At 67.0% G+C, this 56,487-nt stretch carries 48 protein-coding genes; 28 read left to right on the top strand and 20 right to left on the bottom strand.

From position 1 onward, the window contains the following. Positions 1-6: 6 nt before the first annotated feature. A complete protein-coding gene (locus ACMZPQ_RS17340) occupies positions 7-648 on the bottom strand; it encodes a methylthioribulose 1-phosphate dehydratase (protein ID WP_197580878.1) in 642 nt (213 codons plus the stop codon). Between the two features lie 251 nt (positions 649-899). Here ACMZPQ_RS17340 and ACMZPQ_RS17335 point away from each other — a divergent pair, with 251 nt between their 5' ends. Next, the gene (locus ACMZPQ_RS17335) at positions 900-1,274 is read left to right on the top strand and encodes a hypothetical protein (RefSeq protein ID WP_197580879.1); all 375 of its coding nucleotides are present in this window, start codon (positions 900-902) and stop codon (positions 1,272-1,274) included. Between the two features lie 63 nt (positions 1,275-1,337). Here the strand turns inward: ACMZPQ_RS17335 and ACMZPQ_RS17330 are convergent, their stop codons facing one another. Continuing rightward, positions 1,338-2,765: an amino acid permease gene (locus ACMZPQ_RS17330; RefSeq protein ID WP_197580880.1), complete on the bottom strand. Its 1,428-nt coding sequence runs from the start codon at positions 2,763-2,765 to the stop codon at positions 1,338-1,340. A gap of 82 nt (positions 2,766-2,847) precedes the next feature. Then, complete coding sequence (locus tag ACMZPQ_RS17325; RefSeq protein WP_197580881.1) at positions 2,848-4,323, bottom strand: amino acid permease; 1,476 nt, start codon at positions 4,321-4,323, stop codon at positions 2,848-2,850. A 133-nt stretch (positions 4,324-4,456) separates the two neighbouring features. On the opposite strand from ACMZPQ_RS17325, the gene ACMZPQ_RS17320 reads away from it, so the two are divergent. Further along, a complete protein-coding gene (locus tag ACMZPQ_RS17320; protein WP_197580882.1) occupies positions 4,457-5,071 on the top strand; it encodes an NUDIX hydrolase in 615 nt (204 codons plus the stop codon). A 191-nt stretch (positions 5,072-5,262) separates the two neighbouring features. Here ACMZPQ_RS17320 and serA read toward each other — a convergent pair whose 3' ends face one another. Then, the gene (gene serA, locus ACMZPQ_RS17315; RefSeq protein WP_414485952.1) at positions 5,263-6,504 is read right to left on the bottom strand and encodes a phosphoglycerate dehydrogenase; all 1,242 of its coding nucleotides are present in this window, start codon (positions 6,502-6,504) and stop codon (positions 5,263-5,265) included. A gap of 169 nt (positions 6,505-6,673) precedes the next feature. Here serA and ACMZPQ_RS17310 point away from each other — a divergent pair, with 169 nt between their 5' ends. The 3 genes from ACMZPQ_RS17310 (at position 6,674) to ACMZPQ_RS17300 (ending at position 10,261) form a co-directional block, all read left to right on the top strand. Further along, complete coding sequence (locus ACMZPQ_RS17310; RefSeq protein WP_197580884.1) at positions 6,674-8,062, top strand: D-2-hydroxyglutarate dehydrogenase; 1,389 nt, start codon at positions 6,674-6,676, stop codon at positions 8,060-8,062. Between the two features lie 62 nt (positions 8,063-8,124). After that, positions 8,125-8,424, top strand: a complete 300-nt coding sequence (locus tag ACMZPQ_RS17305) for a DUF2388 domain-containing protein (RefSeq protein WP_006439835.1) — start codon at positions 8,125-8,127, stop codon at positions 8,422-8,424. A gap of 40 nt (positions 8,425-8,464) precedes the next feature. After that, complete coding sequence (locus ACMZPQ_RS17300) at positions 8,465-10,261, top strand: DUF7844 domain-containing protein (RefSeq protein WP_197580885.1); 1,797 nt, start codon at positions 8,465-8,467, stop codon at positions 10,259-10,261. Here ACMZPQ_RS17300 and ACMZPQ_RS17295 read toward each other — a convergent pair. Together ACMZPQ_RS17295 and ACMZPQ_RS17290 are read right to left on the bottom strand one after the other, a co-directional pair. Continuing rightward, positions 10,239-11,315, bottom strand: coding sequence for an ATP-binding protein (locus ACMZPQ_RS17295; protein WP_197580886.1), 1,077 nt, complete (start codon positions 11,313-11,315; stop codon positions 10,239-10,241). The genes ACMZPQ_RS17300 and ACMZPQ_RS17295 overlap by 23 nt on opposite strands. After that, positions 11,315-12,031 (bottom strand): response regulator, encoded by a 717-nt coding sequence (locus tag ACMZPQ_RS17290; protein ID WP_197580887.1) that lies wholly within the window; start codon positions 12,029-12,031, stop codon positions 11,315-11,317. The genes ACMZPQ_RS17295 and ACMZPQ_RS17290 overlap by 1 nt, the downstream gene beginning before the upstream one ends. Before the next feature lie 129 nt (positions 12,032-12,160). Between ACMZPQ_RS17290 and ACMZPQ_RS17285 the strand changes: the two genes are divergently transcribed. From ACMZPQ_RS17285 to ACMZPQ_RS17270, 4 genes are all read left to right on the top strand, one after another. Continuing rightward, the gene (locus ACMZPQ_RS17285; RefSeq protein ID WP_197580888.1) at positions 12,161-13,309 is read left to right on the top strand and encodes an efflux RND transporter periplasmic adaptor subunit; all 1,149 of its coding nucleotides are present in this window, start codon (positions 12,161-12,163) and stop codon (positions 13,307-13,309) included. Positions 13,310-13,345: 36 nt separating this feature from the next. Continuing rightward, positions 13,346-16,495 (top strand): multidrug efflux RND transporter permease subunit, encoded by a 3,150-nt coding sequence (locus ACMZPQ_RS17280; protein WP_197580889.1) that lies wholly within the window; start codon positions 13,346-13,348, stop codon positions 16,493-16,495. Continuing rightward, entirely contained in the window at positions 16,476-16,868 is a 393-nt protein-coding gene (locus ACMZPQ_RS17275; RefSeq protein ID WP_197580890.1) for a nuclear transport factor 2 family protein, read from the top strand. The genes ACMZPQ_RS17280 and ACMZPQ_RS17275 overlap by 20 nt, the downstream gene beginning before the upstream one ends. Before the next feature lie 83 nt (positions 16,869-16,951). Continuing rightward, positions 16,952-17,638, top strand: a complete 687-nt coding sequence (locus tag ACMZPQ_RS17270) for an MliC family protein (RefSeq protein WP_197580891.1) — start codon at positions 16,952-16,954, stop codon at positions 17,636-17,638. A gap of 50 nt (positions 17,639-17,688) precedes the next feature. Here the strand turns inward: ACMZPQ_RS17270 and ACMZPQ_RS17265 are convergent, their stop codons facing one another. From ACMZPQ_RS17265 to ACMZPQ_RS17240, 6 genes are all read right to left on the bottom strand, one after another. Further along, a complete protein-coding gene (locus ACMZPQ_RS17265; RefSeq protein ID WP_197580892.1) occupies positions 17,689-18,216 on the bottom strand; it encodes a hypothetical protein in 528 nt (175 codons plus the stop codon). Continuing rightward, positions 18,206-18,772 carry an elongation factor P-like protein YeiP gene (gene yeiP / locus ACMZPQ_RS17260; RefSeq protein ID WP_005409468.1) on the bottom strand — a complete coding sequence of 189 codons (567 nt, stop codon included), beginning with the start codon at positions 18,770-18,772 and terminating at the stop codon, positions 18,206-18,208. The genes ACMZPQ_RS17265 and yeiP overlap by 11 nt, the downstream gene beginning before the upstream one ends. A gap of 48 nt (positions 18,773-18,820) precedes the next feature. Then, the gene (locus tag ACMZPQ_RS17255) at positions 18,821-19,591 is read right to left on the bottom strand and encodes an SDR family NAD(P)-dependent oxidoreductase (RefSeq protein WP_197581812.1); all 771 of its coding nucleotides are present in this window, start codon (positions 19,589-19,591) and stop codon (positions 18,821-18,823) included. Between the two features lie 100 nt (positions 19,592-19,691). Continuing rightward, a complete protein-coding gene (locus ACMZPQ_RS17250) occupies positions 19,692-20,588 on the bottom strand; it encodes a hydroxymethylglutaryl-CoA lyase (protein WP_008268685.1) in 897 nt (298 codons plus the stop codon). Beyond that, positions 20,585-20,986 (bottom strand): VOC family protein, encoded by a 402-nt coding sequence (locus tag ACMZPQ_RS17245; protein WP_197581810.1) that lies wholly within the window; start codon positions 20,984-20,986, stop codon positions 20,585-20,587. The genes ACMZPQ_RS17250 and ACMZPQ_RS17245 overlap by 4 nt, the downstream gene beginning before the upstream one ends. 2 nt (positions 20,987-20,988) lie before the next feature. Continuing rightward, positions 20,989-21,777 (bottom strand): enoyl-CoA hydratase/isomerase family protein, encoded by a 789-nt coding sequence (locus ACMZPQ_RS17240; protein WP_049457462.1) that lies wholly within the window; start codon positions 21,775-21,777, stop codon positions 20,989-20,991. Between the two features lie 119 nt (positions 21,778-21,896). Here ACMZPQ_RS17240 and ACMZPQ_RS17235 point away from each other — a divergent pair, with 119 nt between their 5' ends. From ACMZPQ_RS17235 to ACMZPQ_RS17225, 3 genes are read left to right on the top strand one after another with little or no spacing between them, the layout of a single operon-like run. Beyond that, entirely contained in the window at positions 21,897-22,151 is a 255-nt protein-coding gene (locus ACMZPQ_RS17235) for a FeoA family protein (RefSeq protein WP_197581808.1), read from the top strand. After that, entirely contained in the window at positions 22,148-24,013 is a 1,866-nt protein-coding gene (gene feoB / locus ACMZPQ_RS17230) for a FeoB small GTPase domain-containing protein (RefSeq protein ID WP_197581806.1), read from the top strand. Before ACMZPQ_RS17235 ends, feoB begins: the two co-directional genes overlap by 4 nt. After that, a complete protein-coding gene (locus tag ACMZPQ_RS17225; protein ID WP_197581804.1) occupies positions 24,013-24,258 on the top strand; it encodes a DUF6587 family protein in 246 nt (81 codons plus the stop codon). Before feoB ends, ACMZPQ_RS17225 begins: the two co-directional genes overlap by 1 nt. Positions 24,259-24,435: 177 nt before the next feature. Here the strand turns inward: ACMZPQ_RS17225 and ACMZPQ_RS17220 are convergent, their stop codons facing one another. The 4 genes from ACMZPQ_RS17220 to ACMZPQ_RS17205 form a co-directional block, all read right to left on the bottom strand. Beyond that, on the bottom strand, positions 24,436-24,897 hold the full coding sequence (locus tag ACMZPQ_RS17220; RefSeq protein ID WP_197581803.1) for a DUF4304 domain-containing protein: 462 nt from the start codon (positions 24,895-24,897) through the stop codon (positions 24,436-24,438). Between the two features lie 117 nt (positions 24,898-25,014). After that, positions 25,015-25,596, bottom strand: coding sequence for an NAD(P)H-dependent oxidoreductase (locus ACMZPQ_RS17215; RefSeq protein ID WP_197581801.1), 582 nt, complete (start codon positions 25,594-25,596; stop codon positions 25,015-25,017). Between the two features lie 55 nt (positions 25,597-25,651). Further along, positions 25,652-26,047, bottom strand: coding sequence for a MerR family transcriptional regulator (locus tag ACMZPQ_RS17210; protein WP_197581799.1), 396 nt, complete (start codon positions 26,045-26,047; stop codon positions 25,652-25,654). Positions 26,048-26,051: 4 nt separating this feature from the next. Continuing rightward, positions 26,052-26,846, bottom strand: a complete 795-nt coding sequence (locus ACMZPQ_RS17205) for a 3-oxoacyl-ACP reductase (RefSeq protein ID WP_414485953.1) — start codon at positions 26,844-26,846, stop codon at positions 26,052-26,054. Between the two features lie 57 nt (positions 26,847-26,903). On the opposite strand from ACMZPQ_RS17205, the gene dapB reads away from it, so the two are divergent. The 6 genes from dapB to recJ all read left to right on the top strand — a co-directional run bounded on the left by dapB (position 26,904) and on the right by recJ (position 35,761). Then, positions 26,904-27,623 carry a 4-hydroxy-tetrahydrodipicolinate reductase gene (gene dapB, locus ACMZPQ_RS17200; RefSeq protein ID WP_197581797.1) on the top strand — a complete coding sequence of 240 codons (720 nt, stop codon included), beginning with the start codon at positions 26,904-26,906 and terminating at the stop codon, positions 27,621-27,623. Between the two features lie 309 nt (positions 27,624-27,932). Next, positions 27,933-29,060 carry a glutamine-hydrolyzing carbamoyl-phosphate synthase small subunit gene (gene carA, locus ACMZPQ_RS17195; RefSeq protein WP_197581795.1) on the top strand — a complete coding sequence of 376 codons (1,128 nt, stop codon included), beginning with the start codon at positions 27,933-27,935 and terminating at the stop codon, positions 29,058-29,060. 150 nt (positions 29,061-29,210) lie between these two features. Further along, the gene (carB, locus tag ACMZPQ_RS17190) at positions 29,211-32,453 is read left to right on the top strand and encodes a carbamoyl-phosphate synthase large subunit (protein ID WP_049444856.1); all 3,243 of its coding nucleotides are present in this window, start codon (positions 29,211-29,213) and stop codon (positions 32,451-32,453) included. 8 nt (positions 32,454-32,461) lie between these two features. Next, positions 32,462-32,926, top strand: a complete 465-nt coding sequence (greA, locus tag ACMZPQ_RS17185; protein ID WP_026347191.1) for a transcription elongation factor GreA — start codon at positions 32,462-32,464, stop codon at positions 32,924-32,926. Between the two features lie 4 nt (positions 32,927-32,930). Next, positions 32,931-33,848: a phosphoglycerate mutase gene (locus tag ACMZPQ_RS17180; protein WP_197581794.1), complete on the top strand. Its 918-nt coding sequence runs from the start codon at positions 32,931-32,933 to the stop codon at positions 33,846-33,848. A 158-nt stretch (positions 33,849-34,006) separates the two neighbouring features. Beyond that, a complete protein-coding gene (gene recJ / locus ACMZPQ_RS17175; RefSeq protein ID WP_197581792.1) occupies positions 34,007-35,761 on the top strand; it encodes a single-stranded-DNA-specific exonuclease RecJ in 1,755 nt (584 codons plus the stop codon). Between the two features lie 84 nt (positions 35,762-35,845). Here the strand turns inward: recJ and ACMZPQ_RS17170 are convergent, their stop codons facing one another. Continuing rightward, the gene (locus ACMZPQ_RS17170; protein ID WP_197581791.1) at positions 35,846-36,895 is read right to left on the bottom strand and encodes a DUF1176 domain-containing protein; all 1,050 of its coding nucleotides are present in this window, start codon (positions 36,893-36,895) and stop codon (positions 35,846-35,848) included. A 228-nt stretch (positions 36,896-37,123) separates the two neighbouring features. On the opposite strand from ACMZPQ_RS17170, the gene ACMZPQ_RS17165 reads away from it, so the two are divergent. The 7 genes from ACMZPQ_RS17165 to ACMZPQ_RS17135 all read left to right on the top strand — a co-directional run bounded on the left by ACMZPQ_RS17165 (position 37,124) and on the right by ACMZPQ_RS17135 (position 50,047). Further along, positions 37,124-39,367, top strand: coding sequence for a type VI secretion system Vgr family protein (locus ACMZPQ_RS17165; protein WP_197581789.1), 2,244 nt, complete (start codon positions 37,124-37,126; stop codon positions 39,365-39,367). A 19-nt stretch (positions 39,368-39,386) separates the two neighbouring features. Beyond that, positions 39,387-41,003, top strand: a complete 1,617-nt coding sequence (locus ACMZPQ_RS17160) for a hypothetical protein (protein WP_197581787.1) — start codon at positions 39,387-39,389, stop codon at positions 41,001-41,003. Beyond that, complete coding sequence (locus ACMZPQ_RS17155) at positions 41,000-41,128, top strand: hypothetical protein (RefSeq protein WP_006441023.1); 129 nt, start codon at positions 41,000-41,002, stop codon at positions 41,126-41,128. The genes ACMZPQ_RS17160 and ACMZPQ_RS17155 overlap by 4 nt, the downstream gene beginning before the upstream one ends. Positions 41,129-41,147: 19 nt before the next feature. Further along, the gene (locus ACMZPQ_RS17150) at positions 41,148-45,644 is read left to right on the top strand and encodes an RHS repeat-associated core domain-containing protein (RefSeq protein ID WP_197581785.1); all 4,497 of its coding nucleotides are present in this window, start codon (positions 41,148-41,150) and stop codon (positions 45,642-45,644) included. Between the two features lie 7 nt (positions 45,645-45,651). Beyond that, entirely contained in the window at positions 45,652-46,041 is a 390-nt protein-coding gene (locus tag ACMZPQ_RS17145) for an Imm44 family immunity protein (RefSeq protein ID WP_157635953.1), read from the top strand. A 317-nt stretch (positions 46,042-46,358) separates the two neighbouring features. Further along, positions 46,359-46,946: a hypothetical protein gene (locus ACMZPQ_RS17140; RefSeq protein ID WP_197581783.1), complete on the top strand. Its 588-nt coding sequence runs from the start codon at positions 46,359-46,361 to the stop codon at positions 46,944-46,946. A gap of 182 nt (positions 46,947-47,128) precedes the next feature. Further along, a complete protein-coding gene (locus ACMZPQ_RS17135) occupies positions 47,129-50,047 on the top strand; it encodes a DUF2135 domain-containing protein (RefSeq protein ID WP_414485954.1) in 2,919 nt (972 codons plus the stop codon). 61 nt (positions 50,048-50,108) lie between these two features. Here the strand turns inward: ACMZPQ_RS17135 and ACMZPQ_RS17130 are convergent, their stop codons facing one another. Both ACMZPQ_RS17130 and ACMZPQ_RS17125 read right to left on the bottom strand, forming a co-directional pair. Continuing rightward, the gene (locus ACMZPQ_RS17130; protein WP_197581782.1) at positions 50,109-51,095 is read right to left on the bottom strand and encodes a phosphatase PAP2 family protein; all 987 of its coding nucleotides are present in this window, start codon (positions 51,093-51,095) and stop codon (positions 50,109-50,111) included. A gap of 9 nt (positions 51,096-51,104) precedes the next feature. After that, positions 51,105-52,313, bottom strand: coding sequence for an acyltransferase family protein (locus tag ACMZPQ_RS17125; RefSeq protein WP_197581780.1), 1,209 nt, complete (start codon positions 52,311-52,313; stop codon positions 51,105-51,107). A gap of 136 nt (positions 52,314-52,449) precedes the next feature. On the opposite strand from ACMZPQ_RS17125, the gene ACMZPQ_RS17120 reads away from it, so the two are divergent. After that, positions 52,450-53,352 (top strand): LytTR family transcriptional regulator DNA-binding domain-containing protein, encoded by a 903-nt coding sequence (locus ACMZPQ_RS17120; protein WP_197581778.1) that lies wholly within the window; start codon positions 52,450-52,452, stop codon positions 53,350-53,352. A 33-nt stretch (positions 53,353-53,385) separates the two neighbouring features. Here the strand turns inward: ACMZPQ_RS17120 and ACMZPQ_RS17115 are convergent, their stop codons facing one another. After that, positions 53,386-54,126, bottom strand: a complete 741-nt coding sequence (locus ACMZPQ_RS17115; protein WP_197581776.1) for a M48 family metalloprotease — start codon at positions 54,124-54,126, stop codon at positions 53,386-53,388. A gap of 188 nt (positions 54,127-54,314) precedes the next feature. Between ACMZPQ_RS17115 and prfB the strand changes: the two genes are divergently transcribed. Next, a protein-coding gene (gene prfB / locus ACMZPQ_RS17110; protein WP_197581774.1) for a peptide chain release factor 2 occupies positions 54,315-55,440 on the top strand; the annotation gives its coding sequence in 2 pieces (ribosomal slippage) (positions 54,315-54,389 and positions 54,391-55,440; 1,125 coding nt in all). A gap of 45 nt (positions 55,441-55,485) precedes the next feature. Then, positions 55,486-56,268: a helix-turn-helix transcriptional regulator gene (locus ACMZPQ_RS17105; protein ID WP_019661470.1), complete on the top strand. Its 783-nt coding sequence runs from the start codon at positions 55,486-55,488 to the stop codon at positions 56,266-56,268. The last annotated feature ends 219 nt before the right edge of the window (positions 56,269-56,487 follow it).

The following is a 56,487-nucleotide window of genomic DNA, read 5'->3' as shown; positions in this document are numbered from 1 at the left end:
GCCGGTTCAGCCGCGCAGCTTGCGCAGTTCCAGTTCGCAGTGGAACAGGAACTCGAAGGCTTCCAGGTGGCGACGCGCTTCGGCCATGTCACGGCCCCAGGCGTACAGGCCATGGCCGTCGATCAGGTAGCCCCACAGGTTCTGCCGGTCGAGCAGGTCGTCGACCTGCTTCGAGAGCACGTCCATGTCCTGGGTGTTGGCAAACACCGGCACGTCCACGGCCATTTCATGGGTGCTGTTGCCGGCGAAGGCCTTCAGCAGCTCGTAGCCTTCCAGGTGCACATGGCCCTGCGGCGCATACAGGCGCGAGGCGATGGTCTGCACCGGCGAATGGGTGTGCAGTACGCAACCGATCTCCGGGAAGCGGCGGTACAGCTGGGTGTGCAGCAGGGTTTCAGCGGACGGGCGCAGCGGGCGGCCGACGGCCTTGCCGTCGAAGTCCACCACCATGATGTCGTCCTCGATCAGGCGGCCCTTGTCCTTGCCCGACACGGTGATCGCCGCATGGCGGTCATCCAGGCGGTGGGAGAAGTTGCTGCTGGTAGCCGGGGTCCAGCCCGCCTGGGCCAGTTCGCGGACGTTGTCGATCAGCAGCTGGGCCAGTTCGCTCAGGCGCGCGGTGTCGTAGGGGAAGGTGGGGGTGTCCATGGCCGCCATTTTACGTGATCCGGCCCATCGCTGTGCCGGTGGCGTGGCGGCAGGCCGCTGCATGAAACACGTGGCGCGGTATGCCGGCAGCCGGTGGAGAGGGTTTGGATCGAGCCAGGCATAGCGCAGGCTGAATGGGGGAGCCCGCACGCGTACTGGAAGCGATTCCGGTCGTGGACAGCCCTCGCGTGTCGAAACACCATCGGAGTGCCGCAGGAGTTCCGGCGAGCGCCAGGGAAAGGAGTATTTCGATGATCACGCGCGCGATGGGGATGATGGGGGTGATCGGTATCGTGCTGGCCAGCAGCGGCTGCACGATGGAATGGGTGAAGATGGATGCGGGTGCGCGGTCATTCGGCCCCTCCCACGCGAGTTGCAGGGCGCAGGCCGACGATCACTGGCCGGTAAGGAACGAAGTGGCCACCCGCACCGTCTACGAAGACCGCAAGGTGCCCTGCAGGCTTGATGAAGTCTGTGCGATTGACGGCAAGTACAACATGGTGCCGATGCCGAAAGAGGAGAGCTACATCGTGGACGTCAATGCGTCCGATCGCAGCAGCGAGTTCACGGCCTGCATGGCCGGTGCCGGCTGGCAGCAGCAGCTGATCTGGTTCAATCGCCGCTAGGCCAAGCGCCGCCCGCGCCAGCGGGCAGCGAGGCAGGGCCGCCGGGGCCCTGCCATGCCTGCTTTACTTCCCGCGCAGGCGGCTGTGCTTGAAGCCGTAGCAGAAGTAGATCACGAAGCCGACGAAGGTCCACACGCCCATCAGCATCCAGTTGTGCATCGTCATCGCCGACAGCAGTGCCAGGCAGCTCAGCACGCCCAGGCTGCAGATCAGCCACGCCATCGGCATGCGGAACGGGCGCGGCAGGTCCGGCTGGGTGCGGCGCAGGATCAGCACGCCGGCACACACCGCGGCAAACGCGATCAGGGTGCCCATCGAGGTCAGCTCGCCGAGGATGTCCAGCGGGAACAACGCCGCCAGCAGCGCGATGCCGATGCCGGTGATCACGGTGTTGATGTGCGGGGTGCGGTACTTCGGATGGATCTTGGTGAACACCGGCGGCAGCAGGCCATCACGGCCCATGATCATGAAGATGCGCGGCTGGCCGATGATCATCACCAGCACCACCGACGACAGGCCGATCAGCGCGCCGACTTCGACCACCCAGCGCAGCCAGCCGAGTTGCGGGTGCGCGGCAACGGCGGTCACCACCGGCTCGTCGGTGCCCAGCAGCGGGTAGGGCACCAGGCCGGTCATCACGGCGGCCATTGCGATGTAAAGGACGGTGCAGATCACCAGCGACAGCATCATGCCGAAAGGCATGTCGCGCTGCGGGTTCTTCGATTCCTGCGCCGCCACCGACACCGCCTCGAAGCCGATGTAGGCGAAGAACACCATCGCCGCGCCCCGCAGCACGCCTTCCATGCCGTACTTGCCCGGGCCTTCATTGGCCGGAATGAACGGGGTCCAGTTGCTGGTATCCACGTACTTCCAGCCGACCACGATGACCAGCACGATCAGGCCGGTCTTGAGCACGACCATCGCCATGTTCATCGCCGAGGACTTGCTGATGCCGACGTAGCACAGCCAGGTCAGCAGCAGCACCAGCGCGGCGGCGGGCAGGTTGGCGATCGCGCCGGTCGGGCGCAGCTGTGCATCCAATGGCGCGCTGACCAGCGCCGCCGGCAGGTGGATGTCGAACTGGCTGAGCAGGCTGAGGAAGTAGCCGGTCCAGCTGACCGCGACCGCCGAGGCGGAGACCCCGTATTCGAGGACCAGCATCCAGCCGATGAACCAGGCCGAGAGCTCGCCGAAGGTGGCATAGGTATAGGTGTAGGCGCTGCCGGAGACCGGCACCATCGAGGCGAACTCGGCGTAGGCCAATGCGCAGAAGGCGCAGCAGATGGCGGCCAGCACGAACGACAGCATGATCGCCGGGCCGGCATGGTTGGCGGCGGCCTGGCCGGTGATGACGAAGATGCCGCCGCCGATCACCGCGCCGATGCCGAGGGCGGTCAGCCCCCAGGGGCCGAGGTGGCGGCGCAGGCTGAGGCCGTTGGCGTCTTCATGGGCGGCATGCGGGTGCTTGGTGGCCCACAGTTGCTTGAACATGTGTGGTGGTCTTGTCGAAGCGCGCCGCAGCCGGCGCGCAGGGAAAACGGACGGGCCGGCGCAGGGCCGGCCCGTAGGCGGATCAGGAGGACTTGGCCAGCTTGCTGTTGCGGATGCCGTAGCCCAGGTAGATCAGCAGGCCGAGCAGCGTCCAGCCGACGAACAGGTGCCAGTGCACCACGAACGCCTGCCAGAACAGGAACAGGCAGGTGGCCGCGCCCAGCGGGCAGATGATCCACACCATCGGCACGCGGAACGGACGATGCAGGTCGGGCTTGGAATAGCGCAGCACCAGCACGCCGATGCAGACCGTGGCGAAGGCCAGCAGGGTGCCCATCGAGACCAGTTCGCCCAGCACGTTCAGTGGCACCAGGCCGGCCAGTGCGGCGGCGATCACGCCGACCACGATGGTGGCGACGTACGGGGTACGGAAGCGGGCGTGGACCTTGCCGAAGAACTTCGGCAGCAGGCCGTCGCGGGAGATGGTGTAGGCGATGCGGGTCTGGCCCATCATCATCACCAGCACCACCGAGGACAGGCCGGCAATCGCGCCGATTTCCACGAAGGTCTTCAGCCACGACAGGGTCGGGTAGGGCTCCAGTGCGGTGGCGACCGGCTTGTCGGTGCCCAGCAGGTGGTACGGCATCATGCCGGTCAGCACGGCACAGACGATGATGTAGACGATGGTGCACACGGCCAGCGAGCCAAGCAGGCCGATCGGCATGTTGCGCTGCGGGTCCTTGGTCTCACCGGCGGCGGTGGAGACCGCATCGAAGCCGATGTAGGCGAAGAACACGATGGTGGCCGCGCGGAACACGCCGCTCCAGCCGAACTCACCCGGCACGCCGGTGTTTTCCGGGATGAACGGCTGCCAGTTGGCCGGATCGATATGGGCCGCGCCAATGCCGATGAACAGGCAGATGACGGTGACCTTGATCGCCACGATGATCGCGTTGACGAAGGCCGACTGGGTCACGCCCACGTACAGCAGGCCGGACACCGCCGCCACGATCAGTACCGCCGGCAGGTTGAACAGCTTGCCGGAGGAGACGAACTCGCTGCCGGTCCAGGCGATGGGCGCGGCGCTGAGCAGGTCGGGGAAGGGCATGTGCAGCGTGGTGGTGATGAAGCTGATCAGGTACGCCGACCAGCCCACCGCGACCGAGGCCGAGGCGAACAGGTACTCCAGCACAAGGCACCAGCCGATGAACCAGGCCATGCCTTCGCCGAGGGTGGCGTAGGAGTAGGAATAGGCGCTGCCGGAGACCGGCATCATCGCCGCGAACTCGGCGTAGCACAGGCCCGCCAGCGCGCAGGCGAAACCGGCGATGACGAACGACAGCATCACTGCCGGGCCAGCGTGGTTGGCTGCGGCCTGGCCGGTCAGCACGAAGATACCTGCGCCGATCACCGCACCCACGCCAAGCAGGATGAGGTGTTTAGCCGTGAGGGTCCGTTTCAGCGTGGCTTCGCCGTCCAGGCTGCCTTCGATGGGTTCGCCGGCATCGACGTGCCCGGCCGGTTGGACCGGCTTGACCCTCAACAGAGCTTTCAGCATGCAGTACTTCCTAGTGATCGGATTGGGTGGGCCGCCGATACGTTGCCGGCAACCCTGGAATGGTGAAGGCCGCGCGAACGGCCCGCTGTACCTTAGCCAAAGCTGAAGCCAACGCACAAGCGCAATCGCAACAATGAACGGCGATAATGAGCAGTATTTTTCCAGACGCCGCCCATTCATGAGCCAGACCGCCGAAACCCTTGCCGTGCTTGATGATCGCCTGCGTGACCTGCTGCGGGACTATGCACGCCGTGAGCCGGCCCACGACGCACTGGCTGCCGAATTCAGCACATTGTTGGACGATCCGGAAGATCCGTTCCGGCGCGAACGGCTGGCTGGCCACTTCACCGCCAGCTGCTGGCTGGTCAGCGCCGATGGCCAGCGCCTGCTGCTGACCCACCACCGCAAGCTGCAGCGCTGGCTGCAGCTGGGCGGCCACGCCGACGGCGACCGTGACCTGGCACGGGTGGCACTGAAGGAAGCCGAGGAAGAATCGGGCCTGGGCGGCCTGGTGCTGGAAGACCCGGCCATCTTCGATCTGGACAAGCACTGGATTCCGGAGCGCAAGGACGTACCGGGGCATTGGCACTACGACGTGCGTTTCGTGATCCGCGCGCTGGGTGGCGAAGCCTTCGTACTCAGCGAGGAATCGCTGGAGCTGGCCTGGCGGCCGGTGACCGAGGTCGCCGCCGATCCGGAATCGGATGAATCGATGCAGCGCATGGCACAGAGGTGGCTGGCGCGTTGAAAAACGCATCCACGCATGGCGTGGATCTACTGATGGCTGCACGCCATGCGTGGATTAGATGTCCCCGCCCAGGTAGATCCACGCCATGCGCGGATGGAATGCCCCCGAACCTGGTAGATCCACGCCATGCGTGGATGACATGCCCCCGACCCGGTAGATCCACGCCATGCGTGGATGGCGCGGTGCCAGGATCAGTACAGGATGCGCGTGCGCAGCGTGCCTGGAATCGCGGCCAGCTCGTCGCGCACCGCGGCGGCCTGCTCCTCGCTGGCGGTGATGTCGATCACCACGTAGCCCACCTTCGGGTCGGTGCGCAGGAACTGGCCGTCGATGTTGACGTTGTGGCGCGAGAAGATCTCGTTGACCTTGGACAGCACGCCCGGCACGTTCTGGTGGATGTGCAGCAGGCGCAGGCTGTCGGCGTGCTCGGGCAGGGTCACTTCCGGGAAGTTGACCGCCGACAGCGTGCTGCCGTTGTCGCTGTAGCGCACCAGCTTGGCGGCCACTTCAACGCCGATGTTGTCCTGCGCTTCCAGCGTGCTGCCGCCCACGTGCGGAGTCAGGATCACGTTGTCGTGGCGGGTCAGCGGCGATTCGAAGATATCGCCGTTGCCCTTGGGCTCGACCGGGAACACGTCCAGCGCGGCGCCGCCGGTGTGGCCGCTGGCCAGCGCCGCGTCCAGCGCATCGATGTCGACCACGGTGCCGCGCGCGGCGTTGATCAGGTGCGCGCCCTTGCGCATCTTCGCCAGCTCGGTGCTGCCGATCATCCACTGCGTGGACGGGGTTTCCGGTACGTGCAGGGTGACGATGTCGGCGCGCGCCAGCAGATCGTCCAGGCTGGCCGCAGCACGCGCATTGCCCAGTGCCAGCTTGGTTTCCACATCGTGGAAGATCACCTGCATGCCCAGCGATTCGGCCAGTACGCCGACCTGGGTGCCGATGTGGCCGTAGCCGATGATGCCCAGCGTCTTGCCGCGCACCTCATGGCTGCCGCTGGCCGACTTCGACCAGCCGCCGCGGTGGCACTCGGCGTTCTTCTGCGGAATGCCACGGGTCAGCATGATCGCCTCGGCGATCACCAGCTCGGCCACGCTGCGGGTGTTGGAATAGGGGGCATTGAATACCGGGATGCCGGCCAGCTCGGCCGCGTCCAGGTCGACTTGGTTGGTGCCGATGCAGAAGCAGCCCACCGCGATCAGCCGCTTGGCCTCGGCCAGCACCTCGGCACTGAGCTGGGTGCGCGAACGGATGCCGACGATATGCGCCTCGGCGATGCGCGCCTTCAGTTCGTCCTCGGGCAGCGCCTTGGTGTGCGCTTCGATCTGGCTGTAGCCGGCGGCGCTGAACACCTCCACGGCGGTCTGGCTGACCCCCTCCAGCAACAGCACGCGGATATCCTGCTTCGGGAACGAGGTCTTCTTCGGCGACATGGGGCAACACGGCCAGTGGGACAGGGGCTGACCACTATGCCAGATCGCACCGGCCATGGTGCAGTGCGCAATTGGTTGCATCCGTAGCTATCTGTACAGGTGTGGGGCTGGACGCTGGCGCGTGCCGCTGGCACGCTTGCCCGTTCTTCACGCCCCGCGCTGGACCGTCATGACCGATTCCCGCATTGCCTCGCTGCAGCAGGCCTGTCCCGGCCTGAAGCTGAAGACCGACCCGGCCGACCTTGAGCATTACGGGCGCGACTGGACCCGGCGCTGGACACCGGCGCCGCTGGTGATCGCGCTGCCGGCCACGGTTGAGGAAGTGCAGGCGGTGATGCGCTGGAGCGCCGACCATGACGTGGCGGTGGTGCCGTCCGGTGGCCGTACCGGCCTGTCCGGCGGCGCGGTGGCCGCCAACGGCGAACTGGTCCTCAGCATGGAGCGCATGAACAAGGCGCTGGCCTACGACGCGGTCGATCGCACGCTGGTGGTGCAGGCGGGCATGCCGCTGGAAGCCGTGCACAACGCCGCGCTCGACCACGGCCTGATCTACCCGGTGGATTTCGCCGCGCGCGGTTCCTGCACGATCGGCGGCAACATCGCCACCAACGCCGGCGGCATCCGTGTGATCCGTTACGGCAATACCCGCGAATGGATCGCCGGGCTGAAAGTGGTCACCGCCAGCGGCGAGCTGCTCGAACTCAACAAGGGCCTGATCAAGAATTCCAGCGGCTATGACTTCCGCCAGCTGCTGATCGGTTCGGAAGGTACGCTGGGGGTGATTGTCGAGGCGACGGTGAAGCTGACCGACCCACCGCCGGCCAGCAACGTGATGCTGCTGGCCGTACCCAGCTTCGAAGTACTGATGCAGGTGTTCGCCGCGTTCCGCGCGCGCCTGCAGCTGCAGGCCTTCGAGTTCTTCACCGACCGGGCGCTGGAGCACGTGCTGGCGCATGGTGCGCAGGCGCCGTTCGACGAGGTGCATCCGTACTACGTCGTCACCGAGTTCGCGGCCAACGACGAGGCGCAGGAAGCGGCGGCGATGGCGGCCTTCGAGGATTGCATGGGCAATGGCTGGGTCAGCGATGGCGTGATCAGCGCCAGTGACGCCCAGGCTGCCCAGCTGTGGCGCCTGCGCGAAGGCATCACCGAGTCGCTTGCCCGCTACACGCCGTACAAGAACGATGTCTCGGTGCGGATCTCGGCGATGCCGGCATTCCTGGCCGAGACCCAGGCGTTGATCGGGCAGGCCTACCCGCACTTCGACGTGGTCTGGTTCGGCCATATCGGTGACGGCAACCTGCATATCAATGTACTCAAGCCGGACGCCACCAGCGACGCCGACTTCGTCGCGCAGTGCGAGCATGTGACCAAGCTGCTGGCCCAGGTGCTGGCCCGTTTCGATGGCAGCATCTCGGCCGAGCATGGCATCGGCCTGGTCAAGAAGGGCTACCTGGACAGCACCCGTAGCCCGGCCGAGATCGCGCTGATGAAGGCGGTCAAACGCGCGTTCGATCCCCAAGCGCGGCTGAATCCCGGCAAGCTGTTCGACGCCTGAGCCGGCCAAACGCTTCACGCAACCGTTACGCTCCACGCATTCTCACAACCGGCTTCGAATCGATGACCCGTCCGCTTGTTCTGCTCGCCCTGCTGTCCCTGCCGCTGGCCGGCTTCGCTTCCAGCTTCGCAGGCACCTCGGCCGGCTCGGCCACCGGTGCTTCCTCCGGTTCCTCGGCCAGCAGCTCGGGCGACGACAAGGTGGTGCAGGCCGCACGCGATGATGCTGCTGCGTTCGTCGCCAGCGACGGCCAGATCCGCGGCGCACGCCTGCAGGCCGCGCTGGTCCACCTGCGCGAGCAGGATGCCGCTGCCCAGCAGCAGAGCGACCTGCAGCTGGCCCGCGCGCTGCTGGCACGCTGATCCGGGCTTTGGGTAGTGCCGGCTGCTGGCCGGCAATTCCATGACATCTGTACGGAACGCAGCCACGCTTGGCGTGGCTCTACTGCTGACCGCCCACGCCGCGCCTGCAGCTGAGCGCCTGCAGCTCGACCCGGCAGGGCTGAGCGCTGCGCAGCAGCAGCTGGCCGGCCAGACCCTGGCCGACGTGCAGTCGCTGCTGCCGGAGGGGCTGCTGCGCGCACTGCCTGCGCAGGTTCAGGTGCGCTGGCGGGATGACCTGCCTGCCGAGGTGCATGGCCGTGCCTTCGCCGGCCGCATCACGTTGCGCCGCGACCTGCTGGACGACAGCGTGCCTGCTGCGCGGCGGGCTCGACGCAGCGCACTGGTGCACGAACTGACCCACGTTGCCGACCGCGGCGGCGCGGGCTGGTCCGGCAGTGCGCGTTGGCGCGATCTTGCGGGGTGGCAGCGCAAGCCGTGGCATCTCGGTCGCGGCCACAACGATTTCCGTGATCGCAGCCCGGATGGTTATGAGCTGCAAGACCCGGCTGAGTATCTGGCGGTGAACGCCGAGCATTTCATGCTCGATGCCGAGTTCGCCTGCCGTCGCCCGGCACTGGCGCAGTGGTACCAGGCGCACTTCGGCATGCCGCCGTCGCTGCCGCAGCCGCAGTGCGACCGCCGCGTCCCGTTGCTGCAGGCGGAGCCGGAGGAGGGGGCGGCATCGCTGCTGCAGCTGGATCCCTCACGGGTTTACGCGGTGGATTACCTGTTCGCCGAAGGCAGCGCGCAGCCGATGAGCCGCTGGGGCCACAGCATGCTGCGGCTGGTGATCTGCCGGCCAGGCCGCGCGCCGGGGCCGGACTGCCGCCTCGATCTGGAATACCACCGCGTGTTGTCATTCCGCGCCTTCGTCGGCGACGTGCAGATTTCCAACTGGCGTGGCCTGACCGGCGGCTATCCCTCGCGGCTGTTCGTGCTGCCGCTGCAGCAGGTGGTGGACGAGTACACCAAGGTCGAACTGCGCGGCCTGCAGTCGCTGCCGTTGCGGCTGGAGCCCGACGAGATTGCGAGCCTGCTGGAGCGTACCGCGCAGGTGCATTGGAGCTATGACGGGCGCTACTACTTCGTCAGCAACAACTGCGCGGTGGAAACTGCCAAGCTGCTGCAGGCCGGCGTGCCACGTCTCGGCAGTGCCGGGCTGGCGCAGCTGAGCCCGCGCGGGCTGAAGCGCCGGTTGGCGCGCTTGCAGGTGCTGGACGAGCACGTGCTGGACGATCGCAATGCCGCACAGGCGCAGGGCTATTACTTCGCCTCGGCGCGTGACCACTATCAGCAGTTGTTCGGCGTGGCCGCTGCCCAGCTGGCATTGCCCGCGCGCGATGTACGCGGCTGGTTGAAGCTGCCCGCACGGCAGCGCGCACCGTGGCTGCTGAAGGGTGACCTGCGTGCCAGTGCCGGCCTGCTGTTGCTGGAGCAGGCCGCGCAACGGCGTGCTGAGCTGCGCGCGCGCGATGTGCTCAAGCGGCAGCTGCTGGGCGCGCCGGATAGTGCCCAGACCCGCAACCTGCGCGGGCTGCTGGAGCAGAGCGGGCAGTGGTTGCGCCCGGGCACGTTGCTGCAGGGCGATGGCTACGGATTGCCGCTGGCCGACGAGCAGCGGCTGCTGGCCGAGGCGGTGGCGTCTGCCAGCGCACAGTCGGTTCCTGCGTGGCAGGCGCTGCGCAAGCAGCTGCGCCAGCAGTTGCCGGCGAAGCAGCGTGACGAAATGAATGCGATCGATGCCAACCTGGCCGCACTCGGCGCACATCTGCGCGAGCAGGCGGCGACGCCGGCTACTGGCGCGGCAGTTCGATGACGAAACGGCTGCCGCCAAGGCTTCCCGGCGAACAGTAGACCCGGCCGCCATGGGCGTCAGCGATGGCCTTCACCACCGCCAGGCCGAGCCCACTGCCACCGCCCTGCCGCGAGCGCGAGCCGTCTGCACGCATGAACGGAGTGAAGATGTCGGCGTGCAGTTCCGGATCGATGCCCGGACCTTCGTCCTCGATCGCTACCTGTACATGGCCCGGCGTGTCATGCACGGCGATCCGCACCTTGCCCGGGCTGGCATAGCGGCGCGCGTTTTCCAGCAGCGCCAGCAGTGCCTGGCGCAGCCGGGTCGGGTCGCAGTGCGCGGTGTGTTCCTCGCGGCTGGTTTCCAGTTCCAGCACGAAGCCGGCGGCACGGAACTGGGGGTCGACCAGGGTCATCACCGAATGCACCTCGGCCACCACGTCGGTACGCGCGCGGCGCACATCCATGCGCGCGTTGTCGGCCAGGCTGAGTACGCGCAGGTCCTCGATCAGGCGCGACAGGCCTTCGACCTGCGCGAGCAGGCTGCGGAACTGTGACTCGTCCGGTTGGAACACGCCCTCGGCCAGGCCCTGCAGGCGTCCGCGCAGGATGGTTACCGGCGTCCGCAGCTCATGCGCGATGGCGGCGTGCCACATCGTGCGCTCGCTTTCCATGTGCTGCAGGCGGCGTGCCATGGCGTTGAAGTCCTCGACCAGCGTCGCCACTTCGCCGGGGGAATTCTCTTCCGCGCTGGCACGTGCCCCGAGGTCGCCACCGGCGAGTGCGCGCACACTGTCGACCACCGAATTCAACGGCGAGAGGATGCGATGGGCGAGGCGGAACGAGGCGGCGATGGCCAGCGCCAGGCCGGTCAGGATGACCCCGACCATCCACGCCAGCTCCGGCCCGGTCGGCAGCCAGCCTTCGGGTTCCTCGGCGCTGCCAGGGAAGAATTCGACCAGCACCGCGTACAGCAGCCACGATGACAGGATCATCATCACGATCACGCCGATCACCATCAGCGACATCGAAACGATGATGTGGCGGCTCAGCCCGGAGCGGCGCAGGCGGCCCATCAGCGGTCGGCCATCAACCGGTAGCCTACGCCACGCACACTGGCCGGCACATTGAGCATGCCCACTTCATCCAGCTTGCGGCGCAGCTTGCTGACATGGCTGTCCACCGTGCGCTCCAGCGCTTCGCTCTCCGGCAGGCATTCGTGCATCAGTTCGCTGCGGCTGAAGATGCGCGTCGGCGCCAGCGCCATGCAGTGCAGCAGCTTGAACTCGGTGAGGGTAAGCAGCACTTCGTGGCTGTAGCCATCGCCTTCAACGTGCACGGCATGGGTGGCCGAATCGATCAGCAACGGGCCGACACGCAGCGCGGTGGGGGCATCCACCCGTGATGCACGCAGCGTCCGCCGCAGCACGGCGCGCACGCGTGCGGCCACTTCGGCCGGATTGAACGGCTTGACCACGTAGTCGTCGGCGCCCATGCGCAGCGCGGTCAGCTTGTCCAGGTCCTGGTCCAGGGCAGTCAGCATAATCACCGGTGTTTCACCGCGCTGGCGCAGCTGGGTCAGCACGCTCCAGCCATCCACACGCGGCAGCTGCACATCGAGCAGGACCAGATCGGGCCGGGCGCTGCGGTGCAGCTCGAGCGCGCTGTGGCCGTCGGCGGCACGCAGCGTGCGCAGCCCTTCGCGTTCCAGATACGCGGTAAGAATATCGGCGATCTCGGCCTCATCCTCGACGATCAGGACTACGGCGGCGAGGGCAGGGGAGGCATGCATGCAGGGGCGGGGCCTTAAGGTGCTTGCCTCCATCGTATCTCCACAGTTCCTCCATCGAAACCCCATCATCGCCACGCACACTGCGTTCTTCGGAACCTTTCAGCCGCCCGCGCGGCATTGTGCACAGCAATGAGAACCTTCAGGACTCCGGCCGCGTTGATCGCGGCCTTCGCTCTGGCCATGACGGCCTGCTCCTCCCCCGAAGCCCCGCCCGAAGCCGCACCGCGTGTCAGCGTGGTCACCGTCGGCCCGCAGGTGGTGCAGCGTGACGACGAACTGCCCGGCCGCGTGGCCGCCGTGCGCACCGCGCAGATCCGCGCGCAGGTAGGTGGCATCGTGCAGCGCCGCCTGTTCGAGCAGGGCGCCGAAGTGAACGCCGGCCAGCCTTTGTTCCAGATCGATCCGGCCGCTTTCCGTGCCGACGTCGACTCAGCGCTGGCTGCGCTGCAGCGCAGTGAAGCGGCCCTGGCCCGCAGCCGCGTGCAGTCGCAGCGACTGCATGCCCTGGCTGCCGCGCAGGCGGTCAGCCAGCAGCATCGCGATGATGCCAGCGCCGAGTACGAACAGGCACGCGCGGCGGTGAATGAAGCGCGCGCGATCCTGTCCCGTCGCCAGCTCGACCTGCGCTACGCCACGGTCAGCGCACCGATTGCCGGCCGCATCGATCAGGCGTTGGTGACCGAAGGGGCGCTGGTCGGCGTCGCCGATGCCGAGCCGATGGCGGTGGTGCAGCAGATCGACCAGGTCTACGTCGACGTACGCCAGCCGGCCGCGCAGCTGGAGTCGCTGCAGCGCAGCGCCGGCGACGGTGGCCAGCTTCCGGTGACGATCATCGGCGCGGCCGGCAAGCCGTTGCCCGAGCACGGCCAGTTGTTGTTCTCCGGCATCAACGTCGATGCGCGCACCGGTGATGTGATCCTGCGCATCCTGGTCGACAACCCGCAGCGCCAGCTGCTGCCGGGCATGTACGTGCGTGCCAGGGTGCCGCGCGGCGCCCCGGCCAGTGCGCTGACCCTGCCGCAGCAGGCGGTGCTGCGCAGCGCGGGCGGCCAGGCCTATGCCTGGGTGATCGCGGGCGATGGCAAGGCGGTGATCCGCACGCTGGAGGTCGACGGCAGCGTTGATCGCCAGTGGCTGGTCCGGCACGGGCTGAAGGCCGGCGAGCGGGTGGTGGTCGAGGGCCAGGAGCGCCTGCAGGAAGGCGTGGTGGTCGATGCGCGCGACTGGCAGCGACCGGTCGCCAGCGCCGGTGCGATGCAGGCCGGCAGCAAGGGCTGAGCCTTTCCCGGGCCAGTCTCTCCAGGGAAATCCAACATGGCACGTTTCTTCATTGATCGCCCGGTGTTCGCCTGGGTGCTGGCGATCTTCATCATCCTGGCTGGCGTACTGGCGATTCCGCGCCTGGCCGTGGAGCGCTATCCGGCCGTCGCGCCGCCCAGCGTCAGCATCTATGCCAGCTACCCGGGTGCCAGCCCGCAGACGCTGAACGACGCGGTGGTCGGCCTGATCGAGCGCGAGCTGTCCAGCGTCAAGCACCTGCTGTATTTCGAATCGTCGGTGGACACCTCCGGCGAGGCGTCCATCACCGCTACCTTCAAGCCGGGGACCAACCCGGAGCTGGCGCAGGTGGACGTGCAGAACCGGATCAAGGCGATCGAGCCGCGCCTGCCGCGCAGCGTGCGCCAGAACGGCCTGTTCGTGGAAGCGGCCGATTCCGGCTTCCTGATGCTGGTCGGCCTGCGTTCGCCGGATGCCAGTGTGAGCGAGGCGGCGCTGGGTGACTTCATGGCGCGCAACATCATCGAAGAGCTGCGCCGCATCGATGGCGTCGGCCGCGTGCAGTTGTTCGGTGCCGAGCAGGCGATGCGGGTGTGGCTGGACCCGACCCGGTTGACCGGCTATGGCCTGACCATGGGCGATGTGGCCGCGGCGATCGAGCAGCAGAACCTGGAGATCTCGCCGGGCCGCATCGGTGATTCGCCAGGTGTTCCCGGCCAGCGCATCACCGTGCCGCTGAGCGCCGATGGCCAGTTGTCCACGCCGGAGCAGTTCGCCGCCATCGTGCTGCGTGCCGGCGCCGACGGTTCACGGGTGGTACTGGGTGATGTCGCCCGCGTAGAGCTGGGTGCGCAGAGCTATGCCTGGGGCACGCGGGAGGACGGCCACCCGGCGACGGCGGCCGGCGTGCAGCTGCGCCCGGGCGCGAATGCAGTGCGAACCGCCGCCGCAGTGCGCGAGCGCATGGCCGAACTGGCGCCGCTGTTGCCGCGTGGCGTGGAGTCGAGCATTCCGTTCGACACCGCACCGTTCGTCAAGATCTCGATCCAGAAGGTGGTGCAGACGCTGCTGGAGGCGATGCTGCTGGTGTTCGCGGTGATGTACCTGTTCCTGCAGAACTGGCGCTACACCCTGATTCCGGCGCTGGTCGCCCCGATCGCGCTGCTCGGCACCTTCGCGGTGATGCTGGCGCTGGGCTTCTCGATCAACGTGCTGACCATGTTCGGGATGGTGCTGGCGATCGGCATCATCGTCGACGATGCGATCGTGGTGGTCGAGGGCGTGGAGCGGATCATGGCCGAGGAAGGCCTGCCACCGCGCGAGGCCACCATCAAGGCGATGCGCGAGCTGACCGGTGCGGTGATCGGCATCACCCTGGTGCTGACCGCGGTGTTCATCCCGATGGCGCTGGCCAGTGGATCGGTAGGCGCGATCTACCGCCAGTTCACCGTGGCGATGGCGGTGTCGATCCTGTTCTCGGCGCTGCTGGCACTGAGCCTCACCCCAGCGTTGTGCGCGACCCTGCTGCGCCCGAACAGCCATGGCCATCACGGTCGTGGCGGGCTGTTCGGCGCCTTCAATCGTGGCTTCGAGAGGATGACCGGGCATTACCAGCGTGGCGTGGCCTCGGTGCTGCAGCGGAGCGGGCGGGTGATGGGCGTGTTCGCCGCGCTGGTGGCCGCGTTGCTGCTGGGCCTGCACTGGCTGCCGGGCGCGTTCCTGCCGGAAGAGGACCAGGGCTACTTCATGACCTCGATCCAGCTGCCGGCGGAAGCCACGGCCGAGCGCACCCTGGCGGTGGTCGAAGCCTACGAACGGCACGTGGCGTCGCGCCCGGGCATCGGCTCCAACCAGTCGATCCTGGGCTACAGCTTCTCCGGTTCGGGCCCGAGCGCAGCGCTGACCTACACCATGCTGAAGGACTGGGGCGAGCGCGCCGGGGCCACCGCAGCGGGTGAGGTGGCGGCGGCGCAGAAGGCGATGGCGGCCATCGCCGAGGGCGAGGTGATGAGCGTGATGCCACCGGCAATCGACAGCCTGGGGCGTTCGTCCGGCTTCTCGCTGGCCCTGCAGGCGCGCACCGGGCAGAGCCAGGCCGAGTTGCGTGCGGCCCTGCAGCAGCTGTTGAAACGGGCCGAGGCCAGCCCGCTGCTGTCGGAGGTGCATGCCGATGGCCTGCCGGCCGGCACCAGCGTGCGGCTGGACATCGACCGCGCCAAGGCCGAGGCGATGGGCGTGGGCTTCGAGCACATCAGCAGCACGCTGTCGGCGGCGATGGGCTCGCAGTACGTCAACGACTTCCCCAACAAGGGCCGGTTGCAGCAGGTGATCCTGCAGGCCGACGCGCCGCACCGGATGGAACTGGAGGACGTGCTGAAGCTGTACGTGCGCAACAGCGAAGGCGGCATGGTGGCGCTGTCCGAACTGGTCACGCCGCACTGGACCGAAGCGCCGCTGCAGTTGCAGCGCTATCTCGGCTTCCCGGCCCTGAACCTGTCGGGCGCGCCAGCGTCCGGCGTGTCGACGGGGCAGGCGATGGCGGAGATGGAGCGGTTGGCGCAGCAACTGCCGTCCGGGTTCGCACTGCAGTGGACCAGCCAGTCGCTGCAGGAGCGTGAGTCGGGCGCGCAGGCGCCATGGCTGCTGCTGTTGTCGATGCTGGTGGTGTTCCTGGTACTGGCGGCGCTGTACGAGAGCTGGTCGATCCCGTTGGCGGTGATGCTGGTGGTGCCGCTGGGCCTGCTCGGTGCGGTCGCGGCGGTGCTGCTGCGTGGCATGCCCAACGATGTGTTCTTCAAGGTCGGTATGATCACGGTGATTGGGTTGTCGGCGAAGAACGCGATCCTCATCGTCGAGTTCGCGCGGCAGCTGCAGCAGCAGGGACGCGGCCTGGCCGAGGCAGCGCTTGAGGCGGCGCGGTTGCGCCTGCGGCCGATCCTGATGACGTCGCTCGCGTTCGCGCTGGGCGTTGTGCCGCTGATGCTGGCGCAGGGCGCGTCGAAGGAAACCCAGCAGGCGATCGGCACCGGGGTGTTCGGTGGCATGGTCAGTGCGACCGTGCTGGCGGTGTTTTTCGTGCCCGTCTTCTATGTAGTGGTGCAGGGTGCGCGGCAGTGGTCCGCGCAACGCCTGCGCAGGCGCCGGCCGATGCCGGAAGGATCCGTGGATGGAACGGAACATCGTTGAAGACCTGCATGAGGTGCAGCTGGCGGCGCTGGAACAGCGCCTGTGCCAGGCGTTGCTGGCGGACGACCATGAAGCGCTGACTGCGCTGGTGTCGCCTGCGCTGTTCATGATGGATGGCAACGGCGGACGCATGCTGGATCTGCCCTGGCTGGGTGATTGGCTGGCGGGAAACCTGCAGGTGCGGGCCCTGCAGCTGCAGGCAGTGGAAACGCTGCTGTGCGGTCGCCTGGCATTGCTGTCCAGCGAAGTGCGGCTGGAGGTGCGCCGGCAGGACCGTGAGCACGAATTGAAACTGCGGCTGCTGCGTGTATGGACCTGTAGTTCCGGCGCGGCGGGCGCCCAGCTGCTGTCGATGGCGGTGCTGGCCGCGTAAGCGCGGTCAGGCCGCTTTCAGGCCCCGCTCACCGTCTGGTGGTAGGGTCGAACCTCTCTGTAGTGCCGACAAGGAGTCGAGCCATGCGTGTAATTCCTGGTCTGTTGGCCGCTTCCCTCGGCGTGGTCCTGGCCGCCTGCCAGCCGGCCCCGTCTCCTGCTGCGGGCGGCAACGCTGCCACACCGGCCACCCCGCAGCCGAGCGACGCTACCGGCGGTGGCAGCGAAACCACCTACCTGTGTGGCGACCTGAGCGTGCGCGCCACGTTCAACGGCGAGGATGCGGCCACGGTGGTGATCGGCGATCGCACCTTCGCGATGACCTCCGAGCGTGCCGCCTCGGGTGCGAAGTACGGTGATGGCAAGGGCAACAGCTTCTGGACCAAGGGCAGCGATGATGGCCTGCTCAGCCTGAAGGGCGAGGCGGACCGCGAGTGCCATGCGGTGGCGGCGACGGAAGGCGATGGCAGTGCCGGTGCGGCTGCGTTCCGAGCCACCGGCAACGAACCCGGCTGGCTGGCGGTGGTCGACGGCGATGCGCCGGGCCTGCAGGTCGAGGTCGATTATGGTGAGCGCCGTTTCGATGTGGCCACGCCGACCGAGGGTGCAGACGGCTGGAGCGGCAAGGCGTCCGATGGCACCGACGTCAAGCTCAGTTTCCAGCGCACCACCTGCCAGGACGACATGAGCGGCGAAGCCTTCGAGGCCAAGGCGATGCTGACCGTGGGCACGCGCCAGTACCACGGCTGCGGCAATTTCGGCGCGAAGTAGGGCGCGGTTCCGAGGATCGGTAGCGCCGGGCCCTGCCTGGCGTTGTTTGCTCAACCCTCGCAGGGCGTGAGGTCCAGCTCGAACACCAGGTCGTAACGGCCGTTGATCGCGATCAGCGCGTTGCGGATCGCGCAGTCGCCGCGATGCCGTGCGACCAGATCGGTGAAGATCTTCTCGCGGCCCTCGCAGTACTCGGCATTGGCCGCTTCCAGCTCACGGCGGCGTTCGTCGTCGTACGGCTCTTCGCCGGCGAAGTGCTGGCACGTGTTTTCGCGCGCGAGGAAGGCCTGCACATCGGCTGGCATCGTGCAGTAGATGCGCACATCCTCGACGTCATAGACGTCGGCAGGAACCGGGCAGCCGGCGGCGGCGCGCGCCTGGTCCAGTGTCTCGTCGCCGCTGGGCAAGGCGGTAGGGGGTTCCGGCCCGGCGATGGCCTCTGCCATTGCGGGCGGTGCCTTTACCGGTTCGGCCGGCAGGGTTTCCGGTGCGATGCCGGCAGCGCGGTCCGCTGCCTGCGGCGAACACGCCGCAAGCAGGGACAGGCAACCGATCAGCGCAAGGGGCTTAGTCGGCACGGCCGGCGAACTCGCCGGTGGCGGTGTTCACCAGCACGCGTTCGCCATTGACGATGTACTCCGGCACCATGATCTCGATGCCGGTGTTGAGCTTGGCCGGCTTCGGGCGCTTGGTGGCGGTGCCGCCCTTCAGTTCCGGCGGGGTCTCGATCACTTCCAGCACCACCGAGGCCGGCAGCTGGATCGCCACCGGCTGCTCGTCGATGACCTGCACGTAGATGCCGGTCAGGCCATCGGTGATGTAGCCGGCGTCGTCGCCGATCACGTCTGCGTCCAGGGTGTACGGGGTGTAGTCCTCGTCATCGAGGAACACGAACGCATCGCCATCCTTGTACGAATAGGTGGACTGGCGGCGCAGCAGCTCAACCTCGACCAGGTTGTCGTCGGCATCGAAGCTGGCATCGAGCTTGTTGCCGCCCGGCACGCTGTACATGATGAAACGGAAGCGGACGTTGCCGCCGCGACCCTGCGGCGAGCTGCGCTCGATGTCGCGGATCTGGTACACGCCGTTGTTGTACTCGACGACGTTGCCCTTCTTGATGTCGTTGGCTTTCATGGTGATCTAGGTGGTTGGGGGAGGGCGCCGTCCCGGCGCCCGGGGGAATCACTTCGGAGCGAGGCGGGTAGCGCCGTCCAGGCGGATGGTCTCGCCGTTGAGGTAGGTATTGCCAAGGATGAAGCCGACCAGGCTGGCGAAGTCTTCCGGCTTGCCCAGGCGCGACGGGAACGGGATCGAGGCGGCCAGCGACTGCTGCACCACCTCGGGCATGCCATCGACCATCGGCGTCCAGAACACGCCCGGGGCGATGGTGTTGACGCGGATGCCGAAGCGCGACAGTTCGCGCGCCATCGGCAGCGTCATCGAGACCACGCCGCCCTTGCTGGCGGCATACGCGGCCTGGCCGATCTGGCCTTCATAGGCGGCGATGCTGGCGGTGTTGATGATCACGCCGCGCTCGCCGTCGATGCCGGCTTCGTTGTGCTGCATGCGGTTGGCTGCGGCCTTGGCCACGTTGAAGCTGCCGACCAGGTTGACCATCACCGTGCCCTGGAAGCCGGCCAGCGGCATCGGGCCCTCTTTGCCCAGCACGCGGCCTGCGCCGAGGATGCCGGCACAGTTCATCGCCACGTTCAGGCCGCCAAGGAAATCGTGGGCCTGGTCGATGGCTGCCGAGACGGCCGCCTCATCGCTGACGTTGACGTTGAAATAGCGGGCGTTGTCGGCCCCCAGTTCGCCAACAGCGGCTGCGCCCTTGTCGTCGTTGAGGTCGAACAGGGCCACCTTGCCGCCCTGGGCGACGAGGTGCTGGGCCACGGCCAGGCCGAGGCCGGAGACGCCGCCAGTGATCACGGCACGTACGGAAGACAGCTGCATTGAACGGTCCTGCAGGTTCGAGAACCGCCGATTCTAACGGAAGCCGCGAGCGGCGCCGTTGTGCACTGCGCCGCCTTTGCGGGGCGGCGCAGCATCGCGGTCAGCCGGCGGCTGCCAGAGCTTGTCCGGTACGGCTGGCGGTGGCGCGACCGAGCAGGCCGGCCAGCCAGCGGCCGGTCTCGGCCAGTGCCGGCAGGTCCACGCCGCTGTCCAGGCCCAGGCCCTGCAGCAGGTAGACCACATCCTCGCTGGCGACGTTGCCGCTGGCGCCCTTCGCATACGGGCAGCCACCGGCGCCCGACACCGCGCTGTCGACCACGCGTACGCCTTCTTCCAGGCAGGTGGCGATGTTGGCAATGGCCTGGCCGTAGGTGTCGTGGAAGTGCACGGCCAGCGCCGCCATCGGAATCTCGGCGGCGACCGCCTGCAGCATCGCCCGTGCCTTGCGCGGGGTGCCGACGCCGATGGTGTCGCCCAGCGAGATTTCGTAGCAGCCCATCTGGTGCAGGGCACGGGCCACGCGGACCACGTCGGCCAGTGGCACCTCGCCCTGGTAGGGGCAGCCGAGCACGGTGGACACATAGCCGCGCACACGCACGCCATCGGCGGCGGCGCGCCGCAGGATCGGCTCGAAACGGGCCAGCGACTCGTCGATGCCGGCATTGGTGTTGGTACGGTTGAACGCCTCGGAGGCGGCGGTGAACACCGCCACTTCCTCCACGCCCACCGCGCGGGCACGGTCGTAGCCCTGCTCGTTCGGTACCAGTACGGGATAGTGGATGCCGGGCCTGCGCTGGATGCCGGCATAGACCTCGGCGGCATCGGCCAGCTGCGGGATCCACTTCGGGCTGACAAAGCTGGTCGCCTCGATGCTGCGCAGGCCGGTGGCTGACAGGCGGTTGATCAGTTCGATCTTGTCGGCGGTGGATACCGACTGCTTTTCGTTCTGCAGGCCGTCACGCGGGCCGACCTCGACGATGCGGACGTAGTCGCTCATGCCTGGGCCTCGGTGGCCGGGCGATGGCAGACCGCTTCGATGTTGTTGCCGTCCGGGTCGAGCACGAAGGCGCCGTAGTAGTCCGGGTGGTACCACGGGCGCAGGCCGGGGGCGCCGTTGTCGCGGCCGCCGGCGGCGAGGGCGGCGGCATGGAAGGCGTCCACCTGCGCGCGGCTGGCGCAGGCGAAGGCCACGTGCACGCCGTGGCTTGCGGTGCCGCCATTGCCGAGCCAGAAGAACGGCTTGCCGTCGCTACCGAAGCCGACATGGTCGTGGGCGCCGGTCTGTTCGGCGGTGACTTCCATCACCACGCCGATCTGCAGCGGCGCCAGCGCGTGAAGGAAAAAGGCCTTGCTGCGCGCCAGGTCGGCGCTGGTCAAACCAAAATGATCGAGCATGTTCAGGCTTCCGTGACCCAATGGGGCGCGCGCTTGTCGAGGAACGCGCCCAGGCCTTCCTGGCCCTCGGCGGAGACCCGCAGGCGCGCGATCAGCGCGGCATTATCCCGATCCAGCGCGTCGCGATCATGGCTGTCGCGGACCTGCCGGACCAGTTGCTTGGCGGTGGACGAGGCGATCGGGCCGGCCTTGTCGAGCAGGGCCAGCTGGCGTTCCAGTGCCTCGTCCAGGCGCTCGGGCTCGACCAGCTGGTGCACCAGGCCGATGCGCAGGGCGGTGTCGGCGTCGAAGTGCTCGCCCGTGGCGAACCAGCGCCGAGCCTGGCGTGGGCCGATGGCCTCGATCACATAGGGCGAGATCACCGCCGGCAGCAGGCCGAGGCGGCTTTCGGTCAGGCCGAAGCGGGCCGAGGTGCTGGCGATGGCGATGTCGCAGCAGGCGACCAGGCCGACACCGCCGCCGAAGGCGGCGCCGTGGACCCGGGCCAGGGTCGGCTTGGGCAGCTCGTCCAGGGTGCGCATCAGCCGTGCCAGCGCCAGCGAATCCTCGCGGTTGTCGGCCTCGCTGGCCGCGGCCATGCCGCGCATCCACTGCATGTCGGCCCCGGCCGAGAAGGAGGCGCCGTGGCCGGCCACCACCACCGCGCGGACCGCATCATCGCGGCCGGCGGCTTCCAGCGCGGCGGTCAGCCGCGCGATCAGGCTGGCGTCAAAGGCGTTGTGCAGCTCCGGGCGGTTCAGCCAGAGGGTGAGGACGGCGCCGCGGCGCTCGATCTGCAAAGCATCGTTCATGGGATTCCAGGGTCACTCCATACCTGTATGGATCATAGCGGGCCATTGGTCATGGGCCATGACGCGACGCGGGAATGTTAGAATCGAGAACCATTTACATCCAGCAGAGATTACGCTAGATGACGCTGTCCGAACTGCCGCTGCACATCTCGGCCGTGGTCGAGTCCGTGCAGGACCTGCATGCCAACGATGCGATCGCCCGTCGCCTGCGCGAACTGGGCTTCGTCAAGGGCGAGGAAGTGCGCCTGGTGGCCAAGGGCCCGGTAGGCGGGGAGCCGCTGCTGGTGCAGGTCGGGTTCACCCGGTTCGCGCTGCGGATCAGTGAAGCCAAGCGCGTCGTGGTTGACGCGGCCAGCCAGGAACGACGTGCATGACCCCTACCGTCTCTACCGCTCCCCTGCGCGTTGCGCTGGTCGGTAACCCGAACAGTGGCAAGACCGCGCTGTTCAACCAGCTGACCGGCAGCCGGCAGAAGGTCGCCAACTACACCGGCGTCACCGTCGAGCGCAAGGAAGGCCGCCTGCGCGCGCCCTCCGGCCGTGAATTCGCCGTACTCGACCTGCCGGGTGCCTACAGCCTGCAGCCGGCCAGCCTGGACGAGGCGATCACCCGTGACCTGTGCCGTGGCTTCTACCCAGGCGAGGCCGCGCCGGACGTGCTGCTGTGCGTGATCGATGCCACCAACCTGCGCCTGCACCTGCGCTTCGCGCTGGAACTGCGCGAGCTGGGCAAGCCGATGGTGGTGGCGCTGAACATGGTCGATGCCGCCCAGCGCCGCGGCATCCAGGTGGACGTGGCTGCGCTGGAGCGCGAGCTGGGCGTGCCGGTGGTGGAAACCGTGGCAGTACGCAAGCAGGGCGCCAAGGCGCTGGTCGAGCGCCTCGATGCGATGGTGCCGCACCTGGATGCGCCGGTACCGGGCCCGGAAGGCGGCATCGACTACCACGCCAAGGTGCGCCAGATCCTGTCGGTGGCCGTGCGCATGCCGGCACGTACCGCCAAGATCGACGACGCGCTGGACCGCTGGCTGCTGCACCCGGTGTTCGGCCTGGTCAGCCTGGCGGTGGTGATGTTCCTGATTTTCCAGGCGGTCTACGCCTGGGCAACGCCGCTGATGGATGCCATCGAGGCCGGCTTCGCCTGGCTCGGCGCGTTCGTCGGCAGCGTGCTGCCGGAAGGGCCGCTGGCCAGCCTGCTGACCGACGGCATCATCGCCGGCGTCGGCGGTGTGGTGGTGTTCCTGCCGCAGATCCTGATCCTGTTCTTCTTCATCCTGGTGCTGGAAGAGTCCGGCTACCTGCCGCGTGCGGCCTTCCTGCTCGACCGCATGATGGCGGCCGCCGGCCTGTCCGGCCGCTCGTTCATCCCGCTGCTGTCCAGCTTCGCCTGTGCGGTGCCGGGCATCATGTCCACCCGCAGCATCCAGGACCCGCGCGACCGGCTGGCCACGATCCTGGTGGCGCCGCTGATGACCTGCTCGGCGCGCCTGCCGGTGTACGCGCTGCTGATTGGTGCCTTCATCCCGCAGAAGACGGTGTGGGGCGTGTTCAACCAGCAGGGCCTGGTCCTGTTCGGCCTGTACGCGGCGGGCATCCTCAGTGCGCTGGCGATGTCGTGGATCATGAAGAAGTGGCGCCGCGACAAGAGCGAGCATCCGCTGATGCTGGAGCTGCCGTCGTACCGCCTGCCGCATGTGCGCGACCTGGCCGTGGGCCTGTACGAGCGCGGCATGATCTTCCTCAAGCGCGTCGGCGGCATCATCCTGGCGCTGACCATCCTGCTGTGGGTGTTGCTGTCGTTCCCGGCGGCGCCGGTGGGCGCCACGATGCCGGCCATCGATTACAGCTACGCCGGCCAGATCGGTCATGCGATGGCGGTGTTCTTCGCGCCGCTGGGCTTCAACTGGCAGATCTGCATTGCGCTGATCCCGGGCCTGGCCGCGCGTGAAGTGGCGGTGTCCTCGCTGGCCACGGTGTACGCGCTGTCGGCGGCCGATGACGATGCCGCCAGCCAGGCGCTGACCCCGCTGATCAGCGACGGCTGGTCGCTGGCCACCGCGTTGTCGCTGCTGGTCTGGTACATCTACGCACCGATGTGCATCTCGACGCTGGCCACCATCAAGCGCGAGACCAATTCGTGGAAGACGATGGCCTTTTCGGCGTTCTACCTGTTCGCCGCGGCCTACGTGGCGGCGCTGATCACCTACCAGGTGACCCGGGCGCTGGGAGGCGGCTGATGGACAGCGGATTGCTGCTGCAATACCTGATCATCGCGGTGGCCGTGCTGGTCAGCGCCTGGGTGGTGTTGAAGAAGCAGTTCCCCGGCACCGTGCGCAGGGTGCGCGGCGCACTGGCGCTGGCCCTGTTGAAGCCGGGGCGCGCCGCCTGGCTGCAGGGGCTGGGGCGGAAGATCGCGCCGCCGGCGACGGGCGGCAGTGGCGCATGTGGCGGCTGCGACAGCTGCGGGCCAACCAAGAAGTAGCGTCGGGCTTGCTCGACGGCTGCGGCCTGATGGGTGCGAACCTCGGTTCGCAAGCTTCGCGCCTGGTGGGTGCGAACCTTGGTTCGCACGCTTCTGCGGGGTTCATCCACGCATGGCGTGGATCTACTGATCGCCCTCATCCACGCATGGCGTGGATCTACCGAACGTCGGCCGGGTTCAGACCTCCTTGCGGATGAGGGCGCGGAAGCTTCCATCCCGGTTCAATCGACGCACTGACTCGCGGTTTCCATGGACTGCCGCAAAGCCCGCCACATCGGCAAGGGCACCGAGCAGCAGGCCTTTCAGCGCATCACGATCGCCGGCCTCCAGCAGATCATCCAGGTCCTGCTGGATGAAGGCCCGGCGCAGGCCGGGCGTTTCTTCGATCCGCCAGTCGACATGCGGCGTGGGAATGCTGGAGCGGTACCTGAACGCAGTTTCCAGGTCGCAAGGTGCAAGGGGGTGCTCAAGCAGCTCTGGGAAGTAGAGGCCGGCATTCACATAGAATCCCCGGTGTTCGCTGGCACGTTGGTGATTGACGACAAGCAGGACGCCCTCCAGCAGCCGATAGCGGGTGGTGGTGGTCCCGGCAAAGCCTGTCTTCCTTGCACATCTGCTGAAGACTGTCGCGGATTTCATGGGGCCCGCCTGGGCTGGAGGAAGGGCCCACAGCCTTGTCGCGCCATGCGCGAGGGTCAATTGGCAAACGCGACACCCGGAAGGTGGGCCGGCAGTTCATCCACGCATGGCGTGGATCTACCTGGCGCGGGACCCCAGCTCCGCCGCCAGCGCCAGCCACCGGCCGCGCTGGGCCGGTGTGCTGCTGCGTACCGCGCCCAGCCGGCTGACGCGCACCGGGCGGATGCCGCAGAATTCCAGGATGGTCGCGCGGATCTGCACGATGCCGGGGTCGCGGTAGATCCAGCGGTAGTACCAGGGCGGCGTATCCAGCGTGGTGATCACGCGCGCGCTGCGACCGGCCAGCAGCCGGTCCCACCACACCGAATCGCGCCGGTAGCGGAAGGCGTACCCCGGCAGCAGCACGCGGTCGAAGAAGCCCTTCAGCAGGGCCGGCATCGCGCCCCACCAGGTGGGATAGACCAGCACCAGGTGATCGCAGGCCTCGATCGCATCCGCCGCGTCCTGCAGGTCGGCTTCCAGCGGCTGGACCTGCCGGTAACCATGCCGCAGTACCGGATCGAACTCGAGTTCACCCAGGGCGATCAGGCGTACCCGGTGGCCGGCATTTTCGGCGGCGGTGGCATAGCGTTGGGCGAGGGCGCCGCACAGGCTCTCACGGTCGGGATGGCCGAGCAGGATCAGGATGGAACGGGACACGGCAACCTCGGGCAATGGAAAGTGCGCGAGGGTGCGGCCTGCCCCAGGGGCAGAGTCAAACGCGGGCGGAGCAGCCGGTGGGTTGCAGGACGCAGTCGCCACTGCCGGAGAGCAGCCACTGCCGTAGTTCATCGCTGACCTGCTGCAGGGCGACGTCGACCTGTTCCAGTCGTACCCGCTCGCTGGCAATGCGGCTGCGCTGCTGCTCAAGCAAGGCCAGTACCGCCGGCCAGTCGAGCCGCCCATCCCCGCCCTGCAGGCGCGAGATCGCGGCCAGGGTGATGCCCAGCCCCAATGCCTGGCGGATCAGTTGCACCCAGGCCACGTCGTGTTCGCTGTAATCGCGATAGCGGTTCACGCGCGGCACCGGTGGCAGCAGCCCGCGGGCTTCGTACAGGCGAATGGCCTTGGCGCTGGCGCCTGTCAGGCGGCTGACCTCGGAGATGCGCATCGGCTCAGTCCCGCACCAGCCCGCCATCGACCACCAGGTTCTGGCCGGTCACCGCGCGCGACCAGGGGCTGGCGAAGAACAGCGCCGCATCGGCGAACTCGGCCGGAGTAGTGACGCTGCGCAGCGGGGTGTTGGCGGCGATGTAATCGAACACCGCCTCGGGCGTGGCGGCGCTGGCGTCGGTGGTGCGCAGCAGCCCGCCGGACAGCATGTTCACCGTGATCCCGTGCGGGCCGAGATCGCCGGCCAGGGTGCGGGTCAGCGACAGCAGCGCAGCCTTGGCCGCGGTGTAGTCGTGGTAGGGCACCACCGGGTTCTGGAACAGGTTGGTGCCGATGTTGATCACCCGGCCGAAGCGGCGCGCCTGCATGCCGGGCAGGGCGGCCTGCACGGTGTTCAGTGCGCCACGCACGCTGCCTTCGAACTGCGCCTGGAACGCTGGCCAGCCGATGTCGGCGGCGCTGTCGCGGGCATCGCCATTGAACGAGAAGGCGGCCAGCGCGTTGTTGACCACGGTGGTGACGCCTTGGCCGAAGTGGGCCAGGGCATGCTGCAGCATCGCATCGACCTGGCCGCGATCGGTGATGTCTGCCGGCAGTGCGATGGCCTGTCCGCCCAACTCGGCGGCCAGTGCACGTGCAGCGCCCTCGCTGCGGCGGTAGTTGATGATGACCCGCGCGCCGTGCGCAGCGAAGGCACGGGCGATGTGCTGGCCCAGGCCACGGCCGGCACCGGTGACCAGCACCAGTTGTTCGCTGATCTGCATGAGGAAGCTGCCATCCATTGCATGAAAGGGCATGCAGCGTAGCAGCGATGGCGCTTGCCGGAGCGGGCATGCAGCCGCTAGCCTGCGGGCATGAACCAGACACCTCTGCGATTGCTCATTCACGGCGCTTCCGGGCGCATGGGCCAGGCCCTGCTGCGGCTGGCCGCCGAACATCCCGATACCCTGCAGATCGTGGCTGCGGTTACCGGCCGTGCGCCGGCCCAGCGCGTGGTCGACGGCGTGCCGTTCTTCGCGGCCAGCGAACTGCCCGGTGCGCCGGTGTTCGAAGTGGCGATCGACTTCAGCCTGCCGGACGGCTTCGACCCGATGCTGGCGCTGTGCGTGGAGCGCGGCGCGGGACTGGTCTCGGGCACAACGGGTATCTCCAGCTCCCAGCGCCAGGCGCTGGAGGCCGCGGCGGCGAAGATCCCGCTGGTCTGGGCCTCCAACTTCAGCCTGGGCGTGGCGGTGCTGGACGAGCTGGTCGAGCGTGCGGCACAGGCGCTGGCCGGTTGGGACTGCGACATCGTCGAATCCCACCATACGCAGAAGAAGGACGCCCCGTCGGGGACCGCACTGACCCTGGGTGCCGCCGCACAGCGGGGCGGGGCAGAACCGCACTACGCCAGCCTGCGTGCCGGCGATATCGTCGGTGAGCATCTGGTGCAGTTCACCGGCCTCGGCGAGCGTATCGAGCTGGTGCACCGCGCCACCAACCGCGACATTTTTGCCCGCGGCGCGCTGTTCGCCGCCCGCCAGCTGCGCGGCCGGGCGGCCGGCAGCTACCGCGTACGCGATCTGCTGCAATAGAGCGGCTAGAGCCGGCCGCTGGCCGGCTGCCTCGGGTGGCTGAGGCCATTGGAATTGCCGGCCAGCGGCCGGCACTACCAGGCGGTGAGCCACGCATACGCCGCCGGATTGAAATGAATGCGCAATCGCCTGTTCATGAACAGCGATAACCGCTGGCGCGAGCGCCCCGGCAGCGCTACAATTCGCACTCGCCGAATCACGAAAGCCGGACCGGTCCCAGACCGTACGTCCGCGCTTTTTTGCAACCGGATTTCCGTGAAGCGCAGGCGTGACTTCGGCAGCCCCCTCGGTAGCCAAAGTGAGATTCCCGTGACCCAAGCCGCAATCCTCGTCCTCGAAGACGGCACCGTATTCGAGGGCGAATCCGTAGGCGCGCCCGGCCTGTCCGTCGGTGAGGTGGTGTTCAACACCGCCATGACCGGCTACCAGGAAGTGTTGACCGACCCGTCCTACGCCCGGCAGATGGTCACGCTGACCTATCCGCATATCGGCAATGCCGGCATGACCGACCAGGACAATGAAGCGTCCAAGGTGTGGTCGGCCGGCCTGATCGTGCGCGACGTACCGCGCCGCCCCAGCAACTGGCGCAGCCAGGTGTCGCTGCAGGACTGGCTGATCCAGCGTGGCGTGGTCGCCATCGCCGGCATCGACACCCGCAAGCTGACCCGCATCCTGCGCGAGAAGGGCGCGCAGAACGGTGCGCTGATGGCCGGCGACATCGACGTGGAAAAGGCACTGGAAGCCGCCCGCAAGTTCCCGGGCCTGAAGGGCATGGATCTGGCCAAGGTCGTCACTACCGAGAAGACCTACACCTGGACCGAGGGCCAGCTGGACCTGGATGCCAATGCCTTCGTCAGCGTGCCGGCGAAGTTCAAGGTCGTGGCCTACGACTTCGGCGTGAAGACCAACATCCTGCGCATGCTGGCCGAGCGCGGCTGCGAAGTGACGGTGGTGCCGGCACAGACCCCGGCCGCCGAAGTGCTGGCGCTGAAGCCGGACGGCGTGTTCCTGTCCAATGGCCCGGGTGACCCGGAACCGTGCGACTACGCCATCGAAGCGATCAAGACCTTCATCGACGTGAAGATCCCGACCTTCGGCATCTGCCTGGGCCACCAGCTGCTGGGCCTGGCCTCGGGCGCCAAGACCATGAAGATGGGCCACGGCCACCACGGCGCCAACCACCCGGTGCAGGACCTGGACAACGGCCGGGTGATGATCACCTCGCAGAACCACGGTTTCGCGGTCGATGAATCGACCCTGCCGGCGACCCTGCGCGTGACCCACCGTTCGCTGTTCGACGGTACCAACCAGGGCATCGCCCGTACCGACGTGCCGGCGTTCTCGTTCCAGGGCCACCCGGAAGCGTCGCCCGGCCCGACCGATGTCGGCCCGCTGTTCGACCGTTTCGTGGTGCTGATGGAGCAGGCCAAGGCGTGATCAGTACGCCGCCGGCCCCCCCGGTGGCGTCGCGATGGACCGTAAGCCCCCGCATCGCTGCTGCCGCTGGCGCGGCGCTGCGGATCAAGATTCCTGATCGACAGCGTGCGATCACCCCCCTTGTCACGCTGTACTGACTTAGAGAAGAAAATGCCCAAGCGCACTGACCTCAAGACCATCCTCATCATCGGTGCTGGCCCGATCGTCATCGGCCAGGCCTGCGAGTTCGACTACTCCGGTGCCCAGGCCTGCAAGGCCCTGCGCGACGAGGGTTACCGCGTGGTGCTGGTCAACAGCAACCCGGCCACGATCATGACCGACCCGGAGATGGCCGACGCCGTCTACATCGAGCCGATCAACTGGCAGACGGTCGAGAAGATCATCGCCAAGGAAAAGCCGGATGCACTGCTGCCGACCATGGGTGGTCAGACCGCGCTGAACTGCGCGCTGGACCTGGCCGACCACGGCGTGCTGGAGAAGTACAACGTCGAACTGATCGGTGCCAAGCGCGAAGCGATCCGCATGGCCGAAGACCGCGAGCTGTTCCGCGTAGCCATGGGTGAGATCGGCCTGGAATGCCCGACCGCTGCCGTCGCCCACACCCTGGACGAAGCGCTGGAGATCCAGACGCGCGTCGGTTACCCGACCATCATCCGCCCCAGCTTCACCCTGGGCGGCAGCGGTGGCGGCATCGCCTACAACCGCGAAGAGCTGGTCGAGATCGTCAGCCGCGGCCTGGAGCTGTCGCCGACCACCGAAGTACTGGTGGAAGAGTCGGTGCTGGGCTGGAAGGAATTCGAGATGGAAGTGGTCCGCGATACCGCGGACAACTGCATCATCGTCTGCTCGATCGAGAACCTGGACCCGATGGGCGTGCACACCGGTGACTCGATCACCGTGGCCCCTGCACAGACCCTGACCGACAAGGAATACCAGCGCCTGCGCGATGCCTCCATCGCCGTGCTGCGCAAGATCGGCGTCGATACCGGTGGCTCGAACGTGCAGTTCGGCATCAACCCGAAGACCGGCCGCGTGGTCGTCATCGAGATGAACCCGCGCGTGTCGCGTTCCTCGGCGCTGGCTTCCAAGGCCACCGGCTTCCCGATCGCCAAGGTCGCGGCCAAGCTGGCCGTGGGATACACCCTGGACGAACTGAAGAACGAGATCACCGGCGGCCTGACCCCGGCCTCGTTCGAGCCGTCGATCGATTACGTTGTCACCAAGATCCCGCGCTTTGCTTTCGAGAAGTTCCCGGCCGCCGACGCCCGCCTGACCACCCAGATGAAGTCGGTGGGCGAGGTGATGGCGATGGGCCGTACCTTCCAGGAGTCGGTGCAGAAGGCGCTGCGTGGCCTGGAAACCGGCAAGGTCGGCTTCGACCCGACCGGCCTGGACCTGAGCAACGAAGAAGACCTGCAGACCCTGCGCCGCGAGCTGAAGGCCCCGGGCCCGGAGCGCCTGTTCTTCGTCGCCGATGCGTTCCGCGCCGGCATGAGCGTGGAAGAGATCTACGCACTGTCGTTCATCGATCACTGGTTCCTGGACCAGATCGAGGAAATCATCGCTGCCGAAGCTGACGTCGCTGCCGGTGGCATCGACGCGCTGGACGCTGCACGCCTGCGCAAGCTGAAGCGCGCAGGCTTCTCCGACGCACGCCTGGCGCAGCTGACCGGCACCAACGAAGCCGCCATCCGCGCGCTGCGTCGTGCGCACAAGGTGCGCCCGGTCTACAAGCGCGTGGACTCCTGTGCCGGTGAATTCTCCACCGGTACCGCCTACCTGTACTCGACCTACGAGGACGAGTGCGAGGCTGCGCCGAGCAACCGCGACAAGATCATGATCCTGGGCGGTGGCCCGAACCGCATCGGCCAGGGCATCGAGTTCGACTACTGCTGCGTGCACGCGGCACTCGCGCTGCGCGAGGATGGCTATGAAACCATCATGGTCAACTGCAACCCGGAAACCGTGTCGACCGACTACGACACCTCCGACCGCCTGTACTTCGAACCGCTGACCCTGGAAGACGTGCTGGAAATCGTCGAACTGGAACAGCCGAAGGGCGTGATCGTGCAGTACGGCGGCCAGACCCCGCTGAAGCTGGCGCGCGCGCTGGAAGCCAACGGCGTGCCGGTGATCGGCACCAGCCCGGACTCGATCGACCTGGCCGAAGACCGCGAGCGCTTCCAGCAGCTGGTCGACAAGCTGGGCCTGAAGCAGCCGCCGAACCGCATCGCCCGCAACGACCAGGAAGCCCTGCTGCTGGCCCGCGAGATCGGCTACCCGCTGGTGGTGCGCCCGAGCTACGTGCTGGGCGGCCGTGCGATGGAGATCGTCTACGGCGAAGCCGACCTGGCCCGCTACGTGCGCGACGCGGTGAAGGTGTCCAACGATTCGCCGGTGCTGCTGGACCGCTTCCTCGACAACGCCGTCGAGTGCGACGTCGACATCATTGCCGATGCGCAGGGCAACGTCCTGATCGGCGGCGTGATGGAGCACATCGAAGAAGCCGGCGTGCACTCGGGCGATTCCTCGTGCTCGCTGCCGCCTTACTCGCTGTCGGCTGAAACCCAGGCCGAGCTGCGCCGCCAGGTGGTGGAACTGGCCAAGGCCCTGAACGTGGTCGGCCTGATGAACACCCAGTTCGCGATCCAGACCAGCGATGAAGGTGCCGACACCATCTACCTGCTGGAAGTGAACCCGCGTGCCTCGCGCACCGTGCCGTTCGTGTCCAAGGCCACCGGCATGCCGCTGGCCAAGATCGCCGCCCGCTGCATGGCCGGCAAGACGCTGGCCGAGCAGGGCGCGACCAAGGAAATCGTGCCGGACTACTACTCGGTGAAGGAAGCGATCTTCCCGTTCGCCAAGTTCCAGGGCGTCGACCCGATCCTTGGGCCGGAAATGCGCTCCACCGGTGAAGTGATGGGCGTGGGCCGCACCTTCAACGCCGCCTTCGCGCGTGCGCAGGAAGCCGGTGGCATCAAGGCGCCGCCGGTCGGCAAGGCCTTCGTTTCGGTCCGCGATCCGGACAAGAAGCGCGTGCTGCCGGTGGCCAAGGCGCTGCTGGCGCGTGGCTACAGCCTGGTCGCCACCCGTGGCACCGCCGCATGGCTGCAGCAGCACGGCATGGACTGCGAGATCATCAACAAGGTGGTCGAAGGCCGTCCGCACATCGTCGACTCGATCAAGAACGGTGAGATCGTCTACATCGTCAACACGACTGAAGGTCGTTCGGCGATCAACGACTCGTTCTCGATCCGTCGCGAGGCGCTGCAGCACCGCGTCACCTACTCGACCACCATTGCCGGCGCCAAGGCGCTGGTGGATTCACTGGAATTCCGCGGCACCGGCCCCGTCTGGTCGCTGCAGGAGCTGCACAAGGAGTTGAATGCATGAGAGCCCCCATCACCATGAAGGGCGCGCAGAAGCTGCGCGACGAACTGGATCACCTGAAGTCGGTCAAGCGCCCGAAGGTGATCGCCGCGATCGCCGAAGCGCGCGAGCACGGTGACCTGAAGGAGAACGCCGAGTACCACGCCGCGCGCGAGGAACAGGGCTTCATCGAAGGTCGCATCAAGCAGCTGGAAGGCGAGCTGTCGCACGCCGAGATCATCGACGTGAGCAAGCTCAATGCCGGCTCCAAGGTGGTGTTCGGTGCCAGCGTGACCCTGGCCGACGTGGAAACCGACGAAGAGAAGAAGTACCAGATCGTCGGTGACCTGGAAGCGGACATCAAGCTGGGCCTGATCGCCATTTCCTCGCCGGTGGCGCGCGCGATGATCGGCAAGCTGGAGGGCGATTCGATCGTGATCGACGCCCCGGCCGGGCAGCGCGAGTACGAGATCGTCAGCGTCAGCTACGTGGACTGATCGGGTGGCAACGGCGACCCTGTTGTTGCCGGCACGCAGCCGCTTTGCGGCGGCTGCATTGCCAGACGAGGTGGCGCGGGCCCTGGGTCGCGCGGCCGCTGTGCAGCTGGACGCCGGTGAGCGCGCGCAGCTGCAACGGCATTTCACCGTGGCCGCGCCGCAGTGGCCGGTGGCTGCGTTGACCCGCCAGCGTGATGTCGGCGATGCCGCCGGCGCCCGCTGGCTGCGCGCCGATCCGGCCTGCATGGTGCCGGACATGCACGGCGCGCGGATGATGGCCTACGGCGAGACGCTGCGGCCGACCCTGGCCGACAGCCTGGCCCTGCTGCCGGTGTTGCAGCCGTTGTTCGCCGACGCCGGGTTCGTGCTGGACGCGCCCGATCCCTCGCGTTGGTACCTGCGTCTGCCGATCGACCTGGCCTTGCCCGAGTTCGACAGCCCCGACGAGGTGCTCGGTGATGACCTGTTCTCGCACCTGCCGGAAGGGGAGGTTGGCCGTCGCTGGCGGGCCTTGATGACTGAGGCGCAGGTGCTGCTGCACAACCATTCCTGGAACCAGCAGCGCGTGACCCAGGGACAACAGCCGATCAATTCGCTGTGGTTCTGGGGCGGCGGCGTGATGCCGGTGTCGGTCAGCACGGCGCACGCGCAGGTGCGCAGTCGTGATGCGTTGCTGCAGGGCTTGGCGCTGGCGGCCGGCGTGGCGGTGGATGGCGAGCAGGCGGTGGATGCACTGGTCGACCTGCGCCAGCTGCGTTCATTGCAGCAGCTGGGCAATGATGCGATCCGGCCGCTGCTGGCCGCGCTCAAGCGCGGTGAGCTGCAGCGCCTGGTGCTGGACTTCGAGGATGGCCTGCAGTTCCAGTTGGACCGTGGCCAGCGCTGGCAGTTCTGGAAGAAGCCGCGGCAGCTGCACGACTGAGTACCCGATTGGATCCGGTAGAGTCGACTGTTGGTCGACCAACGCGCAACGCGCGGGGTTTCCTGCATCCGAACGAAGTGCAGTTGACTAACAGTCGACTCTACCGGCCAGTGGCTGTGGGGGTATCATCCTCCTGTCTTTCGTAACCGGCGATGCCGATGTCCCTTGCCGCCGATGCCGTGCAGCCATCTCCTGATACGCCGACGATCCGCCGCCGCGATGCGGTCGCACCCGGCAGCTGGCCGGAGGGCACGCTGCCGCTGCTGGCCAGGTTGTACGCAGCGCGTGGCGCGGAAACGCCGGAGCTGGCACTGCCGAAACTGGGCAGTCTGCACGCGCCCGAGCTGCTGACCGGCATCGATGATGCGGTGGGCCTGCTGGTCGAAGCCATCGCCCATGACAAGCGCATCCTGGTGGTGGGCGATTTCGACTGCGATGGCGCCACCGCCTGTGCGGTGGGCGTGCGTGGCCTGCGCATGCTCGGCGCGCAGCATGTCTTCCACGCAGTGCCCAACCGCATGGTGCATGGCTACGGCCTGTCGCCGTCGCTGGTGGACGAACTGGCCGCGCTGCAGCCAGACCTGCTGGTCACGGTCGACCACGGCATTGCCTGCCATGCCGGTGTCATCGCCGCCAAGGCGCGCGGCTGGCAGGTGCTGGTCACTGACCATCACCTGCCGGGCCCGCAGCTGCCGCCGGCCGATGTCATCGTCGATCCGAACCTGGATGGCGATGCCTTCCCCAGCAAATCGCTGGCCGGCGTCGGTGTGATCTTCTACGTGCTGATGGCGTTGCGCCGGCAGATGCGCGAGGCCGGTGTCTTCGCCGATGGCAAGGGCCCGGACCTGACCGCGCTGCTGGACCTGGTGGCGGTGGGCACCGTCGCCGACCTGGTGGCGCTGGATCCGAACAACCGTGCACTGGTCAGCGCGGGCCTGCGCCGGCTGCGTGCCGGGCAGGGCTGTGTCGGCCTGCGCGCCCTGATCGAAGCCAGTGGCCGCGATGCCGCACGACTGACCGCCGCCGATATCGGCTTCGCACTTGGGCCGCGCCTGAACGCTGCGGGCCGGCTGGAAGACATGGCGCTGGGCATCGCGCTGCTGCTGACCGAGGACCCACGGCAGGCACGCGACATTGCGCAGACACTTGAGCAGATCAATTCGGAACGGCGCGCGGTGCAGCAGTCGATGACCGATGACGCCGAGCAGGCGCTGACCCGGGTGGTGCTGGACATGGCCGGGCGACCGGTGGCGGCCTGCCTGTTCGATGCCGACTGGCACCCGGGCGTGGTGGGCCTGGTCGCATCGAAGATGAAGGACCGGCTGCATCGACCGGTGATCGCCTTCGCTCCGGCCGAACCGGGCGCCGACACGCTGCGCGGCTCGGCCCGTTCCATTCCCGGCCTGCACATCCGTGACGCACTGGCGCTGGTCGACGCGCGCCATCCAGGCCTGATTGAACGTTTCGGCGGGCACGCGATGGCCGCCGGCCTCAGCCTGCGCCTCGATCACATTGATGATTTCAAGGCCGCTTTCGTCGCCGTGGTGCTGGAAATGCTCGACCCGTCGGCGCTGCAGCAGCAGGTGCTGAGCGACGGTGAACTGGCGGCGGACGAGCTGGACCATCGCCATGCCGACGCGCTGCGCCTGGCCGGGCCGTGGGGGCAGGGCTTCCCGGAACCACTGTTCGACGGCCACTTCGAAGTGGCCAACTGGCGCGTGCTGAAGGAGCGCCACCTGAAGCTGGAACTGCGCCTGCCGGGCGTGCCCGGCACGATCAACGCCATCCACTTCGGCGGCTGGCACGGCAATGCACCGGCCCGCCATGTGCATCTGGCCTACCGTCTGGCCTGCGACGACTATCGTGGCGGCAGCGCGATCCAGCTGATCGTCGAGCACTGCCTGCCCGCCTGAAAAAAAGGGACGGGGATCAGGTCGCTTGTGCCTTGTTTGCCGCTTGCGACTTGATCCCCTCCGTCCCCCTTTTTTTCTGTGAGGTCAGCGGACCTCGGTCACCAGGGTCGGCAGTTCCCAGGTTCCACCGGGCACGCCGCGGCACAGGCCCGCCGCAATCTCGGAGGTAGCGACGAAGGCCGTGCCATTCCAGGTCCAGGTGTTCTGCGAGATGCAGTCACCCAGGCCGCGGCCCTTCTGCGCGGCGATGATCTGCCCATCGTCATAGTCGATCGCATCACTGGTCACCCACTGCGGCTGGAACGGGGCCTGTGGACGGGCGACCCAGAAGCCGTCGCCGGTGTTGTAGGCCGCGCGCCAGCAGGGCACGTTGACCACCACGTGCTGCGCATCCAGGCGCCGGATTTCCAGCGGGGAATGGCTCAACGGAACATCGGCGTCGGGCTCCAGAAGGCCCTCGCAGCTGTTGTCCTTCAGCGTGGCGCGCAGGGCAGCGCGCAGGGCAGGCGAGGCGGCCAGCCGCGCAAGCGAAGGATCGTCCGGGGCCGGGTCCAAGGTGGCGGCCTTGTGCACCACCGGCACGGGAAGTGCCGCAGGGACGCTGGCTTCAGGTGCGCTGCCCTTGCGCATCACCGCACCGGGTGTGCCCAGGCGGCCCTGGTATTCGTCGATCTTCAGAAGGACCGCGGCCGCCCCCTTGTCCGAGAGCAGCCAGCGATGGCCGACCGCATCGGTCACATTGATTCCGCCGTCGCGCACCAGTGCGGCCAACAGGGCGGCGGTCTGCGCGGCACTCAGCGCATACGTACCTTCGCCCTTGTCCGGCGCCAGTTTGCCCAGATCCTGCTCGCGGATACGCAGGTGCAGCGCGCCGGAAGGCAGCGTCTGGCCTTCATCCGGCTGCAGTGAAAGACGGCCGTGGATGGCCTGGTTGGCGCCCCCCTTGCGGGTCAGCAGCACGCTGAGGGTGCTCTGCTCGTCGGCAGCGTAGCCGGCGGCACGGCAGGTGCGGGTGTTGTCACAGGCCGCGATCCAGTCATGGTGCTGGAAGTACAAGGTCCTGGCCGGCGCTGCAGCGCTTGCGGCAAGAGGGCTGGTCGCGGCCAGCAGGGCAGGGAGCAGGAACAGACGCATGGGTATCCATACACATGGGCGGGGCCACAGAGTGCCTGTCGGTGCCTGGCAGCGCCAGCGTGAATGGCTGCGCTGTGCTCTTCGTATTTGTGACGCAGTTCGCGCTGTCGTGAAAATCCTTAATGAATTCATCTCCTTATCCTGCGCTGATTGCGTCAAAAAGCTGGCACATGGCACAGGTCAATGGCAAAGTCGGGCCACGACCAACATGGGACGACGGAACGCCCGATGTACGCCGAATCACTGCTCCCCGGCGCCGCGCTGCAGCGCCTGCACCAGGACCGACGCCTTGTCCGCGTCGAAACCGCCTTGGATCCGGATACCTTCCTGGTCAAGCACTTCACCGGCACCGAATCGGTGTCCGCGCCGTTTGCGTATCGCATCGATCTGCTCTCCATCCAGCCGCGATTGGAGTTGAAGCAGTTGGTCGGCCAGCCCCTGCGCCTGCAACTCGGTGATGAATTCGGCAACCGCAGCGTGCACGGCTACGTGCGCGAGTTCGCCAGCATCGGCCAGCAAGCGCAGTTCAGCGCTTACCGTGCCGAACTCGCGCCGTGGTTTGCGTTCCTGGACTACACCTGCAACTGCCGCATTTTCCAGGACCGCACCGCGTTGCAGATCATCGAAGAGGTGTTCGCCGGGTATGCGCAGCTGGCGAAGTTCCGTTACGACCTCAACGCCGGCAAGCTGGCGCCGTTGCCGTACTGCGTGCAGTACAACGAATCGGACTTCGCCTTCGTCAGCCGCCTGCTGGAAGATGCGGGCCTGTACTACAGCTTCGTGCACGACGACGAAGGCCATACCCTGGTGATCAGCGACGATTCGACGCTGAGCACCGCGCATGGCGACCCGCAGCCGATCGCCTTCGTCTCCGACCAGGGCACGCTGGCCAGTACCGGCCTGCATCGCTGGGGTGCGCGGCGCCGGGTCGGGCCCAGCGTGCAGACCTTGCGCAGCTTCGACTTCAAGCAGCCGGGCGAACGGCTGGATGGCAACCAGGGCAACCAGGTGCCACTGGGCCTGTTGCCGCCGCTGGAGCAGTATCGCTATGACGGCGCGGCGCGCTTCAGCAACAGCCGCATCGGTGCCGCGCTGGCCAACGTGCGCAACGAGGAAGTCACCTGGCCGACCAAGCTGTTCGAGTGTGCGGGCAATGCCGGCGAGATGGAGGCCGGCGGGTGCTTTGACCTGGAACGGCATCCGGACTTCATCGGCCGCGATGACACTGATCGCAGCTTCTTCGTGGTCAGCGTGCAGCGCGAAGGCCACAACAATTTCGCCGCCGATTTCGGCAGCGCCGAAGCGCCCAGCGTGGAGGTGCAGGCCGAAGTGCTGCGCCGGCGCATTCCGTACCGGCCGTTGCGGCGCACGCCGTGGCCGCGCATGCCGGGGCCGCAGACCGCGACCGTGGTGGGGCCGCCGGGTGAAGAGCTGCATGCCGACCGTTACGGGCGGGTCAAGGTCCAGTTCCATTGGGATCGGCAGCTGGACCGCCGCGAGAACGCCTCGTGCTGGATCCGCAGTGCCAGCCCCTGGGCCGGCGCCGACATGGGCGGCGTGTCACCGCCGCGCGTGGGCCAGGAAGTGATCGTCGACTTCCTCGACGGTGATCCGGACCGTCCGATCATCACCGGCCGCGTCTACAACGAAGACAACATGCCGCCGTTCGGCATGGAGGTCAGCGGCCTGAAGTCGAAGACGGTCAAGGGCGCCGGCTGGAACGAGATCACCATGCACGATGGTGCCGGTGGCGAGCTGCTGAACATGCGCGCGCAGCGCGACATGGTCACCACCGTGCTCAACGACCAGAACGCCAGCATCCAGAACAACAAGTCCACCACCGTGGCGGTCAACCACACCATGGGCGTGGGCGCCAACCAGGACATCAGCGTCGGCGGCAACCGCGGCATCACGGTCACCGGCACCGATACGCTGGGTGTCACCGGCACCCGCACCACCAATGTCACCGGTGCGGTCACCGAGAAATACGAGACCGGCGAGACCAAGACGATCGTGGCCGCTGGCTACACGGAAACCATCACTGGTGATTTCAAGACCACGCTGACCGGCAACTACACCAGCCAGCGCACCGGTACCTGGGCCGAAACCGTGACCTCCACCTCCAGCCGCACCGTGGGCGGGCTGGTCACCGAAACCCTACAGGCCGCGCGAGAAGTGACCATCACCGGCCAGGACAAGCGCAAGGTGCAGGGCAAGGTGGACGACAGCAATGTCGGCGAGCGGGTGATCGATGTCACCGGCAACTTCAGCCAGGATGCCAGCGGCACCCACAGCCAGGGCTCGGACGGCGCGATGAGCCTGGAGTCGGCGGTCAAGCTCACCAGCAAGGTCGGCGGATCGGTCATCGAGATCACCGACAGCGCGATCAAGATCACCGCCGGCGGTTCGGAAGTGGTGATTGATGCCGGTGGTGTATCGGTCAACGGCAGCGAGATCAAGCTCAACTGCTGAGCCGCAAGGGAGAAGCACGATGCAGGACACCCCCATGCTGCGCGGCCTGAACGCATTGCGCGATGCCTGGCTGGAAGCCAGCGCCGACAACAGCCGGCGCCTGCTGGTCTGGCGCTTGCCAGCCGCCGCCAGCCGGTTGCTGGCGGCGTTCTTCGAAATGCAGCGCAACGACGCAGGCCGCGACACGCCGGACTACTTCCTGCGCATCGATACCGCCTACGAACTGGGTTTCCGCTACAGCCGGCAGCTCAAGCAGGACCTGCTGGAGCGCTATGTCGCCAGCCAGGAGGATCTGCGCGCCCAGCAGGTGCCGCTGGGCTGGCGCGGCCCGCATGAAGGCCATCCGGACAGCGCCCAGGGTGTGGTCGAGGTGCTGGAGAGTTTCATCGATCACCACGGCGAACATCTGCGCCTGCTGGCGGCGGTGCTGGAGCCGGAGCGCAGCGTGCCCGGCGAAGGTTTCGAGCGCTGGGTGGACGCCGCGCTGGCCGCCGGCCCGGGCCCGCGCCTGCGCCTGGTGCTGGTGGATACCGACGAGGATCCGCGCTGGCAGTCGTTGCTGGAACGGCACGGCAGGATCGCGCGCGTGGTCACTGCGCCGATCGATATGTTCGGCATTGCCCGCGATACCGCCGCGCAGTCTGGCGGCCGCGGCCCGGAAGTGCTGTACCGGCAGCTGCTGGCCGACCTGATGCTGCTGCTCGAACGCGGCAGCCCCTCGCAGGTGGTCGCCCGCGCCGAACGCGCGCAGGGGCTCGCGCAGCGCCACGGTTGGCAGGACCAGCAATCGGTGGTGCAGATGATGGTGGCCGGTGCGTGGTTGAAGCATGGCGATCACGGCCAGGCGATCAACAGCTACCGGCAGGCGCGCAGCGCGGCCGAGGGCGCGCGCGCCAGCGGCAACCCTGCTGCACCGGAACTGGTGATGCAGAGCTGGTTCGGCGAGGCAGGCTGCTGGTTGGCGGCCAAGCAGCCGGAGCGCGCCGCGCAGACCTATCTGCAGGCCTCGACGTCGGCAGCGAGTATTCCGCACCCGATGTTCGCGCTGGAAGGCCAGCGCATGGCCGGCTGGTGCCAGTTGCAGGCCGGCCAGCGTGAGGCCGCGCGTACCCAGCTGCTTGAGGCGATCCGCATCGCCAAGCCGCTGGCGCCGGCCGACCGCAAGGCCACCACGCTGCCGCAGGCGCTGTGGGACCTGCTGCAATTGCAGGATGTGCGCCGCTGCGAATCGCTGCAGCAGGTGGCCACCGATTATCTGCTGGCCAGTACCGGCCTGCTGGAAAAGGCCGATGCACAGGGCCGCGCGCTGGGTCCGCGGCCGGTGCGGCCGGCACTGGATGCCATCGACACGGAGCTGGATGCTGCGCTGGAACGCGGCTTCCACCGCGCCCAACAGGAGCGCGAGCGGCTGATCCAGGGCGGCGACGAATTCTTCCGCAAGATCGTGGCCGTGGGCCGCGACTTCCTTGACCCGGGCTGGAACGGCCTGCCGGCCATCGAACACCCGCTCGATCACGAGATACCGGTGTGGAGCGAGCCGCCGGCAATGCAGCCGTTGCCCGATCCCAGTGGCCTGCTGCAGGCGTCCGTGGCGGCGCCTGCCGGGCCTGCCGTTACAGGAGTGGCTGTTGCATGAAGTCGAACAAGACCGTGGTGATGCTGGTGGCCATCGTGCTGGGCATCATCGTCGTGACCTGGATCAGCGCCGAGTACCGTGACGAAGTAAAGGCGTTCCTGCGCGCGTTGTTCCGCGCCTTGTAAAGCAACAGGGAGTGTTGCCGTGAGCATCGCCGCCAAGCATTTCGATCCGCAGCTGGGCATCGACATCCACATGTACGCGGTGCCGCCGTGCCCGCTGCCGACGCCGCATATCGGCCTGGTGCTGGATCCGTTCGATTACATCCCGTTCATCGGCTCGACCATCAAGGTCAACGGCGTTCACCGCGGTACCGCCGGTACCGGCGGCCTCGACATCCACATCCCGCTGGGCGTGTGGGGGCCGCCGCTGGCCGCGCCGATGGGGCCGCAGTTCGACGGCGAAGAAATCTTCATGGGCAGCCGCACGGTGTCGGCCGATGGCGAGCCGTTCTCGCGGCTGGCGATGCCGGTGCTCGACTGCAACCTGGCCGGCATGATCAATCCGTTCCGGATGAAGAAGCCGAAGAAGCCGCTACGCGCGATGTCGTTGCCGACCGGCTTGAATGTGGCCATTCCCACCAGCGTCACTGTCGGTGGTCCGCCGACGGTTTCATGGACCGCACTGGCGTTCCGCGCGGCATTTGCCGGGCTGGGCAAGCTGCGCAAGAGTGCTTTCTTCCGCAAGAAGATGGATGCGTTCGCCAACTGGCGGCGCGGCAAGTGGGGCCATCTGCCCTCCGGCTTCCTGAAGTGCAAGGTGCTGCGTGCCGAGCCGGTGGATATCCGCGATGGCAGCGTGGTGGTCAGCCACCAGGACTTCGACATTCCGGGGCGGCTTTCCTTCGCCTGGCAGCGCAGTTATGGCTCGCGCCGCGCGGGCGAACCCGGCCTGTGCGGCGCGGGCTGGCAGACGCCGGCCGACATCCGCCTGGAACTGCTGGACGACGGCAGCGTGTGGTTGTCCGGCCCGGACCAGGCCGCGTTCTTCCCCGAGTTGCCGCCCGCTGAAGGCGAGGCCGGGGCCATCCTCGATTTCGTTGATGGCGCGCGCCTGCTGCGTCGGCGCGGGCAGTGGCTGGTGCGCTTCAAGAGCGGGCTGAAGTACGTGTTTGGCGGTGAACTGCCGGCGGGCGTGAGCGCGCTGCCGAATCCACAGTCCTGGCCGATCGAGCGCATCGAGGATGCCCATTGCAACCACTGGCGGTTCGAGCGTCGCGACGGCCATCTGGTACGCATCGTCGAAAGTGGCATCGGCGACCTGCAGGGCCGTTTCATCGAAGTGGAGGCGCGCCACGGCCGCATCGACCGCATGGCGCTGCATGACCCGGCCACCGGCCTGGTGCATCCGCTGGTGAGCTATCGCTACAGCGCCGACGGCGATCTGCTGGCGGCGGTGGACGCGCTGGGAGCGCCGCGCACCTTCGCCTACGAGCAGCATCGCATGGTGCGGCACACCGACCGCGTTGGGCTGTCCTTCCGCTACGCGTTCGACGCGCAGGGCAGGGTGGTGCATTCGTGGGGTGACGGTGGCCTGTACGACTACCACTTCGAGTACGACGCGCTGCTGCGCGAGACCCGGGTAACCGACTCGCTGGGCCACTTGAGCGTGGTCAAGTTCGACGAGAATCAGCTGCCGCTGTGCGAGATCGATCCGCTCGATGGCGTGACGCTGTTCGAGTACGACGATTTCGGGCGGACCGTGGCGGTGACCGACCCGGAAGGGCTGCGCACGGCGTTTGCCTATGATGCGCATGGCAACCTGGTCTGCCTGACCCGCGCCGATGGCACGTCGATCCAGATGGAGTACGACCAGGACGACCATATGGTGTCGCTGCGCACGCCGGATGGCGTCGACTGGAAGCAGGCATACGATGGCCAAGGCCTGCTGGTCAGCCAGACCGATCCATTGGGAGCGACAACCCGATTCGACTACGATGCGCAGGGCCAGTTGCAGTCGCAGACCAATGCCCGCCAGGCGGTGACACGCCTTCGCTATGACCGTCATGGGCTGGTGGCTGCCGTCATTGATGCGCTCGGCCATGAGAGCCGTTTCGAGCACGATCCGCTCGGCAACCTGCTGCGCCAGGTGGATCCGTTGGGGCAGGCCAGTCGCTACGAGTACGACGCCAAGGGGCGGCTGCTGGCCACCGCTGGCCCCGATGGCGCGGGTGTGCGCTGCGAATATGATGCTGAAGACCAACTGCTTCGCTATACCGATGAGGCCGGCGCGCAGACGCGGCTGCAGTACGTGGGCATCGGACAGATCGGCAAGCGCCTTCAGGCCGATGGCCACAGTGTGGAGTACCGCTACGATACCGAAGAGCAGCTGGTCGCGGTCATCAACCAGCGCGGCGAAACCTATCAGTTGGTGCGCGATGCGCTGGGCCGCATCGTCGAGGAAGTGGACTACTGGGGGCAATCACGGCGTTACAGCTACGATGCTGCCGGGCGGCTGACGGCGACCCTGGATCCACTGGGCCAGCGCGTCGCGTTTACCACCGACAAGCTTGGGCGCATCACCCGCAAGACGCTGCCGGATGTGCGGCATCCCGGCCAGCAGGTGCAGGAACATTTCGTCTACGACACGCAGGGCCAGATCGTCGAGCTGCGCAATCCGGCGCGTGCCCTGAAACGCCGGTATGACCCGCTGGGGCAATTACTGGAGGAACTGCAGGACGGGTTCCGCGTCGGCTACGCCTATGATGAAGTCGGCAACCGCGTGCTGCGCGAGACCTCGGCCGGCAATCGGGTGGCGTTTGGCTACGACCTGCGCGACCAGACCGTATCGGTGGCCATCAATGACGAGCCTCCGATTTCGATGGAGCGTGACGCGCTCGGCCGCACCACGCGCGAGCAGTTGAGCCCGCATCTGCAGCGCGAGTTCACCTATGACAGCCGCAACGTGCTGACCTCGCAGTCGATACTGAAGGACGCTGCACCGCTGTTCGAGACCCGCTACGACTACGACCGCACTGGCAACCTGACCCGCCGCAGCGATAGCGCACAGGGCGTTGACGAGTACCGCTACGACGCGATCGGGCGCCTGTTGCAGCACCTCGACCCGAAGGGCCGGGTCGAGCGCTACTTCAACGACCCGGCGGGCGACCGGCTGCGCACTGAAGTGAAGCAGGTGCAGGCGCGGAAGGTAGTGGGCGGCGACGATGACGGCCTGACCACCTGGACGCGCGAGGGCACCTACCAGGGCATGCACTACGTGTTTGACCGGGCGGGCGACCTGGTGCGCAAGGGCGCGCCGCACGGGGATGCGCCGGATGACCTGACGCTGATCTGGGATGCCAACCATCGGTTGGCCGAGAGCCGTCGCAACGGGCAATCAACGTACTACGGCTACGACCCGCTGGGACGGCGGGTGTTCAAGCGCAACCCGACGCAGACAACGTGGTTCTTCTGGGATGGAGATGCGCTGCTGGGTGAGGTGCAGCAGGCCAACGATGCCGAAGAGGCGGCGCCGGTCTGGGTGGGCAATGTGGCGAGCCTGGTGGAGGTGAGGCGGCGGCAGCGGCGGTTGGAAAAGCTGCATGGGCGGGTGCGGGAGTATGTGTACTACCCGGGGACGTTTGTGCCGTTGGCGCTGGTGGACGCGGTCAGTTCCACGGCACCAGAATTGGAGGGCGTACAACATCGAGCCAAGCCAAGCGGCGATGAGTCAGTCGTCAGTGCTTCGACGGCGCCGGTGGGATTGGGTGCCCCAATCGGGACATCTGCCCAACAAAAACTTCCCCTTGCCTTTGGCGGGCTTGGCGCTCGGCCGCTCGGAGCTGAAGTTCCCATTCAACGCTCGGTCAATGATAAATGTCTGTCTGCGCTCTCTGGTGGGAAAAGCCACAACAAGAGCGACTCGGAGCGCCTTTCTGGGCATGAGATCGCCGCACCTGGGAGGTCACCGAAACCAGATGCGACCGAGGCGGGGCAGGCGACCACATCGCGGGAAAACTTCGCTGGTCACTCTTTTGGTGATACATCGTTCAGCCGTTCCTCCGAGATATCCCAAGCGCCCCTCGGAAGCGAGTTGCACTACTTCCACGTCATGCCCAACGGTTCTCCTGATCGGATTCTGAGCAAATCGGGAGGATGTGTGTGGTCCAGCCATCAAACGGCGTGGGGTGGCATGGCGCCAGATCCCAGCTCAAGCATAGACAACAATATTAGATTGCAAGGGCAGTACTACGACCATGAAACTGGACTGCACTACAATAGGTATAGATATTACGAAGAAGGTGTTGGATCGTTCATTGGTCAGGATCCACTGGGGCTTGAAGCGGGTGAGAATCTTTACCTATTTGGTCCAAATGCGATTGGGTGGGCGGATCCACTTGGGCTTGACGAACTTTATGCGCTTCTTGCCTCAAAGGATGGGTGGTATCCTATTATGGAATGGGGAAAGAAGAATCCGGTTGGCTATTGGTACCTAAAGAAGGGCGAGGTCTGGAAGTTTGGCGAGACAAAGGTGCCGAAAACTAGGTATTCTGCTGCATGGTTGCGAAGGAATAATTTGCAGTACTTTGCCATACATCGCGGGACGACTAAGAGCTTTAACCGGATTGTGGAGCGGATGCGAATATCAGGATTCTTGAATTGGAAGGGATTTCTTCCTCCGGGAAATAAATGCAGGCATTGAGGGTGAAATGAAATTTGGATTGTCTACGGATACAGGTGGAGCAACTCACGTTTATGAAATTGCGAATGAGCTTGTTTCCATATTTCCAGTGTTGGAGCTGGATTTCAAATCGGTCGAAGTCGAGGTTTTCTTTGTCTTTCGATGCCTCCCGGAGGAGCTTGGAAGGAAGTCGTCACGTCGTTTTTCGAAGGCTGAGTCGGTTCTCTTCCTTGATATGTGCTTATCAGAGGATTTGCTGAAAGAAATGGATGTTGAGCAGCAAAGGTCTGTCGTGGCGAAGTATTTCTTCAAGTACGTTGAGGACTCTTTGAAAAAGTACAAATTTGAAGGTCTTGATGTCACCTCTTTCATGTTCGCACTTAAGAAGGAAGCGGCATCAATTGGTTGGCTTGACTAAAGGTGGGGTCGTCTCTTTCCATAGTCTTTGGGATTGGAGCTATCGCTACTCCGACTACCCCGCGGGCGACTGGGTGCACAATGAGGTGAAGCAGGTTCGGACGCGTAAGGTGGCGATGGGGCGACGATGGTGATCACCTGAGCGTGCAGGGGCACCTATCAGGGCAAGCGCAACTTGATTGACCGAGAGGACGATCTGGTGAGCAAGTGAGCGCCTCAGCGGAATGCGTCGGACGATCTGGCGCTGAACTGGGATGCCAATCATCCGTAGGTTCATCCATCTATCGGACAGCGTCTTCCTGCCTGTGAGGTCTGGACGTGACTGGAAATTCCTTCCCTCGCATCTGCGATGCGGGTTCTCTGGAGGTAAGTGCCAAAGTACTGAGCGACTTTGGTCTTGATCCTTTGTCCAGCGAGCTGATGTTGCGCCTAGGGTTGCCTTCAAAACTGCCGGGCGAAGTGCCCCTTGTGCAGTTTGAGGCGCCGCAGAGAGCCGTTTTCGACGGGAAGGAGCTTCTCGTCGTTGCGCACGAGCCATGGGGACGGGAGCTTCTGCTCTGCCTATCAGCAGGCGGAAAGGTGATTGCGGCGGGTGATGGCATACATAAGTTTGTCAATGGTTGCTTGTCCAGCTTCCTCGGGTTTCTGGCGTTGTATGAGGCATTTCAGGAGCAGGCCAGGTCAGGGGAATCCGGTCCCGTTGTCTACTCCCAGTCAGAGATGCAGGCCAGGCTTGAGGCCTTCAGGCGAGGTGAGTTCCAAGCGCGTTCGACAGAGCAACGGTTCAATCGTGATGTTGCAATCAGCACGATGGCGGCGGAATGGACCACGCTTGACCCTGCTGCACTCGCGGAAGGCGCGTGGTGGTCTGTTGTGCTGGAGCAGCTGGAAGACGGCCAGATCTGATGTTGCGCGACGCAGGGGAGCGTCGCATGTGGCTGCAAGGATGACTGGACGGGAGGCGATTCTGAATCAGGTCAAGGCAGGCGGCGGTCTTGGAAAGGGGCATGCGCGCCGGCTGCCTCGCCAGCAACCCCATTCCCCCTACCCAGGCGTTGAACCATCCATCCTCCCGCTGGAGCCGTCCAATGCCCCTCGTCCTCCGCCGCGCCCCCTGCGTGCTGGCCCTCTTGCTCGGCACCTTGGCCGGGTCTGCCTACGCACAGTCTCGCCCGGCCGTCCGGCCGCTTGCTCCAGCCCCCCTGCTGCAGGTTGCCGGCGCCGAGCAGCCCATCGCGCTGAGCCAGGCCCGCATCGAGGGCGACATCCAGGCCGGCATCGCCCAGACCCGCATCACCCTGGAATTCCATAACCCGAACCGGCGCGTGCTGGAAGGGGAGTTGCAGTTCCCGTTGGCCGAGGGCCAGCAGATCACCGGGTTTGCCCTCGACATCGGTGGCGAGCTGCGCGAGGCGGTGCCGGTGCCCAAGGACCGCGGCCGCCAGGTCTTCGAGGAGATCGCCCGCCGTGGCGTCGACCCCGGCCTGCTGGAGCAGACGGCGGGCAACCAGTTCCGCCTGCGCATCTACCCGTTGCCGGCCGGTGGCAGTCGCCGCGTGCAGCTGGTGCTGCGCGAGCCGCTGGCCTTCTCGGGCCAGGGCTGGCGGTGGACGCTGCCGCTGCAGTTCGCTGCGGGTGCTGCCTCCGTTGCAGTGAAGGTGCAGGCGCCAGGGGCGATGGCCGTGGGTACCGCACCGTTCCAGATCACGGCGGGCCAGCTGCACTGGCAGGGCCGCGGCGCGCAGCTGCCGGCACAGCTGCAATGGACCCTGCCCGCCGAACGCAAGCCGCAGGTGCAGGTGGCACCGTGGCAGGACGGACACTATCTGCTGGCGCAGCTGCCGGTGCCGGTCAGCGGCACTCCCCGCGCGCTGCCGAGCGAGGTCGGCCTGCTGTGGGACGGCTCGGGTTCCTCCGGCCAGCGCGACCGCGCGCGTGAGTTTGCGTTGCTGGATCGCTACTTCACCGCGATGGGCAACGGCACGGTCGCCCTGACCGTGCTGCGTGACCGCGCCGAGCCGGTGCGCCGTTTCCGTATCCGTGCAGGCAACTGGAGCGAGCTGCGTGCGGCTTTGCAGGCGGTGCGCCCGGACGGTGCCAGCGCGCTGGCCCAGTGGCAGCCGCAGCCGAGCGTGAAGGAGTACCTGCTGGTCAGCGATGGCCTGCTGACCTATGGGCCGGAACAGCTGCCGGCAATGGCGCCGGAGCAGCGCCTGTTCGCGGTCAGCGGTGCCGGCGCGCGTACCGATGCAGTGCGCTTGCGTGGCTGGAGCGAAGCGCATGGCGGTCGCTTCGTCGCGCTCGGCAAGGCTGTCGACGCCGCTGCGCGTGAGCTGCTGTCCCCGCCGCTGGACGTACAGATCGATGCGGGCCGCGGCGTGCAGGACGTGGTGATCGACCGTCGCAGCGAGGCTGATGGCTGGCTGTGGCTGCATGCCCGGCTGGCGGCGGACGGTGTGCCGATGCGGGTGCGTGTTGGTGGTGGTGAGTGGCTGGCGCTGCCGGCCACGCAGAAGAGCGACGACGGTGAACTGCTCGCCGGCTTGTGGGCGCAGGCGCGCCTGCAGCAGTTGGGGGCCGACCGTCGCGGCAACCGCGAGGCAATGCAGCGCCTGTCGCAGCAGTTCGGCCTGGTTGGGCCGGATACCTCGTTGATCGTGCTGGAAACGCTGGAGGATTACCTGCGCTACGCGATCCGTCCGGCGGGCACGCTGCGCGCCGAGTACGACGCCCGCTTCGCACGCCAGGTGAGCGACCGCGCCGCTGCCGATCGCCGTCGTCTGGACGAGGTGGCCGCACGCTGGAAGGAACGCCAGCAGTGGTGGAGCCGCAGTTGGCCGAAGGATGCGCCACCGCAGTTGAAGGGCAGGGCACTGGAAGTGGCGTCCGCAGATGCTGCGATGGAATCGGCGCCGGTGGCGATGCTGGCGGCCCCCGCTCCGGCGGCCCCGCCTGCGCCTATGGCGGCGGCAGCCGAGCAGCGCAGGGAGGCCAGCAGCGCACGCGCGCGACGCTCCGTGTCCGCGGCGAACCCGGCGCTCGATGCGGTGGTGGTCACCGGTTCGGCCATCGATCAAGCCGGACCCGCCAACGACGGCGAGCTCGGCATCCAGCTGGCCGCATGGCAGCCGGATTCAGCGATCGCCCGCCGCCTGCGCCAGGGCCCGGCGTCGCAACTGTACGACCGCTACCTGGCCGAGCGCGAGGCACATGCCGACAGCAGCGCGTTCTTCCTCGACGTGGCCGACCTGCTGCTGGAGCAGGGTCAGCGCCAACTGGCCCTGCGCGTGCTGTCGAACCTGGCCGAGATGGACCTGGACAACCGCCACCTGCTGCGCGTGCTCGGCTACCGGCTGATGCAGGCCGATGCCCCCGCGCTGGCGGTGCCGGTGTTTGAGCAGTTGCTGGCGATGGGCCAGGAAGAACCGCAGAGTTTCCGTGACCTTGGCCTGGCGCTGGCCGCTGCCGGGAAGCCGCAACAGGCGCTGGCGCCGCTGTACCAGGTGGTGGTGCGGCCCTGGGACAGCCGCTTCGATGGCATCGCGCTGATCGCGCTGGACGAATTGACCAACCTGGTATCACGCAGCCGCCCGACGCTGGACACCACGGGCATCGACCCACGCCTGCTGCAGGCGATGCCGCTGGACCTGCGCGTGGTGCTGTCATGGGATGCCGACAACAGCGACATGGACCTGTGGGTGACCGACCCGAACGGCGAGCGCGCCTACTACGGCAACCGCCTGACCTACCAGGGCGGGCAGATGTCGCAGGACTTCACCGGCGGCTATGGGCCCGAGCAGTTCTCGCTGCGCAACGCGAAGCCCGGCACATACAAGGTGGAAGCGAACTACTTTGGCAGCCGCCAGCAGCTGGTGACCGGCGCCACCACCCTGATGCTGCGCCTGACCACCCATTGGGGTACGCCGAAGCAGAAGGACCAGAGTGTCACGCTGCGGTTGAAGGACCGCGCCGAGACCGTGCTGGTGGGCGAGTTCGAGGTGAAGTAGCGCCACGCCATGCGTGGCTGTCGCACGGCGTTGGAACGACCCATCCACGCATGGCGTGGATCTACAGGGCGCCGTCCGACTCGTGGGAGCGCTGGCGCGGAATCCACCGCGCCAGTGCCACGCCGCCACCCAGGATCAACAGCGTGCCCACGGTATGCCACAGCAACGCGGTGATCGGTGCATCCGGCAACGGAATACTGTGCGCGAGCCAGTCGATGAGGGGCCGCGCCAGCAGGTAGACCAGCACAACGCCCAGCACGCGCAGCGCCCGTTGCACGATGCCGTGCGGATCGGCTGGCCAGCCTCGCCACTGCAGCCACGCCACCAGCAGGCCAAGCGCCAGCAGGCGCGCGGCTTCGCCCAACGGCACAAGAGGCGTCCACAGTGAAGCCCAGGCCAACGCCGTGCCGAGGCCCAGCAGTACCGGCAGTTGCCAACGCTGTTTCCCGCGCAAGCCCGGCATCAACTGCCAGGCCAGCACGGCCACGCCGAGGCCGATCAGCCAACCGGCCAGCACGTCGGCCAGGAAGTGGCGGCCCAGGTACATGCGCGAGAGTGCCATCAGCAGCGGCCAGCCCAGCGCCAGTGTCCATTGCAGCCAGCGGCGGCGGATGCCGAAGGCCAGTAGCAGGCCCACGCAGGCGGCCGTTGCCACGCCGACATGGCCACTGTTGAAGCCGTAGTCGGCGTCGGGCTGTGCCCGCAGCATTGCGGTGGCCCTCGCGTCCGGCAATGCCCAGAAGGTGTGGCCTCCGCCATCCACCACGAACGGATGCGACGGCTCGCCCTTGTCCAGCACTGCTGCGTCCACATCGGTCGGGCGGGGCAGGGCCGCGCTCTGCTTGATCGCATGCGTGGCGCAGGCCATCAGCAACACCGCCAGCATCACGCAGAGGCCGGCGCGCATGCGTGCCCCGAACGCGCACACGAGAATCAGCGCGGTGTAGGCCATCTCGTAGCCCAGCAGGCTGATGAACTGCATCAGCGACAGCATCCAGCCGCTGTCGAAGGTGTGCTGCAACCACAGGTGCCATTGCGTCTGGAACATCCGTTGTCCTCAATGCGCCGTCACGACGCGGGCGGGCGTCGACGATAGCGGATCGGCACGCAGGCCGAACAGGGGGCGCAGCCAGCGTACGCGGCGGATCAACAGTTCGTGGATCAGCAGGCAACCGCCGACGGTGCCGGCCACAAGCAGTGCAGGCTCCAGCCAGGGGCCGAGCTGCAGCGGCCGCAACGCATACAGCAGCACGATCAGTACGGTCTGGTGCAGGATGTACCAGCTGAAAACGGCCTCCCGGCAATAGCCCAGGCCGGGCCAGGGACGGGACAGCAGCACCCGTGCCCAGCCGAACAGGGCCAGCAGCATGCACCACGTATAGAGCGCACGGCCGATGCGTTCGGTCTGGCCCCAAGGCAGGGCCAGCACCCAGGCATCGAGGTCGCCCACATGCGGCAATCGGGCCAGTGCACGGATACCCAGTTCCAGGCACAGTCCCAGCAGAGCCAGGCACAGGGTCAGGCGTCGTCCGCGTACCAGCAGATCCCAGCCGCGCTGCCAGCGTGCCGCCAGGAAGCCTCCGAGGAACAGTGGCAGCGACTCGGCATGCACGTAGATGTCGTCCAGCAGCGCGTGGGTGGGCGGCCAGCGTGGCATCAGTACCAGCAGCGCCCAGCCCAGCCAGGCCACCGGAAGCACCAGCAGTAGGCTGCCCAGCAGGCGGTCGCCCGGCTGCCAGCGTGGCAGCGCGCCGCGCAGCGGTCGCAGCAGGCTGGCCAGTGCCATGGCCAGGACGGTGTAGGGCAGCAGGTAGGCCAGGTACCAGAGGTGGTTCCAGGTGAAGCCGTACTCGGCGCCACTGAAGTGCGCACCCGGCCACGGCCGGAACTGCCAGTAGCGCCAGAGGAACCGGGCCAGCCCCGGCGCCACGTCACCCTTGTCCAGCGCCTCGCAGTACGCCTGCAGGGACACGACGGCGACGATGCCGAACAGCAGGGGCAGCTGCAGGCGCCAGCAACGTCGCAGGGTATGCCGCAGCCTCCCCTGGTCGGGCAGGGACAGGCCCAGCGCGATGCCGCTGATGGCAAACAGCAGCGGCATGCGCCAACGGTTCATCGCGATCATCGGCCACTGCAGCCACTCGGCGGTGTAGGCGCTCTTGAGGTGGAAGTCCCAGCCGGCCACGTAGGCCATGGCGGCGTGGTAGAGGATCAGCAGCCCGAAGGCGGCAATGCGCAGGGTGTCCAGGTCATGGCGACGGTGCATGGGTGGGCGGGCTTCAGGAGGAAGATGCACCCTCCGCCTGCCAACGCGTGACCGCCAGCGGATGGGGCGAAATGGCCGGTGCGCAGGGTTCAGTGGAGGGGTGGCCGGGACCAATGGCGGATGCGCGCGCGGCCGGATGCGCAACAATGGCGCTATGGAAAAGGGAGATCCGGCGGCGTTGACCGCCTTTGCTGCATCGCGGCCGCGGCGCCCCGGGCTTGCTGCTGCGTTCTGGTCGCTGCTGTTCCTGGGCACGGCCGCGGGCAATGTGCTGGCACAGTGGATGCGGGCCTTGCGTGATGGTCAGATATTCCCGGCGGGGGCGGTCTCGATCGAGGAGTTCAGCAGTGCGCTGGCCAGCCTGGGCCTGCTGGCGCTGCTGCATGCGGCCGCGCGCCGCTGGCCGCTGCATGCCGACACCTGGCGGCGCCGGATCGGTTTCTACGTGCTGGGCGGCATCGCCTGGTGGTTGCTGCACGTCAGTGCGATGGTGCTGCTGCGCAAGGTGGCCTTTGCCTTGGCCGGCCAGCACTACACCTATGGTGCGTGGCCGGCGCAGTGGTTCTACGAGTTCTTCAAGGACGTGCAGACTTACAGCCTGCTGGTGATCGCGGTGCACGCGGCGGCCTGGTTCGGTCGCCAGCGGCGGGGTGAGGCCCATCTGCTGGCGCCGCCCGACGAAGGCCCGCCAGTGGAACCGGTCGAGCGCCCGCAGCACTTCCTGGTGCGCAAGCTGGGCAAGGAGTTCCTGGTCGCCACCGCGGATGTCGAGTACGCCCAGGCGTCGGGCAATTACGTGAACCTGCGGGTGCGCGGGCATGACTACCCGCTGCGCATCACCATGGCGGCGCTGGAGCAGCGGCTGGACCCGGCCGAGTTCCTGCGCCCGCACCGCAGCTGGTTGATCCATCGTGGCCAGTTGCGCTCGATCGAGCCGTTGGATGGCGGTGAAGCGCTGCTCCACATGGCCGATGGCGTCAAAGTGCCGTGCAGTCGGCGACAGCTACCCCTGTTGCGCCAGGCGCTGGCAGGGAGCTGAGCGGGCGGACCGGTCGGCCCGCCCGCACAGGGATTACTTCTTGTCCTTCTTGATCATCGCGTCGATGCGCGTGGCGCGGGCTTCCGAGCCCGGGTGCGAGGACATCAGGCCGCCGTCGCTGGACAGCTTGCGGAACATGCTGGCCAGGGCCGCCGGATCGTAGCTGTGGCGCTTCATGAACTGGTAGCCGTACTCATCGGCCGCGCTCTCTTCCTTCTGCGAGAACTGCGCGTTGATGAAGCCTTCGGCCAGTTCGCCGAGCTGGCCCTGGCTGAGCTGGGTCAGGTTGCCGTTGCCCGAGGCCGCCAAGCCTTCACGGCCGGCCGAAGCGAGCAGGGCGGTGCGCATCTTGGTCTTGCTGTGGCCGAGCTTCACGTGGCCGATTTCGTGGCCGATCACGCCACGCACTTCGTCATCGCTGGCCATGTCCATCAAGCCGGTGTAGACGCGCACGCAGCCGTTGGCCATCGCCCAAGCATTGACGTCAGCGGTGCGGTAGACCTTGAAGTTCAGGTTCAGGCCGTCCTCGTTGGACAGGCCCTGGGTGATCTTGGCCAGGCGCTGGGCGTAGGGGTCGTTGCCGGCCACCACCTGGTTGTCCTTGTCCATGTACGTGCAGGCCTGGTCGGCGGCGGCCGAGACTTCGGCGTCGGACAGGGTCAGCGCCTTGCCGGCCTTCATGCCGGTGCTGGTCAGGCCCTTCAGGTCGATGGCCGAGGCATTGGCGGCCATCAGGCAGGCGGCCAGGCACAGGGTGGAACGCAGGATCGTCATTGAATTGGTGCTCCTTGGATGGGAATGAACCGCCGCGTCCCCCTGTTGCCGTGGCGGCCGGGAAGTCTACCGGCAGTGGCCCGGCCCCTGTCCAGCCGCCGCCGGACGTCGCGGGCCTGGCTGCCTCGCCGGGAGCGGGGTGGCTGCGGTATCATTCCCAGTCATCTTTTGAATGCATGACCGCCGACATGATCGAACTGAATCCTGTCCGCCAGCGCATCACCGATCTGACCGATCGCGTGCTGTCGCTTCGGGGGTATCTTTGACTACGACGCCAAGAAAGAGCGTCTTGAAGAAGTAACGCGGGAGCTGGAAAGCCCCGACGTCTGGAACAACGCCGAGTACGCGCAGAACCTGGGCCGCGAACGCTCCAGCCTGGAGAAGACCGTGGGCGGCATCGCCTCGGTGCTGGACGGCCTGACCGACGCGGCCGAGCTGCTGGAACTGGCCGAGTCCGAGCAGGACGAAGATACCGCCCTGGCCGTGGTCGCCGACCTGGACAAGCACCAGGCGCACGTCGAGAAGCTGGAATTCCAGCGCATGTTCTCCGGCGAGATGGACAATGCGGCCGCGTTCGTCGACATCCAGGCCGGTGCCGGTGGCACCGAAGCCCAGGACTGGGCCGAGATCCTGCTGCGCATGTACCTGCGCTGGTGCGAATCGCGCGGCTGGAAGACCGAGCTGATGGAAGTGTCCGGTGGCGACGTTGCCGGCATCAAGTCGGCCACGCTGCGCGTGGAAGGCGACTATGCCTACGGTTGGCTGAAGACCGAAACCGGCGTGCACCGCCTGGTGCGCAAGTCGCCGTTCGATTCGGACAATCGCCGCCACACCAGCTTCACCTCGGTGTTCGTGTCGCCGGAAATCGATGACAACATCGACATCACCATCAACCCGGCCGACCTGCGCACCGACGTGTACCGTTCCTCCGGTGCCGGTGGCCAGCACGTCAACAAGACCGAGTCGGCGGTGCGTATCACCCACATTCCGACCAACATCGTTGTCGCCTGCCAGACCGGCCGCAGCCAGCACCAGAACCGCGACAACGCGATGAAGATGCTGGCCGCCAAGCTGTACGAGCTGGAAATCCAGAAGCGCAACGCCGAGAAGGACGCGGTGGAAGCCACCAAGTCCGACATTGGCTGGGGCAGCCAGATCCGCAACTACGTGCTCGACCAGAGCCGTATCAAGGACCTGCGCACCGGCATTGAACGCTCGGATACGCAGAAGGTGCTCGACGGCGACCTGGACGAGTTCGTCGAGGCCAGCCTGAAGGCCGGCCTGGCCGTGGGCTCCAAGCGCGTCGATGCCTGATCCACGCGCCTGCGCGGATATCATCGCCTTCCGCAACGGAGGGCGATGATGCGCAGCGAAAGTGAACGCAAGGAGCTCGGTGGCTTTCTCAAGGCCTGCCGGGCCCGTGTCGACCCCGCCACGCTCGGCCTGCCGGCCGGGCGCCGGCGTACTCCGGGCCTGAAGCGCGAGGAAGTGGCGCTGGCCATCGGCGTGAGTGTCAGCTGGTACACCTGGATCGAGCAGGGCCGTGAAGTGCGTGCCTCGCCCGAGGTGCTGGAGCGCCTGGCGCAGGTGCTGCGCATGAGCGACGACGAGCGCGCCTATGCGTTCGCGCTGTCCGGCTATGGCGTGCCGCTGGAATCGCCGGATGAGAGCGTCACCGACGGCCTGCGCCAGCTGGTGGAGGCAATGCAGCCGATCCCGGCCTACGTGCGCAACACCCGCTTCGACATCCTGGCCTGGAACCCGGCCATCGCCGACCTGTTCGTGGATTACAGCCAGCTGGCGCCGCACGAGCGCAACACGTTGCGGCTGATGTTCCTGTACCCGCCGTATCGCACGTTGATCCTCAACTGGGAAGAAATGACCCGCGGGCTGCTGGCCGGTTTCCGCGCGGCGATGGCGCAGGCGCCGGACAAGGCCCCGTTCCTGGCGCTGGTTGAGGACATCGCGGCGCACAGCGAAGAGTTCCGGCAATGGTGGCCGGAGCACGACGTGCGGCGCTTCGACGAAGGTGCGAAGAAGCTGAACCATCCGACACGCGGGTTGCTGGACCTGCAGTATGTGGCGCTGGTGCCGGAGAGCCGGCACGACCTTTCGCTGGTGACCTACCTGCCGCGGAAGTAGGGGTGTTCGGCAGGGCTTGCAGCCCTGCACCTGCTGCGAGCCAGAGCAACGTCAACGTCAAATGCGGGCCTTCTGTGGGGTGGCGGGGTGGTGTCGGTGTGCGGGGACGCCGCAAGTACGTCCGTGTAGCAACTGTGTTGAGGCAGAGTCTCGGCTCCTCCGGCAGCCACGCACGGTAGTGCCGGCCGCTGGCCGGCAGCCTCTTGCAGCGCGCACGGC

It is taken from the genome of Stenotrophomonas maltophilia (genome assembly GCF_047497515.2).
Taxonomy (GTDB): Bacteria; Pseudomonadota; Gammaproteobacteria; order Xanthomonadales; family Xanthomonadaceae; genus Stenotrophomonas.
This window is presented reverse-complemented; position numbering and strand designations above follow the sequence as displayed.

What these genes read in the sequence shown, in the direction of transcription:
- ACMZPQ_RS17340 (WP_197580878.1), bottom strand. Translation starts at nt 648, where the DNA reads ATGGACACCCCCACCTTCCCCTACGACACCGCGCGCCTGAGCGAACTG.
- ACMZPQ_RS17335 (WP_197580879.1), top strand. Translation starts at nt 900, where the DNA reads ATGATCACGCGCGCGATGGGGATGATGGGGGTGATCGGTATCGTGCTG.
- ACMZPQ_RS17330 (WP_197580880.1), bottom strand. Translation starts at nt 2,765, where the DNA reads ATGTTCAAGCAACTGTGGGCCACCAAGCACCCGCATGCCGCCCATGAA.
- ACMZPQ_RS17325 (WP_197580881.1), bottom strand. Translation starts at nt 4,323, where the DNA reads ATGCTGAAAGCTCTGTTGAGGGTCAAGCCGGTCCAACCGGCCGGGCAC.
- ACMZPQ_RS17320 (WP_197580882.1), top strand. Translation starts at nt 4,457, where the DNA reads ATGAACGGCGATAATGAGCAGTATTTTTCCAGACGCCGCCCATTCATG.
- serA (WP_414485952.1), bottom strand. Translation starts at nt 6,504, where the DNA reads ATGTCGCCGAAGAAGACCTCGTTCCCGAAGCAGGATATCCGCGTGCTG.
- ACMZPQ_RS17310 (WP_197580884.1), top strand. Translation starts at nt 6,674, where the DNA reads ATGACCGATTCCCGCATTGCCTCGCTGCAGCAGGCCTGTCCCGGCCTG.
- ACMZPQ_RS17305 (WP_006439835.1), top strand. Translation starts at nt 8,125, where the DNA reads ATGACCCGTCCGCTTGTTCTGCTCGCCCTGCTGTCCCTGCCGCTGGCC.
- ACMZPQ_RS17300 (WP_197580885.1), top strand. Translation starts at nt 8,465, where the DNA reads ATGACATCTGTACGGAACGCAGCCACGCTTGGCGTGGCTCTACTGCTG.
- ACMZPQ_RS17295 (WP_197580886.1), bottom strand. Translation starts at nt 11,315, where the DNA reads ATGGGCCGCCTGCGCCGCTCCGGGCTGAGCCGCCACATCATCGTTTCG.
- ACMZPQ_RS17290 (WP_197580887.1), bottom strand. Translation starts at nt 12,031, where the DNA reads ATGCATGCCTCCCCTGCCCTCGCCGCCGTAGTCCTGATCGTCGAGGAT.
- ACMZPQ_RS17285 (WP_197580888.1), top strand. Translation starts at nt 12,161, where the DNA reads ATGAGAACCTTCAGGACTCCGGCCGCGTTGATCGCGGCCTTCGCTCTG.
- ACMZPQ_RS17280 (WP_197580889.1), top strand. Translation starts at nt 13,346, where the DNA reads ATGGCACGTTTCTTCATTGATCGCCCGGTGTTCGCCTGGGTGCTGGCG.
- ACMZPQ_RS17275 (WP_197580890.1), top strand. Translation starts at nt 16,476, where the DNA reads ATGGAACGGAACATCGTTGAAGACCTGCATGAGGTGCAGCTGGCGGCG.
- ACMZPQ_RS17270 (WP_197580891.1), top strand. Translation starts at nt 16,952, where the DNA reads ATGCGTGTAATTCCTGGTCTGTTGGCCGCTTCCCTCGGCGTGGTCCTG.
- yeiP (WP_005409468.1), bottom strand. Translation starts at nt 18,772, where the DNA reads ATGAAAGCCAACGACATCAAGAAGGGCAACGTCGTCGAGTACAACAAC.
- ACMZPQ_RS17255 (WP_197581812.1), bottom strand. Translation starts at nt 19,591, where the DNA reads ATGCAGCTGTCTTCCGTACGTGCCGTGATCACTGGCGGCGTCTCCGGC.
- ACMZPQ_RS17250 (WP_008268685.1), bottom strand. Translation starts at nt 20,588, where the DNA reads ATGAGCGACTACGTCCGCATCGTCGAGGTCGGCCCGCGTGACGGCCTG.
- ACMZPQ_RS17245 (WP_197581810.1), bottom strand. Translation starts at nt 20,986, where the DNA reads ATGCTCGATCATTTTGGTTTGACCAGCGCCGACCTGGCGCGCAGCAAG.
- ACMZPQ_RS17240 (WP_049457462.1), bottom strand. Translation starts at nt 21,777, where the DNA reads ATGAACGATGCTTTGCAGATCGAGCGCCGCGGCGCCGTCCTCACCCTC.
- ACMZPQ_RS17235 (WP_197581808.1), top strand. Translation starts at nt 21,897, where the DNA reads ATGACGCTGTCCGAACTGCCGCTGCACATCTCGGCCGTGGTCGAGTCC.
- feoB (WP_197581806.1), top strand. Translation starts at nt 22,148, where the DNA reads ATGACCCCTACCGTCTCTACCGCTCCCCTGCGCGTTGCGCTGGTCGGT.
- ACMZPQ_RS17225 (WP_197581804.1), top strand. Translation starts at nt 24,013, where the DNA reads ATGGACAGCGGATTGCTGCTGCAATACCTGATCATCGCGGTGGCCGTG.
- ACMZPQ_RS17220 (WP_197581803.1), bottom strand. Translation starts at nt 24,897, where the DNA reads ATGAAATCCGCGACAGTCTTCAGCAGATGTGCAAGGAAGACAGGCTTT.
- ACMZPQ_RS17210 (WP_197581799.1), bottom strand. Translation starts at nt 26,047, where the DNA reads ATGCGCATCTCCGAGGTCAGCCGCCTGACAGGCGCCAGCGCCAAGGCC.
- ACMZPQ_RS17205 (WP_414485953.1), bottom strand. Translation starts at nt 26,846, where the DNA reads ATGCCCTTTCATGCAATGGATGGCAGCTTCCTCATGCAGATCAGCGAA.
- dapB (WP_197581797.1), top strand. Translation starts at nt 26,904, where the DNA reads ATGAACCAGACACCTCTGCGATTGCTCATTCACGGCGCTTCCGGGCGC.
- carB (WP_049444856.1), top strand. Translation starts at nt 29,211, where the DNA reads ATGCCCAAGCGCACTGACCTCAAGACCATCCTCATCATCGGTGCTGGC.
- recJ (WP_197581792.1), top strand. Translation starts at nt 34,007, where the DNA reads ATGTCCCTTGCCGCCGATGCCGTGCAGCCATCTCCTGATACGCCGACG.
- ACMZPQ_RS17170 (WP_197581791.1), bottom strand. Translation starts at nt 36,895, where the DNA reads ATGCGTCTGTTCCTGCTCCCTGCCCTGCTGGCCGCGACCAGCCCTCTT.
- ACMZPQ_RS17165 (WP_197581789.1), top strand. Translation starts at nt 37,124, where the DNA reads ATGTACGCCGAATCACTGCTCCCCGGCGCCGCGCTGCAGCGCCTGCAC.
- ACMZPQ_RS17160 (WP_197581787.1), top strand. Translation starts at nt 39,387, where the DNA reads ATGCAGGACACCCCCATGCTGCGCGGCCTGAACGCATTGCGCGATGCC.
- ACMZPQ_RS17155 (WP_006441023.1), top strand. Translation starts at nt 41,000, where the DNA reads ATGAAGTCGAACAAGACCGTGGTGATGCTGGTGGCCATCGTGCTGGGC.
- ACMZPQ_RS17145 (WP_157635953.1), top strand. Translation starts at nt 45,652, where the DNA reads ATGAAATTTGGATTGTCTACGGATACAGGTGGAGCAACTCACGTTTAT.
- ACMZPQ_RS17135 (WP_414485954.1), top strand. Translation starts at nt 47,129, where the DNA reads ATGCCCCTCGTCCTCCGCCGCGCCCCCTGCGTGCTGGCCCTCTTGCTC.
- ACMZPQ_RS17130 (WP_197581782.1), bottom strand. Translation starts at nt 51,095, where the DNA reads ATGTTCCAGACGCAATGGCACCTGTGGTTGCAGCACACCTTCGACAGC.
- ACMZPQ_RS17125 (WP_197581780.1), bottom strand. Translation starts at nt 52,313, where the DNA reads ATGCACCGTCGCCATGACCTGGACACCCTGCGCATTGCCGCCTTCGGG.
- ACMZPQ_RS17120 (WP_197581778.1), top strand. Translation starts at nt 52,450, where the DNA reads ATGCGCAACAATGGCGCTATGGAAAAGGGAGATCCGGCGGCGTTGACC.
- ACMZPQ_RS17115 (WP_197581776.1), bottom strand. Translation starts at nt 54,126, where the DNA reads ATGACGATCCTGCGTTCCACCCTGTGCCTGGCCGCCTGCCTGATGGCC.
- ACMZPQ_RS17105 (WP_019661470.1), top strand. Translation starts at nt 55,486, where the DNA reads ATGATGCGCAGCGAAAGTGAACGCAAGGAGCTCGGTGGCTTTCTCAAG.